The following is a 57,229-nucleotide window of genomic DNA, read 5'->3' as shown; positions in this document are numbered from 1 at the left end:
TGTTGCTCACCTCCAGGATCTGCTTGCTCTCGAAGTTGCGGATCAGGTATCCACCGGTGGTCTGCTCGAAGTACCACAGCTGGTTGTTGCTGCCGTTGTAGGTGCTCTGCTGCAGCGCGGTGCCCCTCCAGTGGCTGGCCCAGCCGAAGTCGAGGACCTTGCCGCTGTTCCTGTTCACGATCTTGTCGAGCTGCCCGCTGACCGGAACGATGGTCCACTGCTGGTTGGCGTTGCCCGAGTTCGGCCACTGGATGACGCTCGCGCCGTCGGCGGTGGAGGCGCCGTTGACGTCCATCACCAGGCCGCTGTTGACGTTCTTGATCGAGTAGTAGGTCGACGGGTTGGTGTTCGGCGTGCCGGTCTGGTCCTCCAGCGCCCCGCCCGTCCGCTGCACGGAGAAGTCCGTGATGTAGAAGTAGGCCCCGTCGGTCTTGGCGACGCGGACGTAGCGGAAGGCCTGGCGGACGTTGATGTCACCGCTGAGGGTGGCCGCGAGCGGCAGGGTGCTGGTCTGGCGTCCCACGACGGTGTACGTGGCGAAGGACGGGTCGTTGGACGCCCGGACCTCGAAGTTGCCCCGGGTCGAGGACTGGTCCAGGTCCTGGCGGGTGGTCAGGGAGAACTGTCCGAGCTGGTAGGCCTGCCCCAGGTCGACCTGCCACCAGGCCGAGGTGTCGCTGCCGGTCGGCGACCAGCCGGTCGTACCGTTGTTGTCGACGGCGTTGGAGGGCGGGGTGTTCGAAGCGTAGACCGACGACGCGGACGCCGGCTTGTTGTAGGCGAGGTTGAGCTTCGCCGCCAGCCCCTGGTAGGCGGACTCGAGACCGGAGGCCTTGATGACCGTGTCGCCGGACGTCGTGTTGTTGGTGAGGGTGACGTTGGAGCCGTTGGCGTTCTGGTTGACGAGACCGTCCGTCTGCGACATCACGTTGTTCGAGAGGGTCATGTTGTTCGACCCCTCGTCCGTGTAGAGGCCGGCCACGGCATTGCCGCAGGCGGTCGGCGTCCGCAGCACGTCGTGGATGTAGTTGCCGTTGATGACCGTGCCCGGGTCGTTGGACAGGTGGTAGATGGCGGCCGAGTCGCACAGCCGGTTCATCACGTTGCCGATCCGGTTGTAGCTGATGCTGTTGTTGCCTTCGGCGTTGGCCGCCGACTGCCAGCCCCAGCCCAGCGAGATCCCGGCCCACGGAGCGTCGGAGATGTCGTTGTGGTCGATGGTGGTGCTGTTGACGAAGCCCGCGTCGATGCCAGCGGTTCCGGGGTAGTCCTCGCCGATCTGGGTGATCAGGTTGTCCTTCACCGTGACGTTCTTGACCACCTCCCGGGCGTCCTCACCCGCCGGTGAGCTGGGCGGGTTGTAGACGGTGTGCATCTCCACGGTCGGGTCGGAGAACTTGCCGACCATGATCCCGTTGCCGGCGATGTCGTAGACGAGGTTCCCGGTCACGGTGCTGTCGTGCACACCGTGGGACAGGTCGAGGGCCGTGGCCCCCATCTGCGTGAAGGAGTTCCCGGTAAAGGAGACACGGTCGGCGTCCGCCGCCTGGACCCCGGCCGGCGGGCGGCCCACGTACTGGTGGTTGGAGGTGTCGGCGGAGATGTTGTAGTTGCCGCCCTGGCCGTTGAGGTAGCCGTTGTCGGTCGCTTCCATCCAGGTGGTCCCGGTGAAGGTGATCCCCGAGAAGCGCAGGTCATGGACGGGACTGTCGAGGCTGGTGCCCTTGATGTCGAAGAGCGTCTTGATCGTGGGCGCCTGCACGGACGCCGTGGACATGTCCTCGCCGGGGCGGGGCTTGTAGTAGACGGTCTGCGCGGCCGTGTCGACGTAGAACTCGCCCGGTTCGTTGAGGAACTCGTGGGCGTTCTCGAAGTGCAGGGGGGAGCCGTCGGAGAGCTGGGGCCAGGGACGCGGGAAGAGGATGCCCGCCTCGTGGTCCTGGATCGACACGTTGGCGATGCCGCCCGCGGAGGTGAACGACTTCAGCCGCAGGTAGCTCTCGCCCCACTGCGTCTCCAGCATCATCTCGACCTGGTTGAGGTTGCCCCAGTTGGAGATCTGCGAGCTGAGCACCTTCAGCAGCTTGTTGGGCTTGTCGCTGCCCTGGAGCTGGAAGTCCGTGCCGACGTCGGGGAAGCGGGCCCGGGTGGCGCGGACCCCGTTGACGTAGAGCTGCCTGAAGTTGAGGCTGCCCACGGACGCCTTGTACTCGCCGTTGGTCGCCGCGGTCCATCCGGTGATCGCCTTGCCACCGGTGATGACGGGCGTCTCCCCGTTGTAGGCCTGGTAGACGACCGTGTGGCCGTTCGTGCCCGAGTCGCTGGTGCCGAAGGTGATGGGTGCCGTGAGGGAGTAGGTGCCGCCGCGCAGGTTCACGACGATGTCGTCGGACATGTTCGCGTTGACGGCCCGGACCGCGGCCTGGGCGGCCTGCACGGTCCTGAACGCTGCGGCAGTGCTGGTTCCGGAGTTGCTGTCGCTGCCGTTGACCGGGTCGACGTAGAAGTTCGTCGTCGCCGCGTAGGCAGGTTGGGCAGTTAGTACGGCTGCGAAGACGACGGCCGCGGTCGCGAGCGCCTTCACCGCCCCCGCTCCCATGCGTAGGGGTCTCATGTGTGGTGTTCCTCCTCCATACCCCCGGTTCTTATGAGTGGTATTTATTGGTCCAGGAGGGTGTGCGCGTCAAGGTGATAGGCATACTTATTTTTCTCAGGCGCAACACAGGCGACACAAGGAAGGGCCAGACCTCGTCATGCGGATCCGCATCATCGCAGCTGGAGCGGTTTTCCTCCGTGATCGTCGACCATCGAGGGGGCGCGCTGTCCGCCAAGCTTGGCGAACCAACCTCTGCCGATGAGTAGTACTTATCGCGGATCCGACGCCCGTGGTCTGTCGCCCAACGAAGAAAGCCTCACCTTCCCGCCCGGGAAAGTGGGCGGGAAGGTGAGGCTTGGGGTGATCCTCGCTGCGACTAGCGGCTCTTCGGGCGGCCCGGAAGGCCACGCCCGGGAATCGGGCCCTTGGGCAGTGGCATGTTGCTCATCAGGTCGCCCATCGCGCGCAGCCGGTCGTTGGTGGCCGTCACCTGGGGGCCGGTCAGCACCCGCGGAAGCTTGAGCATCGCCGTACGGACCTTCTTGAGCTCGGTCTGTCCCTCGCCCGTGCCGACGATGATGTCGTGCACCGGTACGTCCGCGACGATGCGGTTCATCTTCTTCTTCTCGGCGGCCAGCAGGCTCTTCACCCGGTTCGGGTTGCCCTCGGCGACCAGGACGATGCCGGCCTTGCCGACGGCCCGGTGCACCACGTCCTGGCTGCGGTTCATCGCCACCGCCGGAGTGGTGGTCCAGCCCCGGCCGATGTTGTCCAGCACGGCCGCTGCGGCGCCCGGCTGGCCCTCCATCTGCCCGAAGGCCGCCCGCTCGGCCCGGCGCCCGAAGATGATCGCCGTCCCGAGGAAGGCGAGCAGCAGGCCCAGGATCCCGAGATAGATGGGGTGACCGATCAAGAAGCCGATCGCGAGGAAAACACCGAAGATGCCGATGCCGACAGCCGCGAGTACAAGACCGATCTTCTTGTCGGCCTTGCGGGTCATCTTGTACGTCAGGGCGATCTGCTTCAGTCGCCCGGGGTTCGCAGCGGCGTCCGCTGCTGTGTCCTTCCTCGCCATGGCACGAAGTCTACGTGGCCCCGGAAGCGCCGACGACGGCAGTGCCCGGAAGAAGGGGACGGTCGGGGACGGTCAGGGGTGGATGACGGTGACCTGGTCGAGGACGCGCTGCGCCTCCACCCGGTCCTTGGCCCGGCGGCGGTCCTCCAGGACGGAGGTCCAGGCGTTGCGACGAGCGGTGCGCTGACCGCTGCTCAGGAGCAGCGATTCGACGGCACGGAGTGCATCGGTGAAGGACGGGATGGCGGTGGCGCGAACGGGCGCGGCCTGCATGATGGAGGTCCCCCTCGGGAAGGTCGGCTCTGGTGAGTGGTGCACGGGGTGTACAGCCAGGGTCACTGATTGGTGTTACCAGGGCGTGACCGACCGGTCAAACACCAATGAAACCTTGATACGGGGGGTCAAAACGCTGACGCGGCCCTGATGCCGCCCCCATCTGCGAGGACGTCCAGGACCGCGCCAATCGGCCACTACCGGGCGGTAGTTGCTTGTGCCCAGATTCACACGTTTGGAGTGGCACTCCGTGCCATCAGACCGCCTGGGTGGATTGACGCAGCTCCACCGCCATCTGGTAGAGCCGGCCGGCCCGGTAGGAGGAGCGGACCAGCGGGCCGGACATCACGCCGGAGAAGCCGATCTGCTCGGCCTCCTCCTTCAGCTCCACGAACTCGTGCGGCTTTACCCAGCGCTCCACGGGGTGGTGGCGCACGGACGGCCGCAGGTACTGGGTGATGGTGACCAGTTCGCAGCCGGCCTCGTGCAGCTGCCGCAGTGCGTCGCTGACCTCCTCGCGGGTCTCGCCCATGCCGAGGATGAGGTTCGACTTGGTGACCAGGCCGTGGTCGCGGGCGGCCGTGATGACCTTCAGCGAGCGGTCGTAGCGGAAGCCGGGGCGGATGCGCTTGAAGATCCGGGGGACCGTCTCGACGTTGTGCGCGAAGACCTCGGGCCGGGAGGAGAAGACCTCCGCCAGCTGCTCGGGGACCGCGTTGAAGTCGGGGGCCAGCAGCTCGACCTTGGTGTGGCCGCCCTCGCGGCCGGCCGTCTGGGCGTGGATCTGACGGACCGTCTCCGCGTACAGCCAGGCGCCGCCGTCGGCCAGGTCGTCGCGGGCGACGCCGGTGATGGTGGCGTAGTTCAGGTCCATGGTGACCACGGACTCGCCCACGCGGCGCGGCTCGTCACGGTCGAGGGCCTCGGGCTTGCCGGTGTCGATCTGGCAGAAGTCGCAGCGCCGGGTGCACTGGTCGCCGCCGATGAGGAAGGTCGCCTCGCGGTCCTCCCAGCACTCGTAGATGTTGGGGCAGCCGGCTTCCTGGCATACGGTGTGCAGCCCCTCGCTCTTCACGAGGTTCTGCATCTTGGTGTACTCGGGACCCATTTTCGCCCGCGTCTTGATCCACTCGGGCTTGCGCTCGATGGGGGTCTGGCTGTTGCGGACCTCCAGGCGCAGCATCTTGCGTCCGTCGGGGGTGACTGCGGACACAGCGGCTCCCTGTAGCTTCGATTCGTCGGCGTACACCAGGGTACGCCCGTGATGTATATGGCCTTCCGCGTGGGGCAACCCCGGTCGGCGAAGGCGCATTCCCGGGTCAGACGGAGGTCTTCTCGACGGCCCGCGGCTTCAGCTCCGCGTTCGCCAGTACGTCCGCCAAGTGCCGCTCGACGACCGGCAGGACGTCGGCGATGGCCAGCTCGCGGCCCAGTTCGTGCGCGAGGGAGGTGACCCCGGCGTCGCGGATCCCGCAGGGGATGATCTTGTCGAAGTTCGAGGTGTCCGGGTTCACGTTCAGGGCGAAGCCGTGCATGGTGACGCCCTTGGCGACCCGGATGCCCATGGCGCAGATCTTGCGGTCCTCGCGGCGCTGGCCGGCGTTGGAGGGGGCGTACTCGGGGCCGTTGAGACGGGGGTCGAACTCCTCGTCGGTGAGCCGGGGGTCGAAGTCGAGGGAGAGCCCGCCGATGGCCGGGCGCTGCTCCACGGGGTCGCCGAGGACCCAGACGCCGGCCCGGCCCTCCACCCGGCTGGTCTCGACGCCGAACTCCGCGCAGACGTGGATCATGGCCTCCTCGAGCCGGCGCAGGTGCGCGACCACGTCCACCGGGCGCGGCAGCTTCTGGATCGGGTAGCCGACCAGCTGGCCCGGTCCGTGCCAGGTGATCTTGCCGCCGCGGTCCACGTCGATGACGGGGGTGCCGTCGAGGGGGCGTTCGTTGTCCGCGGTGCGGCGGCCGGCCGTGTACACCGGCGGGTGCTCCAGGAGCAGCACCGTGTCGGGGACCTCGTCGGTGAAGCGCGCCGCGTGCACGCGGCGCTGCTCGTCCCAGGCCGCCTGGTAGTCCACGGCGTCGGTGCCGAACCCCATGCGGACGAACCGCAGCTCACTCACGGCAAGCGCCTCCCTGGTAGGACACGAGAAACGTACGGGTCATGCGTAAGGCACGAAACATGCCTACGCCACTGTACGACCGACCGTCTCGCGTCAGCTCAGGGGCCAATCCTCACACGATCGGATGAACGAGCGTCGAAGTGTGCGACCGGCTGCTCACTCTCCGCTACATTCGCGCCGTTCACAGAGGCCATAAGGGCTGCTCACAGGCAATCCGGGCACCCGGTCGCCGGCATGGCACCGGGACGGCCCGAAAGGCAGGAGACCGCACCGCAGATGACGGAACGACCCGCGCAGCGCACTCCCAACCGACAGCTCGCCGCGCTCATCGCAGAAGCGGGGTTCTCCAACGCGGGGCTCGCCCGTCGCGTGGACCAACTCGGTCTCGAACACGGGCTTGATCTCAGATACGACAAGACGTCCGTGACCCGGTGGCTGAGAGGCCAGCAGCCCCGCGGCACCACCCCCGCCCTCATCGCCGAGGTCTTCACCCGGCGCCTCGGACGCCGGCTCACCGCCCAGGACCTGGGGCTCGACGCCTGCGCCCCCGTCTACGCCGGGCTGGAGTTCGCCGCGACACCCGAGGAGGCGGTCGACATCGTCGGCGGGCTGTGGCGCAAGGACTCGGGCTCGCACGCCGAGCTCCGCAAGATCGCGTTCACCCCGGCGGGCCTGGTGGTGCCGAGCCGGGACTGGCTGATCGGCCGCGCCGACGACAAGGTGGCCCGTGGCGAACAGCCGGTCAAGGTCCCGGTCCAGGGCCGCCCGGTCGTCCCGCGGCAGCGCGGCACGGGGGAGCGCGGGCCCGGCCAGAAGGTCACCGGCGGCGACATCGCCGCGCTCCGCTCGGTCGGGGAGCTCTTCCGCACCCTCGACAACATGTACGGCGGCGGGCATGCCCGGCAGGCGCTGGTGCGGTATCTGGAGCACGAGTGCGAGCCGATGCTGCGGGGCACCTACGGCGAGCAGACGGGTCGCAAGCTGTTCGCGGCGGCGGCGGACCTGACCCGGCTCGCGGGCTGGACGTCGTACGACATCGCGGCGCACGGGCTGGCGCAGCGGTACTTCGTGCAGTCGCTGCGGCTGTCACAGGCGGCGGGGGACCGGGCGTACGGCGCGTACGTGCTGGTCACCATGAGCCGGCAGGCCGTCTATCTCGGGCACGGCCGGGAGGCCGTGCAGCTGGCGCGGGTGGCCCAGCAGGGGGTCGGGACGAACGCGCCGCCCGTGGTGCAGGCGCTGCTGCACGCCGCCGAGGCGCGGGGGCACGGGGTGCTGGGGGAGGTGCGCAGCTGTACGGGGTCGCTGGTGCGGGCCGAGCGGGCGCTCGAGGCGGCCCGCTCGGGGGACGAAGTGCCGCACTGGGCGCGGTTCTTCGACGAGGCGCAGCTGGCGGACGAGTTCGGGCACGCGCACCGGGATCTGCAGCAGTTCCGGGCGGCGGCGCAGCACGCTGAGCGTTCCCTGCAGCTGCGGGCGCCGTCGTACGCGCGCAGCCGGCTGTTCTGCCGTGTGGTGCTCGCCTCCGCCCGGCTGGGCCTCGGTGAGCTGGACCAGGCCTGTCAGCTGGGGGCGGAGGCGGCGGGGGCCGCGGCGGAGATGCGGTCGGTACGGGCGGTGGAGTACGTGAAGGACTTCGAGCGCCGGTTGGAGCCGTACAAGGACTCGGCGCCGGTGCGGGGGTACCGGGACAAGGTCGCGGCGCTGGGCTGAGCGAGGCCGGAGCCCTGTGCGTGGCCTAGGCGGCCTTTGTCGTGGGTAAGGGGTCGGCCCTGTGCAGGGAGGACGTCGATCCCAGATCCGTGAGGATGGCCTCCGCCGCCCTGCGGGCCGAGTGCAGGGCCCCCTGGACCGTGCTGGTGTCCCGGTGGTCGCCGCAGACGTAGAGGCCTGCCAGGAGGCGTACGGGGCGGCGCAGGTCGTGAGGCGGGCGCATGGCGGGGACCGCTTCGGGGGTGTGATGGACGGCGAGGGTCTCCCAGCGGTGGGTCGAGGTGCCGTAGAGCCGCGACAGATGGGTGCGTACGGCGGTGTCGAGGTCGGGTGGGGGAGGGCCCAGGACCGTGGACGAGACGAGGGCGCGGCCCTCGGGGGCGCGGGTCGGGTCCACCTCGCTGAGCACCGCCGTGTGGGCCACCGGGCCCCCGCGGTCCGAGTCCAGGAGGAGACAGGCTCCGGTCGCCGGGGGCTCGTCCGTCGTGTGGTGGACGACCGTGAGCTGGTGGAACTCCGGTACGCGCAGGCCCGGCAGGAGTTCGGCGGCGGCGCGGGCGTCGGTCGCCACCAGGACCGCGCGGCAGGGGATCTCGCCGTGCTCCGCGGTCGTCACCGAGTTGGTGGAGACCGAGGTGACCCGCACGCCGGTGTGCACGGTGCCCGGCGGCAGGGTGCGTGCCAGCAGCTCCGGCAGTGTCTCGGCGCCGCCTTCCGGCAGACACAGGCGGCCGCCGGCGAAGGCCCGCAGCGCGAGGTCCGCGCACCGGCTGGACGTGGTCAGCTCCGGGTCGCAGAGGAGGGCGGCGAGCAGGGGGCGCAGGAAGCCGTCGACGGCGCGTGCGGGGATGCCGCGTGCGGCGAGGGCCTGCCCGGCGGGCAGCTCCGGCCGGGACAGCAGCCGTCCCACCGGCATCGAGGCGAGCCGGGCCAACGCCGCGCCGAGCCGCGCCTGATCGACCGCGCTGCCCAGCGGGGCCATGGCCCGCCCCCGAGGAGCGGCCGCCACACCCCCCGTCCCCCACGGCCCGGAAACAAACCGAGGCACCCCCACAAGCCCCTTGGACACACCCCCGGGCCAGGCGACACCCCCACGCCCCTCCACCCCGCCGCTGTTCGCGGGCCCCGCGCCGCTGCGGCCCTTTGCGTCGGCGGGTGCCGGGGCTTCGCGCTCATAGCGTTTGGCGTCGCCGTTCGTCGCGCCCGCGCTCCGGCCGTTGGCGCTGTCGGCCGGCACGGTGTTCCCGCGGGCGTTTGCCCCCTCCGCTGAAGGCCCCGCGCCGGCGGGCCCGTTCGCGGTGCCCGCTGGGGATTCCGCGCCGCCGTGCCCCTTCGAGCCGCTCGTCGGCGTCGCCTCGCCCCCAACCCTCGGCCACCGCGTGCCGGCCCGCGTTTCGCTTCCGGGGGCGTTCGTTCGCCTCTGCACGGAGGCGAGGCGGCGCCTGGTCGCCCGGTTCTGCGGCTCGGTCTGGGAGGCGGGATCGGTGCCGCGAGGCCGGGTGGCTGACGGCGCCCCCGTAGCGCGAGGGGCGCTCGCCAGAGCACGGACCGCGTGCAGTGCGCCCCGTGCGCCCCCCGCACCCGCGAGGGCCCCCGCCCGGTGATGTCGTCCGTCGCTGTGGAGCAGGACGCCCGGGGCGAACGGCCGTAGCACAAGGGTGTCGAGGCCGGGGGTGTGTCGCAGTTCGGGGTAGGCCATGGACAGCAGTTGTCCGATGCGGTCGAGCCGGAAGCCGTCGATCTTCTCGGTCGACATACGGCCACCGACCCAAGGGGCGGCCTCCAGGACCGCGGTCCTCACTCCTGCGCTGGTCAGCCGATGTGCCGCGGAGAGCCCGGCGACCCCGGCTCCCACGATCACGACGTCCGCCTGGTACGTGGGCTCAAGCACGTGCCCCTCCTCGAGGTTGCGCGGCCGGTGGGGACGTCATGCCCCCAACTGCCTCCGGGGATACCCGAGTTCGCGTCGAGGTTAGGCCCGTGAACGGTCAGAGGCAGTCGCGCATGCACAGGGCACGGTCGCACGGCGGTCGCATACGCTCACAGCGCCGCCCTGATCGCTCCCTCGATGTCCGGGAACGCGAACGTGAACCCCGACTCCAGCAGCCGCCGGGGTACCACCCGCGCGCTGCCCAGCACATCCCCGGCCATCTCCCCGAGCGCGGTCCGCAGCACCGACGCCGGCACGGTGAACGGCGTCGGCCGGCGCAGTACCCGGCCCATGGCCGCGGTGATCTCACGGTTCGTCACAGGGGTGGGCGCGGTGAGGTTGAACGGCCCGGACAGGCCCTCCGCGTCGATCAGATGCCGGATCGCCGCCACCTCGTCATGGAGCGAGACGTACGACCAGTACTGCCGCCCGTCCCCCATCCGGCCGCCCAGGCCCGCCTTGAAGAGCGGGAAGAGCCGGCCCCAGGCCCCGCCGTGCCGGGACACCACCAGCCCCGTCCGGGTGAACACCGTCCGCACCCCGGCCTCCCGCGCGGGCCCCGCGGCCCCCTCCCACTCCACGCACAGCTCGGGCAGAAAGCCGGACCCGTGCGGCGCGCTCTCGTCCACGGTCCGGTCGCCGGTCTCGCCGTAGAAGCCGATCGCGCTCCCGTTCACGAACACCCGCGGCTGCTCGTCCAGCGTGGCGACCGCCTTCGCGAGCGCCTGGGTGCCGAGCACCCGGCTGCGCCGGATGCGCGTCTTGTACGCCTCCGTCCAGCGCCGGTCGCCCACCCCCGCGCCCGCGAGGTTCACCACGGCGTCGCACCCGGCGAGACCCGCCGTGTCCACCCGTCCGGCCTCCGGATCCCAGCGGACCTCGTCGGCGCCCCGGGGCTCCCGGCGCACCAGCCGCACCACCTCGTGCCCGTCGGCGACCAGGGAGCGCACCAGGGCGCCCCCGATGAGACCGGACGCGCCGGCCACCGCGACTCGGGAAGAAACCATGAGGCCATTGTGCTCGGCGGACTCATAAGGTGGCGGTCATGCCGGCTCTGCACATACGCCACGCCACCCTCGACGACGAGGACGCGCTGGGCCTCCTCGACCGTGCCACCTGGTCCACGCTGCACGCCGTGGCCCCTCGGCCCCAGCCACCCTACGAACCCTTCTTCGACGACCGGTTCGGCCCCCGCGACCATCTGGTCGCCGAACTCGACGGCGCGCTCGTCGGCTACATCCGGCTCGGCTTCCCCACGCCGCTCGCCGCCAACCGCCATGTCCGCCAGATCCAGGGCCTGGCCGTCGCGGAGCGGGCGCGCGGTCTGGGTGTCGGCCGCGCGCTGCTGCGGGCCGTGGGCGACGAGGCCCGCCGCCAGGGTGCCCGCCGGCTGACCCTGCGCGTCCTCGGCCACAACACCCCGGCCCGCAAGCTCTACGAGTCCGAGGGCTTCGTGGTGGAGGGCGTGCTGCCCGAGGAGTTCCTCCTCGACGGCGCCTACGTGGACGATGTCTTCATGGGGCGCAGTCTCTGACCCGCTCGGCGTCGGCCGCCGCACGACGCCGTCGTACGACGAGCCAGAGCGGCACCCCCGCGAGCGCGGCGGCCACGGCGAACAGGACGGGCAGAGCGTCGGTCATACCTCCAGAGGTACGCCCGCGCGGGGCCGGGTGAGCCGCATTGGGCCGTACGAGGGCGCAGACGGCCGGTCAGTCCCCGGCCGGCGGGCTTGCCGGCGCTCTACGACGTGACGAGGTCGCCGGTGCTCACCGCCGCCGTGGCGTTCGCGGCGCGCCGGGCGTCGGAGGAGACCTCGGCGGCCGTCAGGACGTAGCCGGTCTCGTCGTCGGAGGTCGAGCGGGCGAAGACGACGCCGTAGACCCGGCCGGTGGTGGTCAGCAGCGGGCCGCCGGAGTTGCCGGGGCGGACGGTGGAGCGGATCGAGTAGATCTCGCGGGTCACCGTGGCGTCGCTGTAGATGTTCTGGCCGGTGGCACGGACCCGGTTGGCGACGGTCGCCGCCTGCAGATTGAGGTCGCCGTCCTGCGGATAGCCGGCGACCACGGCCGAGTCGCCGCGCTCGGCGGTGTCGTCGAACGTCAGGACCGGCGCCTTCAGCCCGGGCACGTACAGCACGGCGACGTCCTTGTTCGGGTCGAAGAACACCACCCGCGCGTCGTACGAATCCCCGACCCCGCCGATCCGGACGCTCGGGTCGTCGATGCCGGCCACCACGTGCGCGTTGGTCATCACATGCTCGGGCGCATACACGAACCCGCTGCCCTCGCGGCCCTGGTTGCCGGAGGCGCCCTCGATCTTCACGGTGCTCAGCTTGGCCGCGTCGGTGGCCCGCGCGGTGACACTGTCGCCGGTGGGCTTGGCGACGCGGGCCGTCGACTCGTTCTCGAACGGGTTGAAGACCTGCGGGAAGCCGGCCTGGGTGAGGGCGGAGGTGGCCCGGGAGAACCAGGTCGGGGTCGTCTCCGGCATCAGGTTCTGCACCGCGCCGAGCAGGGTGGAGTCCCGGATCGCGGTCGTGACCAGCGGTGACGAGGAGGCGCCGAGCACGCTCGCGGCGACCCACGCGACGATCAGCACCGCCACCGAGTTGGCGGCGGCCCCGCCGACGCCGTCGGCCAGCCTGAGCGGGCCTCTCTCTATCTCCCTGCGCAGCTTGAGGGCCAGCCGGCCCGCCAGCTCGTGCCCCACGACCGCCGGGACCAGCACCGTCAGCACCGCGGTGACCGTCGCCCGGGTGGTTCCCGCCGTCACCAGGTCCATCATCCAGGGCAGCACCCATACGCCGACGACCGCGCCGCCCACGAAACCGGCGAGCGAGACACAGCCGGCGACCAGTCCGCGCCGGTAGCCGGATGCCGCGTAGGCCAGTACCACCAGCATCAGCAGGATGTCGAGCAGGTCCACAGAGCCGCCTTTCTCTTCAGACCCCTTAGTACGCGCGGGACGGGCCCGGTGATCAGCACGGGCACGCCTCGGTGGAGCGTGAGCGGGCCCGTCCTCCCGATCACTCGGAAAAACGTCGCGGACCAGGACGATGGTTCCACCGGGTGGCACAGCACACATCGCGGGCGGACCGGATCCGGCCGAGAGTGGGCGTATGCGTGTCCGAAGATCGCGGTGGCCGGTACGCATACGACGCCGGCCCAGGGCAAGGCTGCAGACCCCCCTGACACCGCCCCACGAACCGGAGCCTGCGACCACCACGGCGCCGGTGAGCGGGTCCGAGGTGTCGACCCCTGGGGTGGAGGTGTCGACCTCTGGGGTGGAGGTGTCGACCCCTGGGGTGGAGATGTCGGCTCCCAGGGCCGAGGCGCCGGTTCACGCACCAGAGGTGCCGAGGGGCGGCCCCGGCATGCCGGTCCCCGAACCTGACGTGCCGGTCTCCGGGCCTGATGTGCCGGTCCCCGGGCCTGGCGTGCCGGTCTCCGGGCCTGGCGTGCCGGTCTCCGGCCCCGAGGTGCCCCTTCGTGAGCCCGACCCTCCCGTTCGCGGGTCCGTGTCGTCGGCCCGGCGGGCCGGGGTGCGCCGGGTGCTGGTCCGGCCCGGGCGGGTGTTGGCCGCGTGTCTTCCCGGGCTCGCTGCCGTCGTCGGGCTCGTGCTCTGTGTGGATGGGGTGGAGCACACCAGCGGGGCCCGGCCGAGCCGGCGGCCGGCCGTCGGTGCGCGGTCCGTCGCCGCCACGCACTCCGCGCCGAAGCCCCGGATCGTGCCCCGGTCGGCCTGGCTGGACGACCTCGCCCGGCACGCCCAGCCGCCCCCGCGCTACGACGACAAGGTCGTCGCCGTCTTCGTCCATCACACCGACTCGCCCAACGGCTACGACTGCGCCGACGCGCCCCGCATCATCCGCTATCTCTACGCCGGCCAGACCGGCGCCCGGAACTGGGACGACATCGGTTACAACTTCCTCGTCGACCGCTGCGGCACCATCTACGAGGGCCGCGCGGGCGGCGTCGACCGCCCCGTCACCGGCGCCCACACCCAGGGCTTCAACCACCGCACCGCCGGTATCGCCGCCCTCGGCACCTTCACGGCCGGCGTCCCCGTCCCGCAGGCGATGACCGACGCGATCGCCGCACTCGCCGCCTGGAAGCTGGGCCTGGCCGACGTCGATCCGCGCTCGAAGGCGCGCCTCACCTCCAGCAACAGCCTCAGCCGCTACCGGGCCGGCACCACCGCGCTGCTCCCCGCCCTCGCGGGTCACAAGGACGGCTACATGACGAACTGTCCCGGCGCCGCCCTCACCGCCCGCCTCCCGCAGATCAGGGAGCTCGCGGCACGGCTGCAGGGCAGGACGCCGTAGCCGGAGGGGAGTGGCCGGGCCGGCGGGCGTCGTCCTCAGCGGCGCCCGAGATACATCCCCACCGCCCGCTGCAGCACCTTCCCCCGGCTCCCCACCGGCCGTTCCCACTCGCCGAGGTACTCCACCGCCTGTCCGCCCACGCCCGTCTTGAAGCGCAGCCGGCCCAGCAGACGGTCCTCGGTGAGAGCGGGGGTGATGGAGCGCAGGTCGTACGTCTCGGCGCCCGCCGCCCGGGCGTCGCACAGCATTCGCCACAACAGGGCGCTGGAGGGCCGCAGTTCACGGCCCTGGCGGCCGGACGCGGGGTAGGAGTGCCAGGCCCGGGAACCGACGTTGATCATGAGGGCCGCGGAGAGCACGAAGCCGTCGTACTCGGCGAGATAGAGCCGCAGCCGGTCGTCGTCCTCGGCGTTGAGTGCCTTCCACATGCGCTGGAAGTACTCCAGCGGGCGGGCCCTGAAGCCGTCGTGGGCGGCGGTCGTGACATACAGGCGGTGGAAGTCGGGGAGGTCGGCGGCCGAGCCCCAGGTGACCCGGACGCCCGCCCGCTCCGCCCGGCCGAGCGACTGCTCCCAGTGCGGGGCGAGCCCCGCGCGCAACTCGTCCACCGACCGGTCCGCCAACGGGACGTGCCACCCGTAGCGCGGCTGGCCGAGACCGAACCCGCTGTCCTCGTCCTCCGCGCACCGCCGCCACCCGAGCCGCGTCAGCCGCTCGGCGGCGTCCAGCGCGAAGCCGTCGATGCCGGCCGCCGGAAGATCGCGCAGATGCCGTACGCCGGGGTCGGCGATCCCCGCCGTGACGGTGGCCGCGTCCCAGTGCCGTACGACGACCGGCGGGCCGATCCGCACCGCGAACGCCCCGCGCTCCTCGACATGGGCGACGAGCGGATCCAGCCAGTGCTCCAGGCGAGGGTTCCACCAGTCGATGCCGGGCCCGTCGGGGAGGTAGGCGAGCGCGCGCCGGGTCCCGGGCAGCGGCCGGTACAGCACGAGCGCCACCGCGACCAGCAGCTTCCCCTCGAACCAGCCGATGCTCTCCGCCGTCCAGCCGGGCTTCACATCGCCCCACTCGGGGATCTGCAGATGACTGGTGTCGGGGTGCAGACGCAGCTGCGCGAGGTGCTCCTCGCGCGTTATCTCCCTCACGTACGGGCTGGTCATGGCCTCACAGGTTTCTCTCAGCCGCCTCATGGAGCTTCCCGAGACGCCGCTCCTATCGTCATGCACACGCACTGACTGAAGGTGGGGAAGAAGTGAACAGTCACAGCAGCGCCGCACACAAGACCGACAGCCGCACCCGGACCGTGTTCGGGCCCTGGGCGGCGCTCTGCGCGGCCGCCGCCGTCGTCCTCGGCCCGGCCGCCGTCACCGCCTCCGCGCTCGACCAGGCCAACGCGGCCCCCCTGCACCACGCGGTGAAGGCCGAGCAGCCGCAGGCCTACATCCCCTCGGACATCACCCGCCGGCGCACGGCCTGAGCCGTCACCGCGGGTCGCCGGTCAGTCCCAGGAACCGCTCGCCGGAGGGATCGACGTCCACCCCGAGCCCGTTCATGAGACCGGCCAGCATGACGTAGTAGCCGACCGTGGTGACGATCTCGACGACCTGCCGGTCGGTGAAGCGGGCCCGCATCGCCGCCAGCACGCTCTCCGACAGGGTGTGCCGGTCCACCAGCTCGAAGGCCGCGGCCACCGCCGCCGACTCCGACTCGTCGAACTCCGGCCCGTCCGGACGCCGTTCGGCGACCGCCGCCAACTGCCCGGGTGTGTTACCGGCGTTGAGCGCGATCGGCCGGTGCTGCACCGCCTCGTACTCGCACCCGGTGCCGACGGCCACCGCCATGATCACCAGCTCGCGCAGCCGGACGGACAGGGTCGACTCGGTGAGGACTGCGAGGCCCAGGTCGATCGCCGTGTCCGTCAGGGGCGGGGCATGGGAGAGCATCCGGAACGCGTTGAGCGGCACGGGAAGCTTCGCGACACCGGCGGCATGCTGCTCCGGGTACGGAATGCGGGCCATGATCCCCCTTGTCGAGTTGCCGTACGGATCCCGAGTCGCAGTCGGACACGGCCCCGGCGGACGTCAGCCCCTGAACCGCTCCCACAGTTTCGGGTACCGCTCCGCCAGCACCCGCTCGTTCTCCAGGTCGAGCGGTGCGCCCTCCGGCTCGGCGGGCGCCGGCGCGATGCCCAGGTCGGGTGCCACGGTACCGGTGAGCTGCTCGTACGCCTCGTCGGCCGCGTACCCGAGCTCCTCGCCGTCGCCGTCGAGCTCCTCGTCGAAGTCGTCCAGGAGGTCGGCCAGCGAGTCGGGATGGTGCACGGCGCCCTCGTAGACCTCGCGTCCCTGTCCGATCAGCCAGCAGCGGAAGAAGTCGAAGGCGTCGTCGCTCGCGCCGTCGAGCAGCACCCACGCGGCGCCCCACAGGTCCCAGCTGTAGGCGCGGTTGTAGCGGGCCTCGAAGTGCCGGGCGAAGTCCAGGACCGTCTCCGGGTCGAACTCCAGGAGCCGCTCCACCAGCAGGTCCGCCTGTTCCTCCGGGTCGCCCTCGGCGGCCTCGCGGGCGGCGTCCACCAGCTCCCAGAACTCCGACTCTTCCATCACGGGTCCAGCATCGGGCCTGGGCGGGTGGGGCGCACGTGGAGTGCGGCGGATTGTTATGTCCCGTACAGAGCGGCCAGCCGTACGGCATCGCTCGCGAAGCGGGCCCGCAGGCTCTCGGGTGCCAGCACCTCCACCTCCGGCCCCAGGCCCGCGAGCTGCGCGTGGGCCACCTTCTCCGACTCCACCGGCAGCGTCAACGTCAGCCACCCGTCCCCGTCCGCGGCGCCCGCGGCCGCCAGTGCCGCCCGGGCGGCGGCCGGATCGACGGCGTAGGGAAGTCTTCGCGCCCCGTCCCGCGACACCCGTACGACGATCTCGGCGCGCAGGATCGACCGGGCGAACTGCTCCGCCCGCTCCTCCCAGAAGACGGGCAGCTCGAAGCCCTCGTCCCGCTCGAACCGGTCCGCACAGGCCTCGACCGCGGTGAACCGGTCGATCCGGTAGACGCGGAAGGAGCCCGGATCCGGGATGCGGGCGCACAGGTACCAGACCCCCGCCTTCAGCACGAGGCCGTACGGCTCCAGCTCCCGCACCACCTCGCTCTCGCCCCTGCGATAGCGGGCGGTGACCCGGCGGTCGTCCCACACGGCGTCGGCCACGGCGGGCAGCAGCTCGGGTGCCTTCGGCTCGGCGAACCAGTTGGGGGCGTCGAGGTGGAATCGCTGGGCGGCCGTACGGGAGGCGTCGCGCAACGACGGCAACAGGGCGGCCGACACCTTCAGCCGGGCGGCGGAGGCGGCGTCCTCCAGCCCCATCTCGCGCAGGGCCCCCGGCACGCCGGACAGGAAGAGCGCCTCGGCCTCACTCCGGGCGAGTCCGGTCAACCGGGTCCGATACCCGCCGATGAGACGGTAACCCCCGGCCCGGCCCCGGTCCGCGTACACGGGCACACCCGCCTCGGACAGCGCCTGGGCGTCCCGCGTCACCGTCCGCTCGGAGACCTCGAGCTCGCGGGCGAGTTCGGCGGCGGTCATGGAGGGACGGGACTGGAGCAACAGCACCATCTTGATGAGGCGGGCAGCGCGCATGGGGCCATGATGCCGGGGTCCACCGACAACGAAGGGGTACGGCAGCCGCCGTACCCCTTCCTCCCCGCTCACCCGCCGCCGGATTACAGCCCGTACTTCTCCCGGGCTTCCTTCACCGCCGTCGCCTTGACCTCGCCGCGTCGCGCGAGCTGGGCCAGGGCCGCCACGACGATCGACTCCGCGTCGACCCCGAAGTGGCGCCGCGCGCCCTCACGGGTGTCCGACAGACCGAAGCCGTCCGCGCCCAGCGACGAGTAGTCCTGTTCCACCCACTGCGCGATCTGGTCCGGGACCTGGCGCATGTAGTCCGAGACGGCGAGTACCGGCCCCTCGGCGCCGTGCAGTACCTGGCGGACGTACGGCACCCGCTCCTCGCCGCGCAGCAGCGCCGCGTCGGCCTCCAGCGCGTCGCGCCGCAGCTCCGTCCAGGACGTCGCCGACCAGACGTCGGCCGCGACCCCCCACTCCTCGGCGAGCAGCTTCTGCGCCCGGAGCGTCCAGTGGATCGCCGTACCGGAACCCAGCAGCTGGATGCGCGGGGCGTTGGCGGCCGGGGCGAGCCCTGCCTCCTCCGCCGTGCCGAAGCGGTACAGGCCCTTGACGATGCCCTCGTCGATGGCCGTGCCGGACGGCTTCGCGGGCTGCGGGAGCGGCTCGTTGTAGACCGTGAGGTAGTAGAAGACGTTCGGGTCCTCGCCCGGTGTCGCCTCGCCGTACATACGGCGCAGACCGTCCTTGACGATGGTCGCGACCTCGTACGCGAACGCCGGGTCGTAGGTCAGCGCCGCCGGGTTGGTCGCCGCGATCACCGGCGAGTGACCGTCCGCGTGCTGCAGGCCCTCGCCGGTCAGGGTCGTACGACCGGCCGTCGCGCCGACGAGGAAGCCGCGGCCGAGCTGGTCGCCGAGCTGCCACATCTGGTCGGCCGTGCGCTGCCAGCCGAACATCGAGTAGAAGATGTAGAACGGGATCATCGCCTCGCCGTGCGTCGCGTACGCGGTCGACGCGGCGATGAAGTCGGCCATCGAACCGGCCTCGGTGATCCCCTCGTTGAGGATCTGGCCGTTCTTGGCCTCCTTGTAGTACATCAGCTGGTCGCGGTCGACCGGCTCGTACGTCTGGCCCTTGGGGGAGTAGATGCCCAGGGACGGGAAGAGGCTCTCCATGCCGAAGGTGCGCGCCTCGTCGGGGACGATCGGCACCCAGCGCTTCCCGGTCTTCTTGTCGCGGACCAGGTCCTTGACGAGGCGGACGAAGGCCATGGTGGTGGCCACGTTCTGCGAGCCCGAGCCCTTGTCGAAGGCGGCGAAGGCCTTCTCGGCGGGGGCGGGCAGGGGCGCGAGCGCGTGTGTACGACGGGCCGGGGCCGGGCCGCCGAGGGCCGCGCGGCGCTCCTGGAGGTAGCGGACCTCGGGGGAGTCGGTGCCGGGGTGGCCGTAGGGCACCACACCGTCGACGAAGTCGCTGTCCTTGATGGGGAGTTCGAGCAGGTCACGCATCTGCTTGAACTCGTCCACCGTGAGCTTCTTCATCTGGTGGTTGGCGTTCTTCGACGCGAAGCCCTCGCCGAGCGTGAAGCCCTTGACGGTCTGGGCGAGGATCACGGTCGGCGCGCCCTTGTGGTCCAGGGCCGCCTTGTAGGCCGCGTACACCTTGCGCGCCTCGTGACCGCCGCGGGACAGATGGAAGCACTCGAGGATCTTGTCGTCGCTCAGCAGCTTCGCCATCTCGGCCAGCGCGGGGTCGGCCCCGAAGAAGTCCTGGCGGATGTAGGCCGCGTCGCGGGTCTGGTACGTCTGCACCTGCGCGTCCGGCACCTGGCGCAGCCGGCGTACCAGCGCGCCCGTGGTGTCGAGCGCGAACAGCTCGTCCCAGGCGGAGCCCCACAGCGACTTGACGACGTTCCAGCCGGCGCCGCGGAACTGGGCCTCCAGCTCCTGCACGATCTTGAAGTTCGCGCGGACCGGGCCGTCGAGGCGCTGCAGGTTGCAGTTGATGACGAAGGTGAGGTTGTCGAGGCCCTCACGGCTCGCGAGCGCGAGTGCGGCCGTCGACTCCGGCTCGTCCATCTCGCCGTCGCCGAGGAAGGCCCAGACGTGGGACTGCGAGACGTCCTTGATGCCGCGGGCTGTGAGGTACCGGTTGAAACGGGCCTGGTAGATCGCCGACAGCGGGCCGAGGCCCATGGAGACGGTCGGGAACTCCCAGAGCCAGGGCAGCCGGCGCGGGTGCGGGTAGGACGGCAGGCCGTCGCCCCCCGACTCGCGGCGGAAGTTGTCGAGGTGCCGCTCGGTCAGCCGGCCGTCGAGGAAGGCACGGGCGTAGATACCGGGGGAGGCGTGGCCCTGGATGTACAGCTGGTCGCCGCTGCCGTCCTCCTCCTTGCCCTTGAAGAAGTGGTTGAAGCCGGTCTCGTAGAGCCAGGCCGCGGAGGCGAAGGTGGCGATGTGGCCGCCGACGCCGTATTTGGAGCCACGGGTCACCATCGCCGCCGCGTTCCAGCGGTTCCACGCGGTGATACGGCGCTCCAGCGCCTCGTCACCGGGGACGGCCGGCTCGGCGGCGGTGGGGATGGTGTTGACGTAGTCCGTCTCGAGGAGCTTGGGCAACGCGACGCCGCCCGCCTCCGCCCGCTCCAGCGTGCGGCGCATCAGATACGCGGCACGGTGCGGGCCCGCCGCCTTGGCGACCGCGTCCAGGGAGGCCTGCCATTCGGCGGTCTCCTCGGGGTCCCGGTCGGGGAGCTGGTCGAGCTCGCTCGGCTGGATGGCGTGGGGGTCGGTCATGTCGCCGCCTTCCTCAGTCGAAGGGGGGTGCCCTTGGTCTTTGGCAGGACAGGGCTGGGGACCTCGGTGGAGGTCCGTCGGCGACAATAACTCGCTGATCGATGATCGATCAAAGGGTCCAGGGCAAAATATCTTGATTCCGAGAAAGTCGGCACGGAGTGTCTCCGGCGAAGACACCGGGTGCCGCTTCAGAAGTGGTGTTTTCGCAGGTGAGCAAGGGTGTGCTCGGGTGGGTCAGGCCCGGGGGGCGCACCCGAGCACATGCGCCTTGACGATCTCGGCGATACGCGGGTCGCGCCTGCGGAACGCGGCCAACAGCTCCTCGTGCTCCTCGGCGTACGACTGCTGAACGGTTCCCAGCCAGCGGATCGACAGCGCCGTGAAGACCTCGATGCCCAGGCCCTCCCAGGTGTGCAGCAGGACCGAGTTGCCGGCCGCCCGCACCAGCTCCCGGTGGAAGCCCACCGTGTGCCGCACCTGGCCCGTCCCGTCGGACTCCCGGTCGGCCTCGTACAGCGCGGCCACATGCGGCTCCAGCGCCGAGCAGTCCCGCGCCAGCCGCTCCGCCGCCAGCTCCGCCGCGATCGCCTCCAGACCGGCCCGGACCGGGTAGCTCTCCTCCAGGTCGGCCGCCGTCAGGTTCCGCACCCGTACGCCCTTGTTCGGCGCCGACTCGATCAGCCGCAGCGACTCCAGCTCCCGCAGTGCCTCCCGCACCGGTGTCTGGCTGACCTCCAGCTCGGTCGCGATCCGACGCTCCACGATCCGCTCGCCCGGCTTCCAGCGCCCGCTGACGATCCCCTCCACGATGTGCTCGCGGATCTGTTCGCGCAGCGAGTGGACGACGGGCGCGGTCATGAGGGCTCCTCGTTGCGAGGGGCCGTGCGGCCCCCGGGGGCGTTTGACGTTTAGACAATAAGGCCGCAGGCCCGTCCAGGAGGGGCGCACGGGGGCGCTTTCATGCAGGTGAGACGAGACTTACACGCTCTGCAGAGCGGCGCTCCCTGTAAAGACCCGTACCGGCCCCGACCCGGACCCGTCACCGCCGTGTCACCGGCGAAACCCCGGGCGGCCATCCGGTGTCGCGGTGGGCAGAGGGGTTTTCCGGTCAGGAGCCCCGCCGCACCACTGGGGGATGCGATGTTCATCGGGGGACGAACCGGACGGATCGCGTGCGTGGTCACCGTGGCCGTGACGATGGCCGTCGGAGGCTTCGTCGGATGCCACTCCTCGGGCACCGGAACGCACCAGCAGCGGCCCGCCAAGGTCCGCAAGACCAGGAGCGCGGGGGAGGCGACCGGTGGCCTCACCGCCCTGTCCGCCGCCGCCGGCTCCGGCGGGGCCTGCGTCTTCGTCAAGCCGGACGGGGCACAGAAGTTCGGACACGTCGGCTGGGGCTTCCGGGTCACCGGGACGGACCAGTGGGTCTACGGCGCCGTGGAGAACCCCACGAACAAGCTGTACACCCCGCCCGGCGGCGACATCGGAGCCTGGCACGCGCAGGGCTCGTACGCCCGCATGCTCAGCGACATGTCCCGGGACGCCCACTACCCGGGCAAGGTGAAGCACCCGTACACCCGTTACCGCTGCGTCTCGTCCTCGGCCGGTGACGTGGACCACGCCAGGGCGATGATCCACACCGTGGAGAGCCGGGGCTTCCTGGTCGGCATCGACCCGAAGACCGGCGAACTGACCTCCCGGGACTGCCTGGACGCCACCTACGACGTCCTGCACGCCTACCGGGCACGCCATCTGACGTACGCGCCCCACCTGGACATCCCGAACGTGTGGGTCGAGACCCTGTGGGACTGGAGCGACCACACGCTCACCCGGCGATAGGCGGCGACACCGACAGGCATACGACGGCGCCCCCGCCCGGAGAGCTCCGGACGGGGGCGCCGCACGACCCGACGGGGGTTACAGGCCGAGCTCGACCTCGAACTCGCCCGCCTCCAGGATCGCCTTGACCGCGGTCAGGTAACGGGCCGCGTCGGCGCCGTCCACCAGACGGTGGTCGTAGGAGAGGGTCAGGTAGGTCATGTCGCGGACGCCGATGACCGTGCCCTCCTCGGTCTCGATGACCGCCGGGCGCTTGACCGTGGCACCGATGCCGAGGATCGCGACCTGGCCCGGCGGCACGATGATCGTGTCGAAGAGCGCACCGCGCGAACCGGTGTTGGAGATGGTGAAGGTCGCGCCGGACAGCTCGTCGGGCGTGATCTTGTTGGCGCGGACCTTGCCGGCCAGCTCCGCCGTGGTCTTCGCGATGCCGGCGATGTTCAGGTCGCCCGCGTGCTTGATGACCGGGGTCATCAGGCCCTTCTCGGAGTCCACCGCGATACCGATGCTCTCGGTGTCGAAGTAGGTGATCGTGCCCTCGGCCTCGTTGATCTTGGCGTTGATGACCGGGTGGGCCTTCAGCGCCTGGGCCGCCGCCTTCACGAAGAACGGCATCGGGGAGAGCTTGACGCCCTCGCGCGCGGCGAAGGAGTCCTTGGCCCTGGCCCGCAGCTTCATCAGGCGGGTGACGTCGACCTCGACGACCGAGGACAGCTGCGCCTGCTCGTGCAGCGCCTTGACCATGTTGTCGCCGATGACCTTGCGGATGCGCGGCATCTTGACGGTCTGGCCGCGGAGGGGGGAGGCCTCCAGGGTCGGCGCCTTCTTGGCGGCGGCGGCCGGGGCCGCGGCGGCCGGAGCCGGGGCGGCGGCGGCAGCCTTCGCGGCCTCGGCGGCGGCGACGACGTCCTGCTTGCGGATACGGCCGCCGACGCCGGTGCCCTTGACGGAGCCCAGGTCGACGCCGTTCTCGGCGGCGAGCTTGCGCACCAGCGGGGTGACGTAGGCGCCGTCGTCACCGGAGGTGGCGGCGGGAGCCGGAGCCGGGGTGACCGGGGCCGGAGCGGCCGGCGCGGGAGCCGGAGCGGCCGGGGCCGGAGCGGCGGCGACCGGAGCCGGCGCGGGGGCCGGGGCGGCGGGCGCCGGAGCGGGGGCCGGCGGAGCCGCGGGGGCGGCCGGAGCCGGAGCGGCGGCGGCCGGTGCCGGGGCGGCCGGGGCGGGAGCGGCGGCGGGCGCGGCACCCGGGGCGCCGATGACGGCGAGCTTGGCGCCGACCTCGGCCGTCTCGTCCTCGCCGACCGTGATCTCCAGGAGCACACCGGAGGTGGGCGCGGGGATCTCGGTGTCGACCTTGTCCGTGGAGACCTCGAGCAGCGGCTCGTCGGCCTCGACGGAGTCGCCGACCGACTTCAGCCAGCGGGTGACGGTGCCCTCGGTGACGGACTCGCCGAGCGCCGGGAGGACCACGTCGGTGCCGGACGCGCCACCGGCCGGGGCGGCGGGGGCGGCCGGAGCCTCGGGGGCGGGGGCGGGGGCCGGGGCGGCCGGAGCCTCGGCCACCGGGGCCGGAGCGGCGGCGGGAGCCGGCTCGGCAGCGGGGGCCGGGGCAGCGGCGGGGGAACCGGTGCCGTCGTCGATCACGGCCAGCTCGGCGCCGACCTCGACGGTCTCGTCCTCGGCGACCTTGATGGAGGCGAGGACACCGGCGGCGGGCGAGGGGATCTCGGTGTCGACCTTGTCGGTCGAGACCTCGAGCAGCGGCTCGTCGGCCTCGACGCGCTCACCCTCGGCCTTCAGCCAGCGGGTGACAGTGCCCTCGGTGACGCTCTCGCCGAGCGCCGGAAGGGTTACGGAAACCGCCATGGTTTCGGTTGCTCCTTACGAATTGCGGAAGTCTGTGTCGTCGCTTGCGAGCGGAGTCGCTTCTCGACCGAGGGGTCAGTCGTGCGCGTGCAGCGGCTTGCCGGCCAGGGCCAGGTGGGCCTCGCCGAGCGCCTCGTTCTGCGTCGGGTGGGCGTGGATGAGCTGGGCGACCTCGGCGGGCAGCGCTTCCCAGTTGTAGATCAGCTGGGCCTCGCCGACCTGCTCGCCCATGCGGTCGCCGACCATGTGGACGCCGACCACGGCACCGTCCTTGACCTGGACGAGCTTGATCTCGCCCGAGGTGTTCAGGATCTTGCTCCTGCCGTTGCCCGCGAGGTTGTACTTCAGAGCGACGACCTTGTCCGCGCCGTAGATCTCCTTGGCCTTGGCCTCGGTGATGCCCACGGAGGCGACCTCGGGGTGGCAGTACGTCACCCGCGGGACACCGTCGTAGTCGATCGGGACGGTCTTCAGACCGGCCAGACGCTCCGCCACCAGGATGCCCTCGGCGAAGCCGACGTGCGCGAGCTGGAGCGTCGGGACCAGGTCACCGACGGCGGAGATGGTCGGGACGTTCGTCCGCATGTACTCGTCGACGAGGACATAGCCGCGGTCCATCGCGACGCCCTGCTCCTCGTAGCCGAGACCGGCGGAGACCGGGCCGCGGCCGACCGCGACCAGCAGGAGCTCGGCCTCGAACTCCTTGCCGTCGGCCAGGGTGACCTTGACGCCGTCGGCGGTGTACTCGGCCTTCGAGAAGAAGGTGCCCAGGTTGAACTTGATGCCGCGCTTGCGGAACGCGCGCTCAAGAAGCTTGGAGGAGTTCTCGTCCTCGACCGGGACGAGGTGCTTGAGGCCCTCGATGACGGTGACGTCCGACCCGAAGGACTTCCAGGCGGAGGCGAACTCGACGCCGATGACTCCGCCGCCCAGGATGATCGCGGACTTCGGCACGCGGTCCAGGACGAGGGCGTGGTCGGAGGAGATGATCCGGTTGCCGTCGATCTCCAGGCCCGGCAGCGACTTCGGCACGGAGCCGGTCGCGAGGAGCACGTGGCGGCCCTGGACGCGCCGGCCGTCCACGTCGACGGAGGTGGGGGAGGAGAGACGACCCTCACCCTCGATGTACGTCACCTTGCGGGACGCGATGAGTCCCTGCAGCCCCTTGTACAGGCCCGAGACGACGCCGTCCTTGTACTTGTGGACGGCCGCGATGTCGATGCCCTCGAAGGTGGCCTTCACACCGAACTGCGCGCTCTCGCGGGCCTGGTCGGCGATCTCACCGGCGTGCAGCAGTGCCTTGGTGGGGATGCATCCATTGTGCAGGCAGGTACCGCCGACCTTGTTCTTCTCGATCAGGGCGACGTCCAGGCCCAGCTGGGCCCCGCGCAGGGCCGCGGCGTACCCGCCACTACCACCGCCGAGGATCACTAGGTCGAAAACGGTGCTGGCGTCGTTCGCCACGTCACGTCCTCCATGCATGTGCGCCTACGCCGGTCAGCAGTGACCGGTCGGCGGCTGGTGTCCGGCCGCTCTTTCTTCGGCCCTGTGGTGGGGCCCTGTCCTGCCGAGCCCCATCTTCGCACTTGTCGGAGGTGAACGAGACGCCGGGCCGGTGTGTGAGACGTCCCACGTTCGGCCGAGCGGGCACGGAAGAGGGGGCTCCGCCCTACCCGCATGCGGAGCCCCCTCACTCACCGGGACGTCAGAGCGACATCAGCCCAGGTCGCCCGAGGCCGTCAGCTCGGCGAGACGGACCAGCGTCCGTACCGCCGTACCCGTACCGCCCTTGGGGGTGTAACCCCAGGCCCCGCCCTCGTTGAAGGCCGGTCCCGCGATGTCCAGGTGCGCCCAGGTGATCCCCTCGCCCACGAACTCCCGCAGGAAGAGACCCGCGACCAGGCCCCCGCCCATCCGCTCACCCATGTTGGCGATGTCCGCGGTGGGCGAATCCATCCCCTTGCGCAGGTGCTCGGGCAGCGGCATCGGCCACGCCGGCTCCCCGACCTCCTCCGCCGCCTCGTGCACCGCGGAGCGGAACGCGTCGTCGTTGGCCATGATCCCGAACGTCCGGCTGCCCAGCGCCAGCATCATCGCGCCCGTCAGCGTCGCCACGTCGACGATCGCGTCCGGCTTCTCCTGCGAGGCCGCCCACAGCGCGTCGGCGAGCACCAGCCGGCCCTCGGCGTCGGTGTTGAGCACCTCGACCGTCTTGCCGCTGTACATGCGCAGCACGTCACCGGGGCGGGTGGCCGAACCCGACGGCATGTTCTCGGCGAGCGCCAGCCACCCGGTGACGTTCACCTCGAGACCCAGACGCGCGGCGGCGACCACGGCGGCGAAGACCGCCGCCGCCCCGCTCATGTCGCACTTCATCGTCTCGTTGTGCCCGGCCGGCTTCAGCGAGATGCCGCCCGAGTCGTAGGTGATGCCCTTGCCGACGAGCGCGAGGTGCTTCTTCGCCTTGGAGGAGGTGTACGACAGCTTGACCAGCCGCGGCCCGGACGCCGACCCCGCGCCGACGCCCAGGATGCCGCCGTAGCCGCCCTTCTCCAGAGCCTTGACGTCGAGCACCTGCACCTTGATGCCGTGCTCCTTGGCCGCGGCCTGCGCGATGCCCGCGAACGCCTCGGGGTCGAGGTCGTTCGGCGGCATGTTGATCAGGTCGCGGGCCCGGTTGAGCTCCTCGGAGACGGCCGTGGCGCGGGCCAGGGCGGCCTTGTGCGCGGCGTCCCGGGGCTTGCCGCCCAGCAGCGCGGCCTCGCCGAGCGGCCCCTTGCCGTTCTTGGCCTTGGCGCCGCCGTTCGACCCGTTCTCCTTGTAGGTGTCGAAGGAGTACGCGCCGAGCAGCACGCCCTCGCCGATCGCGCCGACGTCGGTGGCGTCCCCGATCGGCAGCACGAAGGCGGCCTTCTTGACGCCGGTGAGGGCACGGGCGGCGGCGCCGGCCGCCTTGCGCAGCGCCTCGCCGTCGTAGCCGGAGTCCTTGTCGGGCTCGGCGCCGAGGCCGACCGCCACGACCAGCGGGGCCTTGAAGGCGGACGGCGCCGGCAGCTTCGTCACCTCGCCCTCGGCACCGGAGGCACCGAGGGTTTCCAGGACGCCGGCGAGCTTGCCGTCGTAGGCCTTGTCCACGGCTTCGGCGCCCGGTGCGACGACCGGGCCCCCCGCGCCCTTGGCGACACCGACGACGATCGCGTCGGCCCGCAGGCCGGGCGCCGCGGCGGTGCTGAGAGTGAGAGCAGTCACGGTGGTGATTTCTCGCTTCCGATGTGAAGTTCCAGTGGTCGATGTGTGTGGGTCGACCGGGCCCGACAGCCCACCCTGAATGCGGCGGCGAGGGTGCGGTTTCCGCGGGGCCTTCCCCGGTGCGTCGAACACTTTGGATGAGCCTACGCGTGTGCGTGCCCCGACTCACCCCGCTGCACAGCGGGGTGACAGGCATGGGCGATCATCCAGGGGAACGTTTCGCCTCATCCTGGAGCCTGTCCCTTGAGACGCCCGACCTTCCTGCTCGCCGCGCTGACCCTGCTGGCGGCGGGCTGCGGCACCGCGACCGACTCCGCCCGGCCGGCCGGGCACTGGCGGCCGCGCCCCGGTGTGGCCTGGCAGTGGCAGCTCAGCGGCCGGATCGACACCTCCGTGGACGTGCCGGTCTACGACATCGACGGCTTCGACCAGCCGAAGGCGACCGTCACCGCCCTGCACGACAAGGGCCGCAAGGTGATCTGCTACCTCTCCACGGGCGCCTGGGAGGACTGGCGCCCGGACGCGGGGAAGTTCCCCAGGTCGGTGATCGGCAAGGGCAACGGCTGGAAGGGCGAGCGCTGGCTCGACATCCGCCGCACCGGCGTCCTGGAACCACTGATGGCGGCCCGCCTCGACATGTGCCGCGACAAGGGCTTCGACGCGGTGGAGCCGGACAACATGGACGGCTACAAGAACGCCACCGGCTTCCCGCTCGAGGCGGCCGACCAGCTCCGCTACAACCGGCTCATCGCCCGGCTCGCCCACGACCGGGGCATGGCGGTCGGCCTGAAGAACGACCTGGACCAGATCCCCCGGCTCGTCGGCGACTTCGACTTCGCGGTCAACGAGCAGTGCGCCCAGTACGACGAGTGCGACGCCATGAAGCCCTTCATCACGGCGGACAAGGCCGTCTTCCACGTCGAGTACGAGCTGCCGACCAGCCGCTTCTGCGCCGAGTCCCGCAGGCTGAGGTTCAGCTCGATGCTCAAGAAGTACGAACTGGGGACCTGGCGCCGGGCCTGCTGAGGCTACCGCCCCAGCGACAGCACCAGCAGCGTCACCGTCGCCGCGGTCTCGGCGAGGCCGCCGAACACATCGCCGGTGATCCCGCCGAAGCGGCGAACGCAGTGGCGCAGCAGGAGTTCGGCGCCGGCCGCCGCGAGGACGACCGCGGCGGCGGCACGGAGGTACCCCTGTGCCCCGAAGAGCGGCCCCAGGGCCACCGAGATGACCGTGAAGGACAGCGCCGTGGCCAGCGCGGCCCCCACCGGGACCACGCCCGCGACCGCCGCCCCCAGCCCCTCCGGCCGGGCGGCCGGGACTCCGGCGCGGGCGGCCAGCGTGAGCGCGAGCCGGGCCGCGATCGCCGAGACGAGGGCGGCGGCGGCACCCCGGGCCCACGAGTCGCCGTAGAGCTGCGCGAGTGCGGCCACCTGGGCGAGCAGGACGAAGACCAGGGTGATCACCCCGAACGGGCCGATGTCCGACTGCTTCATGATCCGCAGCGCGTCCTCGGCGGGCTTGCCGCTGCCGAGCCCGTCCGCCGTGTCGGCGAGACCGTCGAGATGCAGCCCACGGGTGAGTACGGCGGGCACGGCGACGCTCGCGACGGCGGCGAGCGGCGCACCCGCGCCCAGGAGGAGCAGCAGCAGCCCGAGCCCGGCCGAACAGCCGCCGACCACGAGACCCACCATCGGGGCGTACGTCATTCCGCGGCGCGCGGCCTCCCGGTCCCAGCGGGTCACCCCGACCGGCAGAACCGTCAGCGTCCCGAAGGCGAAGCGGACGCCGTCGAGGAACGAGGGAGGGGGAGGGGGAGAGGTCGTGGGCACCGGCGCAGGTTACCCGTCGGTCGGGTGAGCGCCCCCAGCACCTACGAATAAAGTGCGCTTATGGGACATTGGCTCCAGCGCAACATCATCGAGCCCGGCAAGCTGCCGCTGCTCCTCGCGCTCACCTCGTTCGTGCTGACGTTCCTGATCACCCGGGTCATCACCCGTCTGATCCGGGCGGGCAAGGGGCCCTTCGGCAACGTGCAGGCCGGCGGGGTGCACATCCACCATGTCGTCCCGGGTGTCGTCCTCACGATCGTCGGCGGTTTCGGCGCGGTCGCCAGCGACCGGCACGGGTTCGGGTCCGCCGTCTGCGCCGTCCTCTTCGGCATGGGAGCCGGGCTGGTCCTCGACGAGTTCGCGCTGATCCTGCATCTCGACGACGTCTACTGGACCGAGGAGGGCCGTAAGAGCGTCGAGGTCGTCGTCCTCACCGCGGCCCTGGTCGGGCTGCTGCTCGCCGGGTTCTCGCCCTTCGGCGTCAACGACATGAGCCAGACGGAGCTGCACGACCGGGGCAGCGTCATCTCGACGGTCGCCATCAACTTCCTGTTCGCGCTGGCCGTGCTGAGCAAGGGCAAGACCCGGATGGCCATCTTCAGCGTGATCGTCCCGCTGGTCGGACTGATCGGCCTCCTGCGCCTGGCCCGCCCCGGCTCCCCCTGGGCCCGCCGCTTCTACGGCCGCCGTCCCCGCGCCCGGGCCAGGGCCACCCTGCGCGCCTACCGCCACGACAGGCGCTGGGCGGGCCCGCGCCGCAGGCTTCAGGACTGGATCGGCGGGAAACCCGACCCCGAACCCACCCGCGCCCTCGGCAGGTGACGCGGGGCGCGGCGGTGCCGCAGCGCCGAGATCAGACAGAGCACCCCCACCGCCGCGATCGCCGCCATGTGCTCCTTGCCGGCGAGATTGCCCTTCAGCATCACCTCGACCGCCATGGCCGCGGTGACCGCGCACACCGTGACGTACGCGCCGTAGCGCCACCCCAGGAACACCGCGAGGCCGACCACCGCCGCCGACGGGCCGGTGTCCACGACCAGGGCGTCCGAGGCCGGCAGCCCGAAGAAGCTGTCGAAGCCCAGCCGGATGCCCAGGCGGGCGTAGAGCGTCCCGGCCAGGGTCGCGGTGTACGCGATGACGAGCGTGCGCCACCGGCCGAGACCGATCTCCGCGACGCCGAAGACGAAGAGGATCTGCACGAGGGCGCCCCAGACGGGGAGGTCCGGTGCCGGCACGAACAGCGACACGGGTGTGCGCAGCAGGGCCAGCCACAGCGGGTCCTCGGCCCGCACACCACCGACGTTCTGCACGAACCGGTAGCCCCACGGCTGGTTCTGCGTGAGCTGTATGGCCGCCGTCAGCGCCACCGCCCCGAGCGTCAGGGGGATCGCCCGCGCCCGCAGCTCGACGAGCGGCTCGCGGATCGTGACGTACAGAAGTCCCCATTCGGCACGGGCCCAACGGGCAAGGGTGTTCATTCCGGTGGTCCTCGTCCGTACGGTTCCAGGTGCGTCAGCGGTACGTCTCTAGGTGCCTGCGATGCATCCACTTCGGCAGCCCCGGTGCCGTGGGGCCTGTCGCCGGATTCCCGCCTGCCGCGCGGCGTCTGGCACGCACGCTCGCCGCGTTGCCGAACCACCGACGTGGCTCCGCCACGACGGCGCTCCGGCGCCTTGCGATCGCACGCACCAGACGCCGCGCGGCCCGCCCTCCGGGCGGACGACGGGAATCCGGCGACAGGCCCCCCAGGAAGCCCTCCGCGCGGGCCGAGGCGATGCCGATGCGTGGCAGGTCCGCGCTCTTCTCGAAGAGCAGGAACCGCGGTTCCCAGATCGGCCGGTACTTGGCGTTGGCGCGGTACAGCGACTCGATCTGCCACCAGCGCGAGAAGAAGCTCAGCAGCGAGCGCCACAGCCGCAGCACCGGTCCGGCACCGAGCCGCGCCCCCCGTTCGAACACCGAGCGGAACATCGCGAAGTTCAGCGAGACCTGGGTGATCCCGATCTCCCCGGCGCGGCGCAGGAGTTCGATCACCATGAACTCCATGAGCCCGTTGTCCGAGTCCCGGTCACGCCGCATCAGGTCGAGCGAGAGACCGTGCGGCCCCCAGGGCACGAAGGAGAGCAGCGCCCTCAACTCCCCGTCGGAGTCGGTGCATTCGAGCATCACGCACTGTCCGTCGTCGGGGTCCCCGAGCCGCCCCAGCGCCATGCTGAACCCGCGCTCGGTGGCCCCGTCCCGCCAGTCGTCGGCCCGCTTCAGCAGATACGCCATCTCATCGGCCGGAATGTCCTCGTGCCGGCGGATGCGCACGCCGTACCCGGCCCGCTTGACCCGGTTGTAGGCCTGCCGCACGGTCCGCATCGCCCGCCCCTCCAGGGTGAACTCGGCGACCTCGACCAGGGCCTCGTCGCCGAGCTCCAGCGCGTCCAGACCGTGGCGCGCGTACACCGTCCCGGCCTCCTCGCTCGCTCCCATCACGGCCGGGATCCACCCGTGCGCACGGGCCTCGGAGAGCCATGGCTCGATGGCACCCGGCCATGCCTCGGGGTCCCCGATGGGATCCCCCGAGGCCAGCGACACGCCCCCGACCACCCGGTAGGCGACGGCCGCCTTGCCGGTGGGCGACCAGACGACGCTCTTCTCCCTCCGCAGGGAGAAGTAGCCCAGCGAGTCCCGCTTGCCGTGCCGCTCCAGCAGCTCACGCAGCCGCTTCTCGTCGTCCTCGGTGAGCGGGTCGACGGCGCGGCGGGAGCGGAAGGCGGCGTAGAAGACGGCCAGGACCAGGACCGTACTGAGCACGTTGACGGCGACGTTGACCCAGTTCGGCACGTCGATGCCGGGGAAGCGGGACTCGTCGACGGCGACCGAGATCAGCCGGAAGGTGCCGTAGCGCCAGCGCTCCAGGAACGTCGAACGCGCCGAGTCCGCCGCCTCGTTGGTGACGGTCACCAGCAGGGCGGCGAGCAGCGAGGCGACCAGGGTGCCGCCGACGGCGACGACGACCGCGAGCCGGGGGTTGGAGCGGTCGCCCTTCGCGTAGAACTCCTTGCGGCCGACGAGCAGCGCGGCGACGAAGGCGGCGGTGAGGACGAGCGAGATCCAGTTCTGGGCGTACTGCCGGATCTCGGGGAAGGTCAGGGCGAAGGCGAACAGGCCGAGGAACGGTCCGGCCAGGGCGAGGTTCAGGATCCACGCGGCCCGCTTGCGGCGCCGCATGGTGATGGCGAGGAAGGCGGTGAACACCCCCGACGCGAACCCCGCGGTCAGCAGATACGGGGTGAAGAAGTTCTCCTGGTTGTGCCGCCGCACGTCCTGCCCGAGGGAGACCCACACGGCACTGAGAAAGTTGACGAACGCGACGGCCCGCAGGTACCAGACGGCAAATGCGGCGGCTCGCCGCGAGGCATTTCGGGCATCTCCCATGAGAGAGGATCATATGGGGGATGCCCGCCTCAACCGCTCCATCTTTGGTAGGCGGTGCGGCCAACTTTCGGCTGCTTCACTCCTCCTCCTTCTCCTCCTTCTCCTTCTCCTCCGGCTCCTCCACCGCCGCCGGCTTCTCCGGCAACTCCGCGGCCAGCGCGGCGGCCGCCTGCACCAGCGGCAGCGCCAGCAGCGCCCCGGCCCCCTCGCCCACCGTCACGCCGTGCGACAGCAGCGGCTCCAGCGCCATCCGGTCCAGTGCCTTGGCCTGGCCCGGCTCCCCGCTGTCATGCGCGGCCAGCCACCAGTCAGGCGCCCGGAACGCGATCCGCTGCCCGACCAGCGCACAGGCGGCGGCCACCACGCCGTCCAGGATCACCGGCAGCTTGCGCACCGCGGCCTGCAGCAGGAACCCGGTCATCGCCGCGAGGTCCGCCCCGCCCACGGTCGCCAGCAGTTGCAGCTGGTCCCCGAGCACCGGTCGGGCCCGCCGCAGCGCGTCCCGGATCGCCCCGCACTTGCGCATCCACGCCAGGTCGTCGATCGCCTCGCCGCCGCGCCCGGTCACCACGGACGCGTCGGTCCCGCACAGCGCCGCGACCAGCACACCCGCCGGCGTGGTCCCTCCGACGCTCACATCGCCGAGCACCACCAGATCCGTACCGGAGTCGGCCTCCTCGTCGGCCACGGCGACCCCGGCGCGGAAGGCCGCCTCGGCCTCCTCGAGGGTCAGCGCGTCCTCGATGTCGATACGTCCGCTGCCCCGCCGTACCCGATGCCTCACCACGGCGTCCGGCAGTGTCCCCGGATCGCAGTCCAGGGCGAGATCCACGATCCGCACCGGCACGTCGAGCCGTCGCGCCAGCACCGACACGGGCCGGCCGCCCTCCAGGATCTCCCGCACCAGCCGCTCCGCACTGCCCGCGGGCCGCGCCGAGACGTCCAGTTCGGCGATCCCGTGGTCGCCCGCGAAGAGCACCACCCGGGGCCGTTCGATCGGCCGCACCGGCACGGCGGACTGCGCCGCGGACAGCCACTCACCCAGGTCGTCGAGGCGGCCCAGCGATCCGGGCGGCACGATCTGACGCTCCCGGCGCGCCTCGGCGTCGCGGCGCACCCCGCCGTCGGGGCGCTCGATCAGATCGGTGAAGTCGTCGAGATTAAGCGAGCTCATTCGCCGAACAGTACCGGCACCGGTCGAACAAGTCGGCGCCACATGGCCACCACGGGCCCCTGACGTCGTTGCCCCCGGGATCCAGATCCCCTACGTTCCCTGTTGTGTCCCTTTTGTGGGGAATTGACGTACGCCTTGGGGAGCCGCCCATGAACCGCCTGCGCACCCGCGTCGCCGACCTCGACCGCCAACGCCGCCACCGCTCGACGGCCCGCGCGGTCCAACGGCTCCTCCCCGAACCGGAGAGCTGGCTGGACATCGGCACGGGCGAGGCGCACTTCCCCGGCACCGCAAAGGAACTCTTCCCGTACACCTCCTTCGACGGCACCGACCCCGACCCCCGGCTGATGCTCGCCCGCGAGGCCGAACGCGTCGAGGAGGCCTACGTGGGCACCCTCACCGACCCCTCCCTCGCCGCGGCCCTGCGCGCCCGCTACGACGTCACCACCCTGCTCCGCCCCCCGGCCTCCACGGACGAACTCCACGCGGCGCTCGCCACTCTGCGCCCCACCGGCCTCCTGCTCCTGGAGATCCCCCACCCCCAGGCCGAGCCCCTGCGCGCCGCACTCGCATCCCAGAACTGCGCGATCGTCACATCGACCCGGCTGGTCCTGGACCGCGTCGCGGCGAACTCCCACCGCCTGATCGCCCGCCGACCCGCCTAGGTGCCCTTCTGACGGATCTCCGCGGCGACGCCCGGCCGCACACCGTCCCTCACCCGCACACCGTCCCTCACCCGCGCACCGTCCCTCACCCGCGCAGCACCACTGCCTGCCCCGCCACCACCAGCACCACCTGCTCACACTCACCCGCGATTGCCGCGTTCAACCGCCCGAGCTCATCCCGGTAGCGCCGCCCCGAGGCGGTCGCCGGCACGATCCCGGACCCCACCTCGTTGGACACGGCGACCACGACCCGCCGCGTCGAACGCACCGCCTCCGTCAACTCCCGCACCCGCTCCCGCAGCGCCCGCTCACCCCCGCCAGCCCACACCGCGTCGTCCCACGCCCCGACGGAGTCCATCGCGTCCGTCAGCCACAGCGACAGACAGTCGATCAGCAGCGGCGCCCCGTCCCGCGCCAGCAGCGGCACCAGATCGCATGTCTCGGCCGTACGCCACGACCCGGGCCGCCGCTCCCGGTGCGCCGCGACCCGGGTCGCCCACTCGCCGTCGCCGCCCCGAGTGCCACCGGTGGCCACGTACAGCACATCCGGAAAGGCCTCCAGCCGCCGCTCGGCCTCGACGGACTTGCCCGACCGTGCGCCGCCCAGCACCAGGGTCCGCCGCGGCACGTCGGGCACGTCCTCGTACACGCCGACGGTCAGCGTCGCCCCGTCCGGCACGGCCCGCGCCCCCGCGGCCGCGAGCCGCCGGCGCAACTCCGCGCCGGGCGGCACATCGTGGTCCAGATGGACGGCGACGACATCCGTGGTCGGCCCGACCGCCCCCACCGCCCGCAGCTTGGCCAGGGCGTCCGGCCGCCCCACGACATCGGCGAGCACCATGTCGTACGACTCCGCGCTCCCGTTCCCGTTCTCCAGCCCGGCGGGCGCGCCCCCGGGCGGCAGATACAGCAACCGCTGACCGTGGGGTCCGGTCACCGCGTATCCGGTCCCCGGCGCGTCCATCGCCACGGCCCGCACCCGATACCCCGTCAACGACGCCAACTCCCGCCCGTCCGGCACCCGTCCGGGCTGCGGCAGCCCGGCGGGCACCTCCACCACGGGCCCGTCGTGCGGATGCGACAGCAACACCTGCCGCACCCCGCCGAGCGAATGCCCGGCCCGCGCGGCGGCGAAGGCGGCACCGGGCGTCAGATCGAGCAGCAGCGCCCCGTCGACGAGCACGGCGGTGGCCGCCCGGGCGTCCGCCCCGAGGGCGAGGGCGCAGGCGGCGCAAGCACAGTCGGGGCGGGGGAGCCCGGCGGGGGCACCGGTACCGAGCAGAGTCACTTCCACAGAAATGATTTTCGCCGATGTGCGGCTGCGCTGCGTGGGCGCAACCACCCCCCACCAGCCGGTAGACGATCAACTACCGTAGGTTGCTCACGGCTCAACCCAGCGGAGGCGACATGGCGGCATGGACGTGGCGGTTCGAGAAGGCCGACGGCGGGGAGGTCCAGCCCGCGGTTCAGCCCGAGGAGTTCACCACGCAGGGAGATGCCGAGTCCTGGATCGGTGAGCACTGGAAGGCCCTGCTGGACGGCGGCGCCGACCAGGTGCGGCTGTTCGAGGACTCCGCGGAGATCTACGGCCCGATGAGCCTGCGTTCGGCGGAGGCATAGGCGTAGCCGCAGGCGCAGGGAGGAAGAGGGGCGGCCCGCCGGCCGCCCCTCCCCTCACACCTCGCCCAGCGTCACATCGACCTTCTTCTCGATCCCGTTGCGGGTGAACGTCACCGATGTCCTCTCTCCCGGCTTCTGAGCCGCGAGCGCCTCGGACAGGGAGGTGATCGTCGTGATGTCGGTGTCACCCAGCCGGGTGATGATGTCCCCGGCCTCGATCCCGGCCTTGTCGGCCGCCCCACCGCTCTTGACCTCGACGACGGCGACCCCGGCGGCCTGGTAGCTGTCGTCGACGACCGTACGGCCCGTGATGCCGAGCGCGGCCCGACCCGAGTCGGTGACCTTGCCGCTCTCGACGATCTGGCCGGCGACCGTCTTCACCATCGAGGCGGGGATCGCGAACCCGATGCCGGGCGCCGCGCTGCCGCCGAGCTCGGGGTCGGTCGCGGCGAGTGTCGGGATGCCGATGACCTGGCCGTCGAGGTCGACGAGGGCGCCACCGCTGTTGCCCGGGTTGATGGCCGCGGACGTCTGCACCATGTTGGGGATGGTGGCGCCCGTACCGCCGTCGCTGCCGCCCTCGCTGACGGTCCGTCCGGTCGCCGACACGATGCCCTGGGTGACGCTGGACGACAGCCCGAGCGGTGAGCCCATCGCCAGCACGATCTGCCCGACCTGGACCTTCGAGGAGTCCGCGAAGGAGGCCGCCTTCAGCCCGCTCGGCACCTTGTCCAGCTTGACGACGGCGAGGTCCTGGTCGGGGTAGGAGTAGACGAGCTTCGCCGTGAGGGTGTCCTCGCTGTTGGCGGTCGTCACCTTGAAGGTCTTCTCGTTGCCGACCACATGCGCGTTGGTGACGATGTGCCCCTTGTCGTCGTAGACGATCCCGGACCCCAGGGAGCTGCCGGCCTCGATCTGCACGACCGACGGCAGCGCCTGCTTGATCACCTTCTGGTAGTCGCTCTGCAGATCGTTGCCCGACTTCCGCACGACCGCCTGCGCGGCCTGTGTGGTCGAGGTCTCGGTGCCGGACGGCCCGGACGCGGAGCAGCCGGCGACCAGGGCGACCGAACAGCACAGGACCGCGACGGACGCGACCAGCCGGGGGGCACGGGAACGGGAGTCAGCCATGCCCCGAGTCTCCTGTCGGGCGCACGGCCGGGCCCGCGCTGTTGGCCCGAACGGGTTAGCGACCCCTGGGCTCCCTGGGCCCTTGCCCCCGTGCTGTTCAGCCCCGCACGCCGCACAGATGCAACAGGGCGGCCACCCGGCGGTACGGGTCCGTCCGTCCGGCCCGCTCCTCGACCGCCAGCAGGCTCTCCAGGTCGGCGGGCGGCTCCGCGTCGTCCGCCGCGGTGTCCGTGAACACCCGCACCCCGTACCAGGCCTGCAGGGGCGCCGCGATCCCGGCGAGCGTCGCCGTGAGGGTCTCCAGACGGTCGGCGCGCACATCGAGCCCGAGCCGGTTGGTGTACGACACCGTGTCGAAGGCCTCCAGGGCCCCGGCCCAGTCGCCGTACAGGCCCGGCCGCATGGCCAGCGCGTCCGCGTTGCGCACGAGCAGCGACAGCAGGCCGCCCGGGGCCAGCATGCGCGCCACCCCCGCGAGCAGCGCGTCCGGCTCCTCCACGTACATCAGCACGCCATGGCAGAGCACCACGTCGAAACTGCCCGGCAGGAAGTGCACACCGGTGTCCCGGCCGTCGCCCTGGACGATCCGCACCCGCTCCCGGATGCCCTCCGGCTCACCGGCGAGGGCCTCCCGCGCCGCCGCGACCATCGTGGCGTCCTGCTCCACACCGGTCACCTGATGACCGGCCCGGGCCAGCCGCAGTGCCTGCGTGCCCTGGCCCATCCCGACGTCGAGCACCCGCAGCCGCTGTCCGACGGGGAAGCGCCCGGCTATCTGCTCGTCGAGCTGCCGGGCCACCAGCTCCTGCCGTACGGCATTCCGCAGCCCACCCAGCTTCGCCAGCCAGGATTCCGCCGCGCCCCCGGAGAACGACGTCGTGCTCAGGGCCGCTCTCCGCGCTTGACCTGCGGCTTCGGCAGCCGGAGACGGCGCATCTGGAGGGAGCGCATCAACGCGTAGGCGACGGCGCCACGGCGGTTCTGGTCGGCGAAGCGCTCACCGAGCGCCTTGCGCAGCCGCAGACCGCTGATGACGGAGTCGAGCACGATCAGCACGATCACGACGAGCCACAGCAGCAGCGCGATGCTCTGCAGCGCGCCCACCCGCACCACGCTCAGCACGAGGATGACCACGGCCATGGGCAGGAAGAACTCCGCCACGTTGAACCGCGAGTCCACCCAGTTGCGCGCGAACTTGCGCACCGGGCCCTTGTCGCGGGCGGGCAGATAACGCTCGTCACCGCCCGCCAGCGCCTGGCGCTGCCGCTCCAGCGCGGCACGGCGCTCGTCGCGCTGGCGCTTGGAGGCGTCCTTGCGCGTCAGCGAGGTGTTGGCCACGCTGCGGCGCTGGGACTGGGCCTCATTGCGCTTGGGGGTGGGGCGACCCTTCGGGGCCTGCGGGTCACGGGGCTGCTTGGAGTCGACCGGCGACGCCTTGTCGGCGACTGCGGCCTTCTCGTCCTTGGCACGGCTACGGAACACAAAACCCAAGGGTACGGGGTGGCCGGGGTTGGACCCCAGCCCGGCGGGGAACGATCCGGCAACACCAGTCGTCATGTAAGGGACAGAGGGGGCGTTGCGCACGATCCGGCTACGTCGGGGGGACACCTACTCCCTACGCCGGAGCGGGTCAGGGTGCAGTCGTCCTTGGGGATGAGCGCATCCGTCCCCGAACAGTGCGTCAATGGATGCAGGGCCCGTACTGTGGGTTCTGTCGCAGAGCTGGAGCTGGAAGTCCGTCAGAAGGGGGCGCGCGAAGCCCATGAGCGGTGTCATGAAGCGTATGGGGATGATCTTCCGCGCGAAGGCGAACAAGGCCCTTGACCGGGCCGAGGACCCGCGCGAGACCCTCGATTACTCGTATCAGAAGCAGCTGGAGCTGCTCCAGAAGGTGCGCCGGGGCGTGGCGGACGTGGCCACCTCCCGCAAGCGCCTGGAACTCCAGCTGAACCAGCTGCAGTCGCAGTCCTCGAAGCTGGAGGACCAGGGCCGCAAGGCGCTCGCGCTGGGCCGCGAGGACCTCGCCCGTGAGGCGCTGTCCCGCCGTGCCGCGCTCCAGCAGCAGGTCACGGACCTCGAGACGCAGCACGCGACGCTCCAGGGCGAGGAGGAGAAGCTCACCCTGGCGGCCCAGCGGCTGCAGGCCAAGGTGGACGCCTTCCGCACCAAGAAGGAGACCATCAAGGCGACCTACACCGCGGCCCAGGCGCAGACCCGGATCGGTGAGGCCTTCTCCGGCATCTCGGAGGAGATGGGCGACGTCGGCCTGGCGATCCAGCGCGCGGAGGACAAGACGGCGCAGCTCCAGGCCCGTGCCGGCGCCATCGACGAGCTCCTCGCGTCCGGCGCCCTCGACGACCAGTCCGGGATGCACAAGGACGAGATCCAGGCCGAGCTGGACCGGATCTCCGGCGGCTCGGACGTCGAGCTCGAACTGCAGCGCATGAAGGCGGAGCTCGCCGGAGGCTCGTCCCAGCAGGCGATCGAGGGCGGCACAGGGCAGGCTCAGTCCCAGCAGCAGCCGCAGGACACCCCGCGCTTCGACAAGCAGTAGGGGCCACGCCTAGGAGGCCGACATGGGCGACATGGTCGTACGGATCATGGGGGAGGGTCAGGTGAGGCTGGCCGACAGCCACCTCACCGAGCTCAACGAGCTGGACGACGAGCTCCTGAGGGAGATGCAGAACGGCGACGGCCCCGGCTTCCGCCGCACCCTGCAGGCCCTCCTCGCCAAGGTCCGCGACCTGGGCACCCCCCTGCCCGACGACGCCCTGGAACCCTCCGACCTCATCCTCCCCTCCCCGGACGCCACCCTGGAGGAGGTCCGGGAACTGCTGAGCGACGACGGACTGATTCCCGGCTGACGGCCGCCCCCCTCTCATCGCGTCCGGTATGTCCCGACGCCGGTCACGGAATCTCAGCTCGTCCGGAGTCTGAGGACGAGGCCGTTCAGGCCGAGGCGGGGGGTCTGGGGGCGGCAGCCCCCGGAGCCTGCCGCTCCGAGGTACGGCTACCACCAGTTCCGCGCAGGTCAAGCGCCCCGTACTGTTCAGGCGTGGGCACACTAGAACGCACCCGGTGCCGGCTGAAGGCGCACCCCCTCGCGCTGGACGCGGCCCTGGCAGCCGGCGTCCTCGCCTGTATGGTCGCCGGTTCCTTCGTGGACCCGCACGGCAGGAACGGCGTGACCTGGGGCGTCCGCACCCCCGACCTCCTGTCGCTGGTCCTGATGACCCTCGGCGCCCTCGCCCTGGTCTTCCGCCGCCGCGCCCCCAGGACCGTCCTCGCCCTCACCGGCACCGTCTCGCTGATCGAGTGCGTCGCCGACGACCCCCGCGCCCCCGTCGCCATGTCCGCGGTCATCGCCCTCTACACCGTCGCCTCCACCACCGACCGCCCCACCACCTGGCGCCTCGGCCTGCTCACCATGACCGTCCTGACCGGCGCCGCGATGCTCGGCGGCCCCCTGCCCTGGTACGCCCAGGAGAACCTCGCGATCTTCGCCTGGACCGGCATCGGCGCGACCGCGGGCGACGCCGTACGAAGCCGTAGAGCCGTCGTCCAGGCCATCCGCGAGCGGGCCGAACGGGCGGAGCGGACCCGGGAGGAGGAGGCCCGGCGGCGGGTGGCCGAGGAGCGGCTGCGGATCGCCCGTGATCTGCACGACGTGGTCGCCCACCACATCGCCCTGGTGAACGTGCAGGCCGGAGTGGCCGCCCATGTGATGGACAAGCGCCCCGACCAGGCCAAGGAGGCCCTCGCCCATGTCCGCGAGGCCAGCCGCTCCGCGCTCAACGAACTGCGCGCCACGGTCGGTCTGCTCAGACAGTCCGGTGATCCGGAGGCCCCCACCGAACCGGCCCCCGGCCTCGCCCGCCTCGACGAACTCGTCGGCACCTTCCGCAGCGCGGGCCTGCATGTGGAGGTCGCCCGCGCGGACCACGGCACCACCCTCCCCGCCGCCGTCGACCTGGCCGCCTACCGGGTCATCCAGGAAGCCCTCACCAACGTCCAGAAACACGCCGGCATCGAGGCGAAGGCCGAGGTGAGCGTCGTCCGTGTGGGCCCGGACATCGAGGTCACCGTCCTCGACAACGGCATCGCCGAGGGCGCCGCCCCCGACGACGGATCCGACGAGGGCGGCGGCCACGGCCTCCTCGGCATGCGCGAACGTGTCACCGCCCTGCGCGGCACCCTCACCACCGGTCCACGCTACGGCGGCGGGTTCCGCGTCCATGCGATCCTGCCGGTCAGGACCCGGTCGGGGGCATCGGAGGACGCCGTATGACCCACCCGCGGAACTACCGCGCACCCCACGGAAGTTGTCGTGGGACCAGCACCTCACGCCCCGCAAAGGACCCCGCATGACCATCCGCGTCCTGCTCGCCGACGACCAGGCCCTGCTGCGCAGCGCCTTCCGGGTGCTGGTCGACTCCGAGCCCGACATGGAGGTCGTCGGGGAGGCCTCCGACGGCGCGGAGGCGGTGCGGCTGGCCAAGGAGGAGCGGGCGGACGTCGTGCTGATGGACATCCGGATGCCGGGCACGGACGGTCTCGCGGCCACCCGGATGATCAGCACCGATCCCACCCTCGCGCATGTCCGGATCGTCATCCTGACCACCTTCGAGGTCGACGACTACGTGGTGCAGTCCCTGCGCGCCGGCGCCTCCGGCTTCCTCGGCAAGGGCAGCGAACCGGACGAACTGCTCAGCGCCATCCGGGTCGCGGCCGGTGGCGAGGCCCTGCTCTCCCCGGCCGCCACCAAGGGCCTGATCGCCCGCTTCCTCGCCCAGGGGGACGGCGACGACGGCCGCGACCCCGCCCGCACCGAGCGACTGGACGCCCTGACCGTGCGCGAGCGGGAGGTCCTGGTCCAGGTCGCCGGCGGCCATTCGAACGACGAGATCGCCGAGCGGCTGGAGGTCAGCCCGCTCACCGTGAAGACGCACGTCAACCGGGCGATGGCGAAACTGGGCGCACGTGACCGGGCCCAGCTGGTCGTCATCGCGTACGAGTCCGGGCTGGTACGTCCGAGGGTGGAGTGAGCGCTACCCGCCCGTACCGCGGTCGCGGGCCTCGACCATGTCACCGACGTCACCAGCGACCTCTCGCGGAGCGTGCCGCGCATCTCGGTCAGGGCCAACTCCAAGGCCGCGGCGGCCAAGGCGGGCCTGGACGACACCGAGTGCGACGTCGTCATCAAGTCGCCCGAGCCGGCGGTGACGTCGGACCAGCTGAAGAACCTCCGGCTGGGCCCGGTGAGGCTGGGTGACATCGCCACCGTGAAGGTGGTCGACGGCCCGGTGTCGATGACCCGTGTCGACGGTCAGCGCGCCGCCACCATCACGGCGAAGCCGACGGGCGACGACACGGGCGCCGTCAGCACGAAACTCCAGTCGAAGATCGACGCCCTGAAGCTCCCGGCGGGCACCACGGCCGAGATCGGCGGGGTCACCTCCGACCAGGACAGCGCGTTCAAGAACCTGGGCCTGGCGATGCCGGCGGCGATCGCGATCGTGCTGATCGACCTGATCAACCAGTACCTGCTGCGCCCGATCCTCATGACCGCTCTGGCGACCATCTTCGCCCTGCTCCCGATGGCCCTGGGCGTCACCGGAGAGGGCGGCTTCATCGCCCAGCCGCCGGCGGTCGTGGTCATCGGCGGACTGATCACCTCGACCCTTGGCGGCGAGGACGGGCACGCCGGCACCGGAGCCGTAGCCGGAGCCCGCGGGCGTGTGACGGACCGGGCCGCCGTGATGTCGCGGTTATGTATCTTGTGGCTCGAACTGCTTTACGGAGAAGGGGATTCCGGCGGTGCCACTGCACAAGGACGACCCGAAGTCGGTCGGCGGGTACAAGCTGGTCGACCGGCTCGGCTCCGGAGGCATGGGCGTCGTCTACTGGGGCAGATCGCGCTCGGGTCGTGACGTCGCCGTCAAGGTGGTCCACGCCCAGTACGCGGAGGACGAGGTCTTCCGCGCCCGCTTCCGGCTGGAGATCGAGTCCGTCCGCAAGGTCAGCGGCGCCTTCACCGCCCCCGTGGTGGACGCCGACCCGGAGGCGGTACGGCCCTGGATGGCGACCCAGTACGTGCCGGGCAGCTCCCTCGCCGACCGGATCCGCGACCACGGAGCCCTCAAGGGCACCGAACTTCGGCGGCTCGCCCTGGGGTTGGTGGAGGCGCTGCGGGACATCCACCGGGCCGGAGTCGTGCACCGGGACCTCAAGCCCGCCAACGTCCTGATGGCCGAGGACGGCCCCCGTGTCATCGACTTCGGCATCTCCCGCGCGGCCGAGAACCACACGACCCTGACCGAGACCGGCCAGATGATCGGCACCCCGCCCTTCATGTCCCCGGAACAGTTCACCGACGCCCGCAAGGTCGGCCCGGCCTCGGACGTCTTCTCGCTCGGCGCGCTGCTGGCCTTCTCCGCCACCGGACGCGGGCCCTTCGACACCGACAGCCCCTATATGACGGCCTTCCGGGTCGTCCACGAGTCACCCGAACTGAAGGGCGTGGCGCAGCCGTTGCGCGGGGTCCTGGAGCGCTGTCTGTCCAAGGAGCCCGCGGACCGTCCCGAACTGGACGAACTGGCCCAGGAGTTGGCGGATGTCCTGCCCGAGCCTGGCCCGGCCGACCTGGCCACCGTGACACTCCGCCGTGAGGGGCTGCGAGCCGTCGAGGAGACCTTCTCCGGCGCCGGCCCGGCGGCGGTGACAAGGCTCCCGCGGCCCCGCCGCCGAATCCGCCGGGTCCGTCCGCTCCTGGTGACGGCCGGCACGGTGGGCGCGCTCACCCTGGGTCTGCTCTGGTACCTGCGGTTCGGCCCCGGCTTCGCGGACTCGCCGGGGACGGCGAGCTCCTCGACCGCCTCCAGATGGTCGGCCGTGCCCGCCGGCTGGCAGTCCTGGCGGACGACGATGATGGAGACGGCACAGCGGGGCGAGGTCAACGCCCTGGCGAAGCACGACACAAGCGCGGGCGGCGCCACCTGCCGGCAGTACGAGAACGCGGTCTACTGCGCGGGCAACAACGTCCTCCCGGTCCGTCTGGACGGCCGCACCGGCGCCACCGTCTGGCGCTCCGCCCTGGCGACCTCCGCCGAGGGCACGGACTCGGCGCGGGACGACTTCGAGCTCCTCGGGGTGCGGGACGACGCGATGCTCCTCCAGCACTACGTCTACGGGGCCGGCGGGGGCACGAAGGTCAGCATCGTCGCCCTCGACACCGAAAGCGGCGAGCAGTTGTGGTCCCGCCCGCGCAACAACGTGACCGTCGACCAGATCGTCTCCGGCGACCTGGTCCTGACGACCGACACCAGCGGGAAACTCGTGACGGCCCGTTCCCCGCGCACCGGCGCCGACCACTGGACCACCCAGCTGCCCGCCGGCTACTACTGCCAGTTCACGACCGAGGGCTCCCGCCTGTACGCGCACTGCTTCCCGGGCGACGAGTCCAAGGAGGCCCTGCTCCTGGAGCTGGACAGGGCCGACGGATCGGTGCTCCGGCGCCTCAGGACCCCGTACACGAGCAGCCTGCTCGGCACGGTGGGCGGCCGGCTGGCCTTCGTGGTCGGTGGCGACACCGGTCCGGCGCGCCCCGAGGACCTGACGTTCGGCGAGATCTGGCTGCTCGACCCGGACACCGGCGCCGCCACCACGACAAAGCTGACCAAGACCTACGACGGCTCGGTACGGCTGGCCGCCGGCACCCTGTGGATCGCCGGGGCCAACGGCCGGGCGACCGCCGTGTCCCCGCTGACCGGCGAACCGCTGTGGCAGACCCGGACCGGCGTCGAGGGCTCGGGCCGGCCCCTGTACGACGCCCGTACCCACACCCTCTATCTGGCCGGCGCCAGCGGCCGGGTCGCGGCGCTCGACACCCGCGAGGGCAGGCCGCTGTGGGAGACGGGCGCCCGGGCGGACCGGCTCGACGACGGCGACGTGACCAAGTCCCAGGTGCTGCTGTACGGCGGCGCGCTGGTGGTGAGCACCCCGGACGGCACGGTCTTCAGCCTGGACCCCGCGCACCCCGAGCGGACGTCCGCATCGGGGTGACGGCGGGACCCGCCATGGCTACGGCAGCGCCAGCATCCGCTCCAGCGCCAGCTTCGCGAACGCCTCGGTCTCCTTGTCGACCTCGATCCGGTTGACCAGCTTGCCCTCGGCCAGGGACTCCAGGGTCCAGACGAGGTGGGGGAGGTCGATGCGGTTCATGGTCGAGCAGAAGCAGACCGTCCGGTCGAGGAAGACGATCTCCTTGCCCTCGGGGGCGAAACGGTTCGCGAGGCGGCGGACCAGGTTCAGCTCGGTGCCGATGGCCCACTTGGAACCGGCCGGGGCCGCCTCCAGCGCCTTGATGATGTACTCCGTCGAGCCGACCTGGTCCGCCGCCGCGACGACCTCGTGCTTGCACTCGGGGTGCACGAGGACGTTCACGCCCGGGATCCGCGCCCGCACGTCCTCGACCGACTCCAGGCTGAAGCGGCCGTGCACCGAGCAGTGGCCGCGCCACAGGATCATCTTCGCGGCCCGCAGCTGGTCGGTGGTCAGACCGCCGTTCGGCTTGTGCGGGTTGTAGACGACGCAGTCCTCCAGCGTCATCCCCATCTCCCGCACCGCGGTGTTGCGGCCCAGGTGCTGGTCCGGGAGGAACAGCACCTTCGTCGAACCGGGCTCGCCCTGCTCGAAGGCCCACTCCAGCGCCCGCCGGGCGTTGGAGGAGGTGCAGATGGTGCCGCCGTGTTTGCCCGTGAACGCCTTGATGTCCGCGGACGAGTTCATGTACGAGACCGGCACGACCTGCTCGGCTATGCCGGCCTCGGTCAGGACGTCCCAGCACTCGGCGACCTGCTCGGCCGTGGCCATGTCGGCCATGGAGCACCCGGCGGCGAGGTCGGGCAGGACGACCTTCTGGTCGTCGCCTGTCAGGATGTCCGCCGACTCGGCCATGAAGTGCACACCGCAGAAGACGATGTACTCGGCCTCCGGGCGGGCCGCCGCGTCCCGGGCCAGCTTGAAGGAGTCGCCCGTGACGTCCGCGAACTGGATGACCTCGTCGCGCTGGTAGTGGTGGCCGAGCACGAAGACCTTGTCGCCGAGCTTCTCCTTGGCCGCGCGGGCGCGGGCCACCAGGTCGGGGTCGGAGGGGGACGGCAGGTCGCCGGGGCACTCGACGCCCCGCTCGCTCTTCGGGTCGGCCTCACGGCCGAGCAGCAGCAGGGCGAGCGGAGTCGGCTGTACGTCGAGCTCCGTGGTCTGGGCGGTGGTCACGACACGCACCCTTTCTACTTTTCGTCGATCTGACGTTATCTATCATAACCCGGTTCACGTCACTTTGACGATGGTCATCGCGTCGATGTGACATGAATCCCGGTGCGGCATTTTCGGCTGCCTGCCACGTGTGCGAGCATGAAGAAGACGCCGGAAATCCGGCGCCCGGCCCGGAATGAATCCGCGGCCTTGCCGGTTGCACCAGTCGGCAAGCAGTCTCCGTACAACCCGGGAGAGATGTAGATGTCCGTATCGGACGAGACCGGCACCGTCACCGACGGCATCATCCTGTCCGACGCCGCCGCGGCGAAGGTCAAGGCCCTGCTCGACCAGGAAGGCCGTGACGACCTGGCCCTGCGCGTCGCCGTTCAGCCCGGCGGCTGCTCCGGCCTGCGTTACCAGCTCTTCTTCGACGAGCGTTCCCTCGACGGGGACGTGGTCAAGGACTTCGGCGGCGTCAAGGTCGTCACCGACCGTATGAGCGCCCCGTACCTGGGCGGCGCGTCCATCGACTTCGTGGACACCATCGAGAAGCAGGGCTTCACGATCGACAACCCGAACGCGACGGGCTCCTGCGCCTGCGGTGACTCCTTCAGCTGAATCGCGTACCTCGCGCTGAAGGCACCACGCGCTGAAGGCGCCACGGCACACATGCCGAAGGCGGCGGCCCCCTCCGACAGGGCCGCCGCCTTCGCGTGTTTCCGGGCTACCGCACCCCGGCCGTCGACCGCGGCAGCCGCGCACCCGGCTTCACCAGCGGAATCTCCTTGCCGTCCGAGCCCACGACCGTGCGGTCGCCGAGCGGCGAGTCCAGCTGGAGGGTCCTCGTCATCTCCTTGGCGATCATGATGCAGACCTTGCCCTTCCAGGGTGTCTCGGTCACCGTCACGGTCACCTTGTCGGCGCTCTCGCTCGCCGTGGCGTCGTAGTCGCCGCACACCCCGCCCGTGAAGGCCACCGTCAACTCCTTGCCGTCGGCGGTGTAGCCGTCCACCTTGACGTCGTGCGTCTTCGGCGCCGAGGTCGGCTCGTCGCCCGGAGTGCTGGGCGACGAGCCGCTGGGGGCGACGGCGGAGGTGGTCAGGTACTTCGGGTCGATCGCCGGATACGTCGCCGTGAAGGTGTCCCGCGCGCCCGCAGCCCGTACCTCGAACAGCCAGGACGGCACCAGGGCCGGCTGTCCGCCGGACACGGTGTGCGAGGCCAGCCCGAACACCGCCTTCTCGACGGTGACCGTGTTCCCGGCCGGAGCCGTGGACGCCGTCGGGGCCGAGGTCCCCTGCCCGCACGGCTCCTCGAAACGGTCCTTCAGCGGTACGGGGCTGGCGCAGCCGCCGATGCCCATGCGGTGGTCGGTCGTGGGCGCCGCGTTCAGCAGGGCCAGCGTCTTCTCCGCGCCGAGCACGGGGTAGCTGTCCCCCTTCACCGGCGCCTTCAACTGGCCGCTGCCGCCGACCACTTCACCCTTCGCGCCGACGGTGAGCCCGGTGGTCCAGCCGTGGGTGGGCAGCCCGCCCACGACCGGGTCGGCGTCGACCGCCCGCTGGGCCCCGATGACCTGACTCGCGTCGACCTTCGCGTCATCCTGACCGACCGCCTTCAGGATCGGCGCCGCCGCCTTCTTCGCGACCGCCTCGCTCACCGTGGCGCCGGCCGGGTTCGCCGGGTCCTTGGCGCAGACGATGACGCTCTGACAGGCGTCGGTCCCGGCGGCGTACCGATGGAAGGTCCAGGTGCCGGGCGCCTGCCTGTTCACCACCAGGCTCGGCCCCGAACCGTCCTTGCTCGGCCCGACCTGCCAGGCCTGCCCCTTCTCCACCGGCGCCCCGTCGAGCCCCAGTGCCTTCGCCAGCCGGGCCACCTCGTCCCGGGTGACCTCGCCGGACGCGCGGTACACGGGCGCCGAGTCCGGCCCGTCGGGCAGGCCGCCGTCGGCCTTGTAGGTCACGCCGTACGGGTTGGGCTCCCCGGGCGCGATCCCGTTCGACCCGCTCTGGCTGTAACCGTCGAGGGAGAGCGCCGGGGGAGTGGTGCCACCACCGGAGGCCCCGGCTCCCGTACCCCCACCGGAACCGCCGGAGGCCGACGCCGCGAGATACGCCCCTCCACCGCCGACGAGCAGAACGGCGGCGGCGACGGAGGCGATGAGAACAGGCGACCGACGACGCCCCACACCGGAATGCCCGACCGCGGGGTCGGGAGTGGCATCGGGAACGGGGTCAAGCGCGGTGGCGGGAACGGGGTCGGGGTCGGGGGTGAGAGCGGCGCCGGGGACGGGGTCGGGAGTGGCGTCGGGAGCGGAACCGGGAGTGGCGTCGGGAACATCGCCGGCGACTTCTTCCTCCGCACCGACCGGCCCACCGCCGCTCGCCCCGCCCGCGCCGTTCCCCGCCTTGGCGTCCGAAACCCCGGACGCGGCGGACTCAGCTGCGGCGGCCTCAGGAGCGGGGGGCTCTGAAGCAGGGGGTTCAGCGGCGGCCTCAAGAGGGGCGGCCTCAAGAGGGGCGGTCTCGGAAGTTGAGGCCTCAGCGGTGGCGGCCTCAGGAGCGGCGGGCTCTGAAGCCGTAGCCTCATCGGTAGCGGCCTCAACAGCGGCAGCCTCGGAAGCCCGAGGCTCATCGGCGGGGGTCTCAGCGGCCGCAGGCTCAGAAACCCCGGGCTCAGAATCCCCGACCCCGGAATCCCCGACCCCAGAAACCCCGGGCACAACAGAGGTCTCGGGAGCAGTCGCTGCCGCAGAATCCTCCGCCGCTGCCCCAGCAGCCCCCGACCTCCGCTCCTCCGGCACGGGTGTCTCCGTCTCGCCCTCCGTGACGTCCGGGGAACCGGCATCCCGCTTCTCCAGGGCGCCCTGCTCCTCGGCATCCTTGTCGGGTCGCTCCGTAGTCACCGCATCGCTCCTTCACGTGCTGTCCCATGACCCTGACCCGGCCCTGTCAATTCGGCCTGCAAAGGGTCGTATCGCGCATCCCCTTTACGGGGGACGGCGATGGGACGCAGCGGGGGAGCGCGCGGTTCCCTGGAACGCGCCGATCCGGACTACCGACGCCCCTTCCCTCAGTCCCCGTAGTCCGACATCGCGTCCAGCAGCCGGGCCGACTTCGACGGCACGGTCACACCGTGGATCAGCGACGGCGAGACCGGACGCGCCGCGACCCGGTCGGGAGCGGCCCAGTGGGGCACCATCCGGGCGCAGTCGCCCCACAGCGACGCCATGTCGCCTTCGAGGTCGACCGGGGCCGGTGCATGGACCTTGAGGTTCGTCATAACGGAACCGTATGCACGCACCCGCCCGCCGAGAAAGATCTACTATCGGGTAGTTTTGGCCGCTTCAGTGACACACAGCCACCGCTTCAGCGCTCCGCCGCGACCGGGTAGCGTGAACTGTCAATCCGTCTTCTCCCCTCAGGAGAATCCCACCGTGCGCATCGCAGTCACCGGCTCCATCGCCACCGACCACCTCATGACCTTCCCCGGCCGCTTCGCCGACCAGCTGGTCGCGGACCAGTTGCACACGGTCTCGCTCTCCTTCCTGGTCGACAACCTCGACGTACGCCGGGGCGGCGTCGGCGCCAACATCGCCTTCGGCATGGGCCAGCTCGGCACGACCCCGATCCTGGTCGGCGCGGCCGGCTTCGACTTCGACGAGTACCGGGCCTGGCTGGAGCGGCACGGCGTCGACACCGACTCGGTCCGTATCTCGGAGACCCTGCACACGGCCCGTTTCGTGTGCACCACCGACGCCGACCACAACCAGATCGGCTCCTTCTACACGGGCGCGATGAGCGAGGCCCGGCAGATCGAGCTCAAGACGGTCGCCGACCGGGTGGGCGGCCTCGACCTGGTGCTGATCGGCGCCGACGACCCCGAGGCGATGCTCCGCCACACCGAGGAGTGCCGGTCCCGGTCCATCCCCTTCGCCGCCGACTTCTCCCAGCAGATCGCCCGGATGAACGGCGACGAGATCCGGATACTGCTGGACGGGGCGACGTACCTCTTCTCCAACGAGTACGAGAAGGGGCTCATCGAGTCCAAGACGGGCTGGTCCGACGCGGAGATCCTGGCGAAGGTCGGGCACCGGGTGACGACGCTCGGCTCGAAGGGCGTACGCATCGAGAAGGCAGGCGAGGGGGCCATCGAGGTCGGCTGCGCCGAGGAGGAGCGCAAGGCCGACCCCACCGGTGTCGGCGACGCGTTCCGCGCCGGCTTCCTGTCCGGCCTCGCGTGGGGCGTGTCCCTGGAGCGCGCCGCCCAGGTCGGCTGCATGCTGGCCACCCTCGTCATCGAGACGGTCGGCACCCAGGAGTACCAGCTCAGGCGCGCCCACTTCATGGACCGTTTCACCAAGGCCTACGGCCACGACGCGGCGGCCGAGGTCCGGACGCACCTGGCGTGAGGCACTAGGAGACGCGGCGGACCACGTACACACGACCGTGGTCCGCCGGCTCCTCGCCCACGTACTCCTGCCCGCGCATCGCGCACCACGCGGGGATGTCCAGGCGGGCCGCCTCGTCGTCGGCCAGCACGCGCACGGTGCCGCCCACCGGCACGTCCCCGATGACCTTCGCCAACTCGATGACGGGCAGCGGACACAGCTTGCCGAGGGCGTCCACGACCAGCGCCCCCTCCTCCCGCACCGTCACCGGCACCGGCGCCCCCAGCTTCTCCCGCACCGCCGCCACGGCCCGGGGCAGCACCTCAAGGAACCGCTCCACGTCCTCCTCGGCCGCGCCCGACGGCAGCGACACCCGCACATTCCCCTCACTCAGCACACCCATCGCCTTCAGCACATGGCTGGGCGTCAGCGTGCTGCTGGTGCAGGACGACCCGGACGAGACGGAGAAGCCCTCCCGGTCCAGCTCGTGCAGCAAGGTCTCCCCGTCGACATAGAGACAGGAGAAGGTGACGATCCCCGGCAGCCGCCGCCCGGGATCGCCCACGACCTCCACGTCCGGAACCAGCCGGGGCACCCGGGCCCGGATCCGCTCCGTCAGCTCCCGCAGCCGTACCGCCTCTTGTGCCGCCTCGGCCCGCACGGCCCGCAGCGAGGCCGCCGCCGCGACGATGCCGGGCAGGTTCTCGAACCCGGCCGCCCGCCCCGACTCCCGCTCGTCGGCGGGCCCCTGGGGTGAGAACCGGACACCTTTTCGTACGGCGAGCAGTCCGACGCCGGCGGGTCCGCCCCATTTGTGCGCGCTCGCGGCGAGCAGCGACCAGGGACCCCCGACCGGCCCCCAGCCGAGCGACTGCGCCGCGTCCACCAGCAGCGGCACCCCGGCGGCCCGGCACTCCTCGGCCACCTCCGCCACCGGCTGCTCGGTGCCCACCTCGTGGTTGGCCGACTGCAGACACGCCAGCGCGGTGTCCTGCCGGAGCGCGGCGGCGTACTCCGAAGGATCCACCGCCCCCGATCGGCCCACCGCCACCTGGGTGACCGTCCCGCCCCCGGCCTCGTGCGCGTCAGCGGCATGCAGCACCGAGGAATGTTCGACGGCCGACACGATCAGGTGACGCCCGACCCGCCGCCGCCCGCCCAACACGCCCGCCACTCCGGTGTGTACGGCCGCCGTCCCGGAAGCGGTGAAGCTGAGTTCGTCGGCCCGGCACCCGACGGCTTCGGCGGCCGTCTCCCGCGCGGCGTCCAGCAGCAACCGGGCCCGTCGCCCTTCCCTGTACAGACGGGCGGGGTCGGCCCATCCCTCGTCCAAGGAGGCCAACAGCGCCTGACGAGCCACGGGATGCAGAGGGGCACTGGAAGCGGCGTCGAAGTAGGACACACGCCAACGCTAACCCCCGGGGGCGCGGGGCTGTGACATCAGTGGCTCCGCCGCAGGGCGCGACCAGCCACAACGCACCCCCGGCCGCCAATTCAGCGAACCCCCCACCCAGTAGGCACCCCTCCCGCTGAACCCTCGGAGAGCGTCGGCTAGGGTTTGGTCCGCATAAACATCCAAACCCCTGCCCGACGCAGGGCGGCGACCGACCACCGAAGAAGGCAGGCCGCAGCCATCCGCGCGGGCGAGACTCTCGGGAAGGCGCTACGTGAGTCCCAACGGCTCCGACCGCTCGCCGCGGCGCCCGATGCGGCGGAAGCTGCTGCAGGCAATGACCGCGGGCCTGGTCCTGGCGACCGCCACCGGTTGCACATACAAGGACTTCCCCCGCCTTGGTATGCCCACCCCGACCACGGAAGAGGCTCCGCGGATCCTCTCCCTGTGGCAGGGCTCCTGGGCAGCCGCGCTCGCCACCGGCGTGCTGGTGTGGGGCCTGATCCTGTGGAGTGCTTTCTTCCACCGGCGCAGCCGCACAAAGGTCGAAGTTCCTCCGCAGACCCGGTACAACATGCCGATCGAGGCGCTGTACACGGTCGTCCCTCTCGTCATCGTCTCGGTGCTCTTCTACTTCACGGCACGCGACGAGTCGAAGCTCCTCAGCCTCACGGACAAGAAGCCCGACGTGACGGTCAACGTCGTCGGATTCCAGTGGAGCTGGGGCTTCAACTACATCGAGAACGTCCCCGGGGTCACGGGTGACGCGAAGACCGACGAGAACCTGGCCGCGATCCCGGACCGGTTCAAGAACGCCTTCCCGGCGAACGCCGGTGGCGTCTACGACGTCGGCACGCCCGGCACCCGGAACCCGCAGACGAACAACCCGGGTCCGACGCTGTGGCTGCCCAAGGGCGAGACGGTCCGCTTCGTCCTCACCTCTCGTGACGTCATCCACTCCTTCTGGGTGGTGCCGTTCCTGATGAAGATGGACGTCATCCCGGGCCACACGAACTCCTTCCAGGTGACCCCCAACAAGGAGGGCACCTTCCTGGGCAAGTGCGCCGAGCTCTGCGGCGTCGACCACTCCCGGATGCTGTTCAACGTGAAGGTCGTCTCCCCCGAGCGCTACCAGCAGCACCTCAAGGACCTCGCCAAGAAGGGGCAGACCGGTTACATTCCCGCCGGCATCGCGCAGACGAGCCACGAGAAGAACCGGGAGACGAACAACCTGTGAGCATCCTCAACGAACCCCAGGGTGCCGCGGCAGCTGAGGGGCACTACTCAGACGAGCTGCCGGTCCGGCGCAAGCAGCCCGGCAACGTGGTCATCAAGTGGCTCACCACCACCGACCACAAGACGATCGGAACGCTCTACCTCGTCACGTCGTTCGCGTTCTTCCTGATCGGTGGCGTGATGGCGCTGCTGATGCGCGCCGAACTGGCCCGGCCTGGTCTGCAGATCATGTCGAACGAGCAGTTCAACCAGGCGTTCACGATGCACGGCACGATCATGCTGCTGATGTTCGCGACGCCGCTGTTCGCCGGCTTCACGAACTGGATCATGCCGCTGCAGATCGGCGCCCCGGACGTGGCCTTCCCCCGGCTGAACATGTTCGCCTACTGGCTGTACCTGTTCGGCTCGACCATCGCCGTGGGCGGCTTCCTGACCCCGCAGGGCGCGGCCGACTTCGGCTGGTTCGCCTACTCCCCGCTGTCGGACGCGGTCCGCTCCCCGGGCATCGGCGCCGACATGTGGATCATGGGTCTGGCCTTCTCCGGCTTCGGCACCATCCTCGGCGCGGTCAACTTCATCACCACGATCATCTGCATGCGCGCGCCCGGCATGACCATGTTCCGCATGCCGATCTTCGTGTGGAACGTGCTGCTGACCGCGGTGCTCGTCCTGCTCGCCTTCCCCGTCCTGGCCGCCGCGCTGTTCGCGCTGGAGGCGGATCGGAAATTCGGGGCACACGTCTTCGACTCGGCCAACGGCGGAGCGTTGCTGTGGCAACACCTCTTCTGGTTCTTCGGCCATCCAGAGGTGTACATCATCGCCCTGCCGTTCTTCGGCATCATCAGTGAGGTCATCCCGGTCTTCTCCCGCAAGCCGATGTTCGGCTACATGGGCCTGATCGGCGCGACCATCGCCATCGCCGGCCTCTCGGTGACCGTGTGGGCGCACCACATGTACGTCACCGGCGGTGTGCTGCTGCCGTTCTTCTCCTTCATGACGTTCCTCATCGCCGTACCCACCGGCGTGAAGTTCTTCAACTGGATCGGCACCATGTGGAAGGGGTCACTGAGTTTCGAGACCCCGATGCTCTGGGCGACCGGCTTCCTCATCACCTTCACCTTCGGTGGTCTGACCGGCGTCATCCTGGCCTCGCCGCCGATGGACTTCCACGTCTCCGACTCGTACTTCGTGGTGGCGCACTTCCACTACGTCGTCTTCGGCACCGTCGTCTTCGCGATGTTCTCCGGCTTCCACTTCTGGTGGCCGAAGATGACCGGCAAGATGCTCGACGAGCGCCTCGGCAAGATCACGTTCTGGACGCTGTTCATCGGCTTCCACACCACGTTCCTCGTCCAGCACTGGCTGGGTGCCGAGGGCATGCCGCGTCGTTACGCCGACTACCTGGCGGCCGACGGCTTCACCGCGCTGAACACGGTCTCCACGATCGGCTCGTTCCTGCTCGGCATGTCGATCCTGCCGTTCCTCTACAACGTGTGGAAGACCGCCAAGTACGGCAAGCCCGTCGGTGTCGACGACCCGTGGGGCTACGGCCGTTCGCTCGAGTGGGCGACGTCCTGCCCGCCGCCGCGGCACAACTTCCTCACCCTGCCGCGGATCCGCAGTGAATCCCCGGCGTTCGACCTGCACCACCCTGAGATCGCCGCTCTCGACCAGCTCGAGAACGCGCCTCACGGTGAGAAGGCTCTGGCTGGTGGCAAGGAGGCCGGCAAGTGAAGGTTCAGGGCAAGATGTTCATGTGGCTGAGCGTCTTCGTCCTCGCCATGGCGGTGGTCTATGGCGTGTGGTCGAAGGAGCCGGCCGGTACCACGGCGCTCTTCCTGGCCTTCGGTCTGTGCATCATGGTCGGCTTCTACCTGGGCTTCACGGCCCGGCGGGTCGACGCGGGTGCCATGGACAACAAGGAGGCCGACGTCGCGGACGAGGCCGGCGAGGTCGGGTTCTTCAGCCCGCACAGCTGGCAGCCGCTCGCCCTCGGCATCGGTGGCGCGCTCGCCTTCCTGGCGATCGCGATCGGCTGGTGGCTGCTCTACTTCTCGGCCCCGATCATCATGATCGGCCTGTACGGCTGGGTCTTCGAGTACTACCGCGGTGAGAACCGCACCCAGTAGCACGACAGAAGCGCCAAAAGGGCCCGGACACTCCGTCAGGAGCGTCCGGGCTCCTGCTTTTGCCGCAATGTGTGTCCCTCGTACGTGTCACCCAGCGCGCCGCGATTGACTCCGCTCCCTAGCGTCGAAGTCATGAACCACACCGTGTCCTTTCGCGGCGCCAGAGCCGGTGTCGAGGAGGCGACCGTGCTCGACCCTTCGGGCCTCCGCGCGCTCGCCTCCTCGACACCGGCGCGCCTACGCACCCGCACCGTCGTCAGCTGCACGCTGCTGGTGATCGCCCTCGGCGCGGGCGGCACCGCTTGCAGCGGCGGCGGCAACCCGCTGACCGCCAAGCCGTACGACGCCTCGGACCAGATCTCGTTCAACGGTCCCAAGGGCGACCACAAGCAGGCCGACCCGGACAAGCCGCTGGAGGTCACCGTCAACGACGACGGCCGCATCACGGACGTCACCGCCGAGGACGCCACAGGCCGCTATGTGACGGGCGAACTCTCCGCCGACGGCTCCCGCTGGCACAGCACCTCCCCGCTGGCCGCCAACGCCCACTACACGCTCCGTGTGAGCACCGAGGACGAGGACGGCGCGCCCGGCCGCAAGGTGCTCACGCTCGACACCAGCAAGCCCACCACCAAGAAGCGGCTGAAAGTCACCTTCGGCCCGGACTCGGGCGACTACGGCGTCGGCCAGCCCGTCACGGCCCAACTCGACCAGCCGATCAAGGACAAGGCACAGCGCGCCATAGTCGAACGGGCCCTGCGCGTCGACTCCGTACCGGCCGTCGACGGCGCCTGGCACTGGGTCGACGACAAGGAGCTCCACTACCGGCCGAAGGACTACTGGCCGGCCCACGCCACCGTCACGGTGCACAGCGACCTCGACGGCGTGAAGATCGGCGACCGGCTCTGGGGCGACCGGTCCAAGTCGCTCAAGCTGAACATCGGCGACCGCGTCATCGCCGTCACCGACGCCTCGGCGCACTCCCTGACGTTCTACAAGAACGACGAGGACATCAACGAGATCCCGGTCACCACCGGCAAGCCCGGCTTCGAGACCCGCAACGGCGTCAAGGTGGTGCTGGAGAAGCAACAGTACGTACGTATGCGCGGGACCACGGTCGGTATCGCCGAGGGCTCCGCGGACTCGTACGACCTCCCCGTCTACTACGCCACCCGCGTCACCTGGAGCGGCGAGTACGTCCATGCCGCGCCCTGGTCGGTCGGCTCACAGGGCTACGAGAACGTCTCCCACGGCTGCACCGGCATGAGCACCGCCAACGCCGAGTGGTTCTTCGAACACATCCACCAGGGCGACGTCGTCAAGGTCATCAACTCCAACGGCGACACCATGGAGGACTTCGGCAACGGCTTCGGCGACTGGAACATGGCCTGGAAGACCTGGCGCAAGGGCAGCGCCCTGGTGGGCGGGACACCTGACGCGCCCCGCCCCGAGGACACGGCAAGACTGCGCCCACAATCGGTGTGACAACGCTGGGGCGTGTTGCGAAAGTCCCGCCTGCCGCTCGACGCCTGGCACGCACTCTCGCCGCACCGGGCGAAAACCCACGTACAAC

51 protein-coding genes (1 of these 51 cut by a window edge) are annotated in these 57,229 nt (G+C 71.0%); 21 read left to right on the top strand and 30 right to left on the bottom strand.

Features of this window, described 5'->3' with window-relative positions:
* From ABZT17_RS26490 to lipB, 5 genes are all read right to left on the bottom strand, one after another.
* Window positions 1–2,614: the 5' portion of an RICIN domain-containing protein gene (locus ABZT17_RS26490; protein WP_356352089.1), read on the bottom strand. It extends 77 nt beyond the left edge of the window; only the first 2,614 of its 2,691 coding nucleotides appear in the window; its start codon is at window positions 2,612–2,614; its stop codon lies beyond the left edge, outside the window.
* A 358-nt stretch (window positions 2,615–2,972) separates the two neighbouring features.
* On the bottom strand, window positions 2,973–3,671 hold the full coding sequence (locus ABZT17_RS26485; RefSeq protein WP_356352088.1) for a DUF4191 domain-containing protein: 699 nt from the start codon (window positions 3,669–3,671) through the stop codon (window positions 2,973–2,975).
* 72 nt (window positions 3,672–3,743) lie between these two features.
* The gene (locus ABZT17_RS26480; RefSeq protein ID WP_356352087.1) at window positions 3,744–3,944 is read right to left on the bottom strand and encodes a hypothetical protein; all 201 of its coding nucleotides are present in this window, start codon (window positions 3,942–3,944) and stop codon (window positions 3,744–3,746) included.
* A 256-nt stretch (window positions 3,945–4,200) separates the two neighbouring features.
* Entirely contained in the window at window positions 4,201–5,157 is a 957-nt protein-coding gene (lipA, locus tag ABZT17_RS26475; protein ID WP_356352086.1) for a lipoyl synthase, read from the bottom strand.
* A gap of 106 nt (window positions 5,158–5,263) precedes the next feature.
* A complete protein-coding gene (gene lipB, locus ABZT17_RS26470) occupies window positions 5,264–6,061 on the bottom strand; it encodes a lipoyl(octanoyl) transferase LipB (protein ID WP_356352085.1) in 798 nt (265 codons plus the stop codon).
* Between the two features lie 276 nt (window positions 6,062–6,337).
* On the opposite strand from lipB, the gene ABZT17_RS26465 reads away from it, so the two are divergent.
* A complete protein-coding gene (locus ABZT17_RS26465) occupies window positions 6,338–7,774 on the top strand; it encodes a regulator (protein ID WP_356352084.1) in 1,437 nt (478 codons plus the stop codon).
* A 25-nt stretch (window positions 7,775–7,799) separates the two neighbouring features.
* Here the strand turns inward: ABZT17_RS26465 and ABZT17_RS26460 are convergent, their stop codons facing one another.
* The gene (locus ABZT17_RS26460; RefSeq protein WP_356352083.1) at window positions 7,800–9,665 is read right to left on the bottom strand and encodes an FAD-dependent oxidoreductase; all 1,866 of its coding nucleotides are present in this window, start codon (window positions 9,663–9,665) and stop codon (window positions 7,800–7,802) included.
* A 149-nt stretch (window positions 9,666–9,814) separates the two neighbouring features.
* Window positions 9,815–10,711 carry a TIGR01777 family oxidoreductase gene (locus ABZT17_RS26455; protein WP_356352082.1) on the bottom strand — a complete coding sequence of 299 codons (897 nt, stop codon included), beginning with the start codon at window positions 10,709–10,711 and terminating at the stop codon, window positions 9,815–9,817.
* 38 nt (window positions 10,712–10,749) lie between these two features.
* On the opposite strand from ABZT17_RS26455, the gene ABZT17_RS26450 reads away from it, so the two are divergent.
* Window positions 10,750–11,238, top strand: a complete 489-nt coding sequence (locus ABZT17_RS26450; RefSeq protein ID WP_356352081.1) for a GNAT family N-acetyltransferase — start codon at window positions 10,750–10,752, stop codon at window positions 11,236–11,238.
* On the opposite strand, the gene ABZT17_RS26445 is transcribed toward ABZT17_RS26450, so the two are convergent.
* Together ABZT17_RS26445 and ABZT17_RS26440 are read right to left on the bottom strand one after the other, a co-directional pair.
* On the bottom strand, window positions 11,219–11,344 hold the full coding sequence (locus ABZT17_RS26445; protein ID WP_356352080.1) for a hypothetical protein: 126 nt from the start codon (window positions 11,342–11,344) through the stop codon (window positions 11,219–11,221). The two genes, ABZT17_RS26450 and ABZT17_RS26445, sit on opposite strands and share 20 nt — an antisense overlap.
* A 100-nt stretch (window positions 11,345–11,444) precedes the next feature.
* On the bottom strand, window positions 11,445–12,629 hold the full coding sequence (locus ABZT17_RS26440) for a MarP family serine protease (RefSeq protein WP_356352079.1): 1,185 nt from the start codon (window positions 12,627–12,629) through the stop codon (window positions 11,445–11,447).
* 646 nt (window positions 12,630–13,275) lie between these two features.
* On the opposite strand from ABZT17_RS26440, the gene ABZT17_RS26435 reads away from it, so the two are divergent.
* A complete protein-coding gene (locus tag ABZT17_RS26435; RefSeq protein ID WP_356352106.1) occupies window positions 13,276–14,028 on the top strand; it encodes a peptidoglycan recognition protein in 753 nt (250 codons plus the stop codon).
* 35 nt (window positions 14,029–14,063) lie between these two features.
* On the opposite strand, the gene ABZT17_RS26430 is transcribed toward ABZT17_RS26435, so the two are convergent.
* Window positions 14,064–15,191 carry a peptidoglycan bridge formation glycyltransferase FemA/FemB family protein gene (locus tag ABZT17_RS26430; protein WP_356352078.1) on the bottom strand — a complete coding sequence of 376 codons (1,128 nt, stop codon included), beginning with the start codon at window positions 15,189–15,191 and terminating at the stop codon, window positions 14,064–14,066.
* 92 nt (window positions 15,192–15,283) lie between these two features.
* Between ABZT17_RS26430 and ABZT17_RS26425 the strand changes: the two genes are divergently transcribed.
* Window positions 15,284–15,508 carry a hypothetical protein gene (locus ABZT17_RS26425; protein ID WP_356352077.1) on the top strand — a complete coding sequence of 75 codons (225 nt, stop codon included), beginning with the start codon at window positions 15,284–15,286 and terminating at the stop codon, window positions 15,506–15,508.
* 4 nt (window positions 15,509–15,512) lie between these two features.
* On the opposite strand, the gene ABZT17_RS26420 is transcribed toward ABZT17_RS26425, so the two are convergent.
* The 5 genes from ABZT17_RS26420 to ABZT17_RS26400 all read right to left on the bottom strand — a co-directional run bounded on the left by ABZT17_RS26420 (window position 15,513) and on the right by ABZT17_RS26400 (window position 21,306).
* Entirely contained in the window at window positions 15,513–16,049 is a 537-nt protein-coding gene (locus ABZT17_RS26420; protein WP_356352076.1) for a carboxymuconolactone decarboxylase family protein, read from the bottom strand.
* A 63-nt stretch (window positions 16,050–16,112) separates the two neighbouring features.
* Complete coding sequence (locus ABZT17_RS26415; protein ID WP_356352105.1) at window positions 16,113–16,631, bottom strand: DUF4240 domain-containing protein; 519 nt, start codon at window positions 16,629–16,631, stop codon at window positions 16,113–16,115.
* Between the two features lie 56 nt (window positions 16,632–16,687).
* On the bottom strand, window positions 16,688–17,662 hold the full coding sequence (locus ABZT17_RS26410) for a WYL domain-containing protein (RefSeq protein ID WP_356352075.1): 975 nt from the start codon (window positions 17,660–17,662) through the stop codon (window positions 16,688–16,690).
* 83 nt (window positions 17,663–17,745) lie between these two features.
* Entirely contained in the window at window positions 17,746–20,448 is a 2,703-nt protein-coding gene (aceE, locus tag ABZT17_RS26405; protein ID WP_356352074.1) for a pyruvate dehydrogenase (acetyl-transferring), homodimeric type, read from the bottom strand.
* 234 nt (window positions 20,449–20,682) lie between these two features.
* Window positions 20,683–21,306, bottom strand: coding sequence for a GntR family transcriptional regulator (locus ABZT17_RS26400; RefSeq protein ID WP_356352073.1), 624 nt, complete (start codon window positions 21,304–21,306; stop codon window positions 20,683–20,685).
* Window positions 21,307–21,624: 318 nt separating this feature from the next.
* Between ABZT17_RS26400 and ABZT17_RS26395 the strand changes: the two genes are divergently transcribed.
* Window positions 21,625–22,287 (top strand): hypothetical protein, encoded by a 663-nt coding sequence (locus ABZT17_RS26395; protein WP_356352072.1) that lies wholly within the window; start codon window positions 21,625–21,627, stop codon window positions 22,285–22,287.
* Window positions 22,288–22,365: 78 nt separating this feature from the next.
* On the opposite strand, the gene sucB is transcribed toward ABZT17_RS26395, so the two are convergent.
* From sucB to ABZT17_RS26380, 3 genes are all read right to left on the bottom strand, one after another.
* The gene (gene sucB / locus ABZT17_RS26390) at window positions 22,366–24,150 is read right to left on the bottom strand and encodes a 2-oxoglutarate dehydrogenase, E2 component, dihydrolipoamide succinyltransferase (RefSeq protein ID WP_356352071.1); all 1,785 of its coding nucleotides are present in this window, start codon (window positions 24,148–24,150) and stop codon (window positions 22,366–22,368) included.
* A 75-nt stretch (window positions 24,151–24,225) separates the two neighbouring features.
* Window positions 24,226–25,614: a dihydrolipoyl dehydrogenase gene (lpdA, locus tag ABZT17_RS26385; protein ID WP_356352070.1), complete on the bottom strand. Its 1,389-nt coding sequence runs from the start codon at window positions 25,612–25,614 to the stop codon at window positions 24,226–24,228.
* Between the two features lie 252 nt (window positions 25,615–25,866).
* Window positions 25,867–27,399, bottom strand: coding sequence for a leucyl aminopeptidase (locus ABZT17_RS26380; protein WP_356352069.1), 1,533 nt, complete (start codon window positions 27,397–27,399; stop codon window positions 25,867–25,869).
* A gap of 243 nt (window positions 27,400–27,642) precedes the next feature.
* Here ABZT17_RS26380 and ABZT17_RS26375 point away from each other — a divergent pair, with 243 nt between their 5' ends.
* On the top strand, window positions 27,643–28,425 hold the full coding sequence (locus ABZT17_RS26375; RefSeq protein ID WP_356352068.1) for an endo alpha-1,4 polygalactosaminidase: 783 nt from the start codon (window positions 27,643–27,645) through the stop codon (window positions 28,423–28,425).
* Window positions 28,426–28,427: 2 nt separating this feature from the next.
* Here ABZT17_RS26375 and ABZT17_RS26370 read toward each other — a convergent pair whose 3' ends face one another.
* Entirely contained in the window at window positions 28,428–29,231 is an 804-nt protein-coding gene (locus ABZT17_RS26370) for an adenosylcobinamide-GDP ribazoletransferase (protein WP_356352067.1), read from the bottom strand.
* Window positions 29,232–29,291: 60 nt separating this feature from the next.
* Between ABZT17_RS26370 and ABZT17_RS26365 the strand changes: the two genes are divergently transcribed.
* Window positions 29,292–30,053: a hypothetical protein gene (locus ABZT17_RS26365; RefSeq protein WP_356352066.1), complete on the top strand. Its 762-nt coding sequence runs from the start codon at window positions 29,292–29,294 to the stop codon at window positions 30,051–30,053.
* Here ABZT17_RS26365 and ABZT17_RS26360 read toward each other — a convergent pair.
* The 3 genes from ABZT17_RS26360 to cobT form a co-directional block, all read right to left on the bottom strand.
* Window positions 29,996–30,709: a hypothetical protein gene (locus tag ABZT17_RS26360; RefSeq protein ID WP_356352065.1), complete on the bottom strand. Its 714-nt coding sequence runs from the start codon at window positions 30,707–30,709 to the stop codon at window positions 29,996–29,998. The two genes, ABZT17_RS26365 and ABZT17_RS26360, sit on opposite strands and share 58 nt — an antisense overlap.
* A 34-nt stretch (window positions 30,710–30,743) precedes the next feature.
* A complete protein-coding gene (locus tag ABZT17_RS26355; protein ID WP_356352064.1) occupies window positions 30,744–32,657 on the bottom strand; it encodes a phosphatidylglycerol lysyltransferase domain-containing protein in 1,914 nt (637 codons plus the stop codon).
* Window positions 32,658–32,733: 76 nt separating this feature from the next.
* Window positions 32,734–33,831 (bottom strand): nicotinate-nucleotide--dimethylbenzimidazole phosphoribosyltransferase, encoded by a 1,098-nt coding sequence (gene cobT, locus ABZT17_RS26350; RefSeq protein ID WP_356352063.1) that lies wholly within the window; start codon window positions 33,829–33,831, stop codon window positions 32,734–32,736.
* 149 nt (window positions 33,832–33,980) lie between these two features.
* On the opposite strand from cobT, the gene ABZT17_RS26345 reads away from it, so the two are divergent.
* A complete protein-coding gene (locus ABZT17_RS26345; protein WP_356352062.1) occupies window positions 33,981–34,496 on the top strand; it encodes a hypothetical protein in 516 nt (171 codons plus the stop codon).
* Window positions 34,497–34,581: 85 nt separating this feature from the next.
* On the opposite strand, the gene ABZT17_RS26340 is transcribed toward ABZT17_RS26345, so the two are convergent.
* On the bottom strand, window positions 34,582–35,790 hold the full coding sequence (locus tag ABZT17_RS26340) for a bifunctional adenosylcobinamide kinase/adenosylcobinamide-phosphate guanylyltransferase (protein WP_356352061.1): 1,209 nt from the start codon (window positions 35,788–35,790) through the stop codon (window positions 34,582–34,584).
* 113 nt (window positions 35,791–35,903) lie between these two features.
* Here ABZT17_RS26340 and ABZT17_RS26335 point away from each other — a divergent pair, with 113 nt between their 5' ends.
* Window positions 35,904–36,116: a hypothetical protein gene (locus ABZT17_RS26335; protein ID WP_356352060.1), complete on the top strand. Its 213-nt coding sequence runs from the start codon at window positions 35,904–35,906 to the stop codon at window positions 36,114–36,116.
* Window positions 36,117–36,170: 54 nt separating this feature from the next.
* Here ABZT17_RS26335 and ABZT17_RS26330 read toward each other — a convergent pair whose 3' ends face one another.
* The 3 genes from ABZT17_RS26330 to ABZT17_RS26320 all read right to left on the bottom strand — a co-directional run bounded on the left by ABZT17_RS26330 (window position 36,171) and on the right by ABZT17_RS26320 (window position 38,804).
* Window positions 36,171–37,247: a trypsin-like peptidase domain-containing protein gene (locus ABZT17_RS26330; protein ID WP_356352059.1), complete on the bottom strand. Its 1,077-nt coding sequence runs from the start codon at window positions 37,245–37,247 to the stop codon at window positions 36,171–36,173.
* Between the two features lie 97 nt (window positions 37,248–37,344).
* Window positions 37,345–38,046 carry a methyltransferase domain-containing protein gene (locus ABZT17_RS26325; RefSeq protein WP_356352058.1) on the bottom strand — a complete coding sequence of 234 codons (702 nt, stop codon included), beginning with the start codon at window positions 38,044–38,046 and terminating at the stop codon, window positions 37,345–37,347.
* 83 nt (window positions 38,047–38,129) lie between these two features.
* On the bottom strand, window positions 38,130–38,804 hold the full coding sequence (locus ABZT17_RS26320; protein ID WP_356352057.1) for a DUF3043 domain-containing protein: 675 nt from the start codon (window positions 38,802–38,804) through the stop codon (window positions 38,130–38,132).
* A gap of 217 nt (window positions 38,805–39,021) precedes the next feature.
* Here ABZT17_RS26320 and ABZT17_RS26315 point away from each other — a divergent pair, with 217 nt between their 5' ends.
* The 6 genes from ABZT17_RS26315 to ABZT17_RS26290 all read left to right on the top strand — a co-directional run bounded on the left by ABZT17_RS26315 (window position 39,022) and on the right by ABZT17_RS26290 (window position 45,308).
* Window positions 39,022–39,801, top strand: a complete 780-nt coding sequence (locus tag ABZT17_RS26315; RefSeq protein ID WP_356352056.1) for a PspA/IM30 family protein — start codon at window positions 39,022–39,024, stop codon at window positions 39,799–39,801.
* A 31-nt stretch (window positions 39,802–39,832) separates the two neighbouring features.
* Entirely contained in the window at window positions 39,833–40,111 is a 279-nt protein-coding gene (locus ABZT17_RS26310) for a hypothetical protein (RefSeq protein WP_356352104.1), read from the top strand.
* 191 nt (window positions 40,112–40,302) lie between these two features.
* On the top strand, window positions 40,303–41,535 hold the full coding sequence (locus ABZT17_RS26305) for a histidine kinase (RefSeq protein WP_356352055.1): 1,233 nt from the start codon (window positions 40,303–40,305) through the stop codon (window positions 41,533–41,535).
* Window positions 41,536–41,611: 76 nt separating this feature from the next.
* Window positions 41,612–42,292, top strand: a complete 681-nt coding sequence (locus ABZT17_RS26300; RefSeq protein WP_356352054.1) for a response regulator transcription factor — start codon at window positions 41,612–41,614, stop codon at window positions 42,290–42,292.
* Between the two features lie 72 nt (window positions 42,293–42,364).
* A complete protein-coding gene (locus tag ABZT17_RS26295; RefSeq protein ID WP_356352053.1) occupies window positions 42,365–43,177 on the top strand; it encodes an efflux RND transporter permease subunit in 813 nt (270 codons plus the stop codon).
* Window positions 43,065–45,308 (top strand): protein kinase, encoded by a 2,244-nt coding sequence (locus ABZT17_RS26290; RefSeq protein WP_356352052.1) that lies wholly within the window; start codon window positions 43,065–43,067, stop codon window positions 45,306–45,308. Before ABZT17_RS26295 ends, ABZT17_RS26290 begins: the two co-directional genes overlap by 113 nt.
* A gap of 18 nt (window positions 45,309–45,326) precedes the next feature.
* Here ABZT17_RS26290 and nadA read toward each other — a convergent pair whose 3' ends face one another.
* Complete coding sequence (gene nadA / locus ABZT17_RS26285) at window positions 45,327–46,523, bottom strand: quinolinate synthase NadA (protein WP_356352051.1); 1,197 nt, start codon at window positions 46,521–46,523, stop codon at window positions 45,327–45,329.
* A 243-nt stretch (window positions 46,524–46,766) separates the two neighbouring features.
* Here nadA and ABZT17_RS26280 point away from each other — a divergent pair, with 243 nt between their 5' ends.
* Window positions 46,767–47,123, top strand: a complete 357-nt coding sequence (locus ABZT17_RS26280; RefSeq protein WP_020137379.1) for an iron-sulfur cluster assembly accessory protein — start codon at window positions 46,767–46,769, stop codon at window positions 47,121–47,123.
* Window positions 47,124–47,229: 106 nt separating this feature from the next.
* On the opposite strand, the gene ABZT17_RS26275 is transcribed toward ABZT17_RS26280, so the two are convergent.
* Both ABZT17_RS26275 and ABZT17_RS26270 read right to left on the bottom strand, forming a co-directional pair.
* Window positions 47,230–48,696, bottom strand: coding sequence for a hypothetical protein (locus ABZT17_RS26275; RefSeq protein ID WP_356352050.1), 1,467 nt, complete (start codon window positions 48,694–48,696; stop codon window positions 47,230–47,232).
* Window positions 48,697–49,580: 884 nt separating this feature from the next.
* Window positions 49,581–49,790 carry a hypothetical protein gene (locus ABZT17_RS26270; RefSeq protein ID WP_356352049.1) on the bottom strand — a complete coding sequence of 70 codons (210 nt, stop codon included), beginning with the start codon at window positions 49,788–49,790 and terminating at the stop codon, window positions 49,581–49,583.
* 154 nt (window positions 49,791–49,944) lie between these two features.
* Between ABZT17_RS26270 and ABZT17_RS26265 the strand changes: the two genes are divergently transcribed.
* A complete protein-coding gene (locus tag ABZT17_RS26265) occupies window positions 49,945–50,919 on the top strand; it encodes a carbohydrate kinase family protein (protein WP_356352048.1) in 975 nt (324 codons plus the stop codon).
* 4 nt (window positions 50,920–50,923) lie between these two features.
* Here the strand turns inward: ABZT17_RS26265 and ABZT17_RS26260 are convergent, their stop codons facing one another.
* Complete coding sequence (locus ABZT17_RS26260) at window positions 50,924–52,300, bottom strand: aminotransferase class V-fold PLP-dependent enzyme (RefSeq protein ID WP_356352047.1); 1,377 nt, start codon at window positions 52,298–52,300, stop codon at window positions 50,924–50,926.
* Window positions 52,301–52,565: 265 nt separating this feature from the next.
* On the opposite strand from ABZT17_RS26260, the gene coxB reads away from it, so the two are divergent.
* The 4 genes from coxB (at window position 52,566) to ABZT17_RS26240 (ending at window position 57,141) form a co-directional block, all read left to right on the top strand.
* Complete coding sequence (gene coxB, locus ABZT17_RS26255) at window positions 52,566–53,528, top strand: cytochrome c oxidase subunit II (protein ID WP_356352046.1); 963 nt, start codon at window positions 52,566–52,568, stop codon at window positions 53,526–53,528.
* Entirely contained in the window at window positions 53,525–55,261 is a 1,737-nt protein-coding gene (gene ctaD / locus ABZT17_RS26250; protein ID WP_356352045.1) for a cytochrome c oxidase subunit I, read from the top strand. Before coxB ends, ctaD begins: the two co-directional genes overlap by 4 nt.
* Complete coding sequence (locus ABZT17_RS26245; RefSeq protein ID WP_356352044.1) at window positions 55,258–55,656, top strand: cytochrome c oxidase subunit 4; 399 nt, start codon at window positions 55,258–55,260, stop codon at window positions 55,654–55,656. The genes ctaD and ABZT17_RS26245 overlap by 4 nt, the downstream gene beginning before the upstream one ends.
* Before the next feature lie 132 nt (window positions 55,657–55,788).
* Entirely contained in the window at window positions 55,789–57,141 is a 1,353-nt protein-coding gene (locus ABZT17_RS26240) for an Ig-like domain-containing protein (protein WP_356352043.1), read from the top strand.
* Window positions 57,142–57,229 lie beyond the last annotated feature (88 nt).

Source organism: Streptomyces sp. NPDC005648, assembly GCF_040605395.1.
Taxonomy (GTDB): Bacteria; Actinomycetota; Actinomycetes; order Streptomycetales; family Streptomycetaceae; genus Streptomyces.
The sequence above is the reverse complement of the archived record's forward strand: the minus strand, read 5'-3'. Positions and strand labels throughout refer to the sequence as shown.

Bases quoted from the DNA above. Each gene is read 5' to 3' on its own strand.
- ABZT17_RS26485 (WP_356352088.1), bottom strand. From the start codon at position 3,671: ATGGCGAGGAAGGACACAGCAGCGGACGCCGCTGCGAACCCCGGGCGA.
- ABZT17_RS26480 (WP_356352087.1), bottom strand. From the start codon at position 3,944: ATGCAGGCCGCGCCCGTTCGCGCCACCGCCATCCCGTCCTTCACCGAT.
- ABZT17_RS26465 (WP_356352084.1), top strand. From the start codon at position 6,338: ATGACGGAACGACCCGCGCAGCGCACTCCCAACCGACAGCTCGCCGCG.
- ABZT17_RS26455 (WP_356352082.1), bottom strand. From the start codon at position 10,711: ATGGTTTCTTCCCGAGTCGCGGTGGCCGGCGCGTCCGGTCTCATCGGG.
- ABZT17_RS26450 (WP_356352081.1), top strand. From the start codon at position 10,750: ATGCCGGCTCTGCACATACGCCACGCCACCCTCGACGACGAGGACGCG.
- ABZT17_RS26445 (WP_356352080.1), bottom strand. From the start codon at position 11,344: ATGACCGACGCTCTGCCCGTCCTGTTCGCCGTGGCCGCCGCGCTCGCG.
- ABZT17_RS26430 (WP_356352078.1), bottom strand. From the start codon at position 15,191: ATGACCAGCCCGTACGTGAGGGAGATAACGCGCGAGGAGCACCTCGCG.
- ABZT17_RS26420 (WP_356352076.1), bottom strand. From the start codon at position 16,049: ATGGCCCGCATTCCGTACCCGGAGCAGCATGCCGCCGGTGTCGCGAAG.
- ABZT17_RS26415 (WP_356352105.1), bottom strand. From the start codon at position 16,631: ATGGAAGAGTCGGAGTTCTGGGAGCTGGTGGACGCCGCCCGCGAGGCC.
- ABZT17_RS26410 (WP_356352075.1), bottom strand. From the start codon at position 17,662: ATGCGCGCTGCCCGCCTCATCAAGATGGTGCTGTTGCTCCAGTCCCGT.
- aceE (WP_356352074.1), bottom strand. From the start codon at position 20,448: ATGACCGACCCCCACGCCATCCAGCCGAGCGAGCTCGACCAGCTCCCC.
- ABZT17_RS26400 (WP_356352073.1), bottom strand. From the start codon at position 21,306: ATGACCGCGCCCGTCGTCCACTCGCTGCGCGAACAGATCCGCGAGCAC.
- sucB (WP_356352071.1), bottom strand. From the start codon at position 24,150: ATGGCGGTTTCCGTAACCCTTCCGGCGCTCGGCGAGAGCGTCACCGAG.
- ABZT17_RS26365 (WP_356352066.1), top strand. From the start codon at position 29,292: ATGGGACATTGGCTCCAGCGCAACATCATCGAGCCCGGCAAGCTGCCG.
- ABZT17_RS26360 (WP_356352065.1), bottom strand. From the start codon at position 30,709: ATGAACACCCTTGCCCGTTGGGCCCGTGCCGAATGGGGACTTCTGTAC.
- ABZT17_RS26355 (WP_356352064.1), bottom strand. From the start codon at position 32,657: ATGGGAGATGCCCGAAATGCCTCGCGGCGAGCCGCCGCATTTGCCGTC.
- cobT (WP_356352063.1), bottom strand. From the start codon at position 33,831: ATGAGCTCGCTTAATCTCGACGACTTCACCGATCTGATCGAGCGCCCC.
- ABZT17_RS26345 (WP_356352062.1), top strand. From the start codon at position 33,981: ATGAACCGCCTGCGCACCCGCGTCGCCGACCTCGACCGCCAACGCCGC.
- ABZT17_RS26335 (WP_356352060.1), top strand. From the start codon at position 35,904: ATGGCGGCATGGACGTGGCGGTTCGAGAAGGCCGACGGCGGGGAGGTC.
- ABZT17_RS26330 (WP_356352059.1), bottom strand. From the start codon at position 37,247: ATGGCTGACTCCCGTTCCCGTGCCCCCCGGCTGGTCGCGTCCGTCGCG.
- ABZT17_RS26320 (WP_356352057.1), bottom strand. From the start codon at position 38,804: ATGACGACTGGTGTTGCCGGATCGTTCCCCGCCGGGCTGGGGTCCAAC.
- ABZT17_RS26315 (WP_356352056.1), top strand. From the start codon at position 39,022: ATGAAGCGTATGGGGATGATCTTCCGCGCGAAGGCGAACAAGGCCCTT.
- ABZT17_RS26310 (WP_356352104.1), top strand. From the start codon at position 39,833: ATGGTCGTACGGATCATGGGGGAGGGTCAGGTGAGGCTGGCCGACAGC.
- ABZT17_RS26300 (WP_356352054.1), top strand. From the start codon at position 41,612: ATGACCATCCGCGTCCTGCTCGCCGACGACCAGGCCCTGCTGCGCAGC.
- ABZT17_RS26280 (WP_020137379.1), top strand. From the start codon at position 46,767: ATGTCCGTATCGGACGAGACCGGCACCGTCACCGACGGCATCATCCTG.
- ABZT17_RS26270 (WP_356352049.1), bottom strand. From the start codon at position 49,790: ATGACGAACCTCAAGGTCCATGCACCGGCCCCGGTCGACCTCGAAGGC.
- ABZT17_RS26240 (WP_356352043.1), top strand. From the start codon at position 55,789: ATGAACCACACCGTGTCCTTTCGCGGCGCCAGAGCCGGTGTCGAGGAG.